The organism is Paraburkholderia ferrariae NBRC 106233 (assembly GCF_000685035.1).
Lineage (GTDB): Bacteria > Pseudomonadota > Gammaproteobacteria > Burkholderiales > Burkholderiaceae > Paraburkholderia > Paraburkholderia ferrariae.
The window spans coordinates 1-52,012 of the sequence record NZ_BAYB01000042.1 but is presented as its reverse complement, the minus strand read 5'-3'; the positions used below and the strand labels follow the sequence as shown (position 1 = coordinate 52,012).

Sequence of the window (52,012 nt, the reverse complement as noted above, 5' to 3'; positions counted from 1 at the left end):
CAGCAATACCAGCCAGAACATCAAGGAAAAACTGGACATTCATCGCCCGGCCGAAATTACGCGGCTGGCAATCCGGCATGGTTTGATCGAGGCGTAGGCGGACAAATGCACAAGGCCGAGAATACGTCACTCGATAAGGACGCTATCCGAAAGAGGTGGCCAAATGGTTTTTGGGGATGGCTGCGCTACTTCACGGATCATGTCATCTACAGATACAAGCGCCCCGTTGATTGGGGTGCGGCTATGGCTATCGAAGAAGGCTTCTTGCATGGAACCATCGTCTGCGAGGACGGTGGGTTCGCGGTTATCCATGATGATGAATATGACGTTTTTAAAGCGCTTGGCAAAGGGCGCGATCTGAGTCAATTGCGCGAAGATCTGAATCTTTCCGACCCTGAACTGAATAAGCATGTCCGTACTCTGCTGGATAAATTGGGTGCCCATGACATCCAGGAGTTGAAGGGCATTGCAACACGCCATGTAATGAGATGCCGAACATAACTATGTCATTTCGACAGAAAACCATCTTTCTATCCAAGTACAAGGCAGGCGTTCTACTTGGCACAATCTGGACGGCCACCATTGCGGTGGCCGTGTTGCTTCTGTATTTGGGTACGGATGCCGTCAATCATGCGCAGGTGCGTCTGAAAGACCAAGCAGAAGCCTATGCGCACCTCATTGCCGCGCACGACCGGTTTGGCTTTACGCTGGCTGATGTGATCCTCAAGGATTTGCAGGACTACGTCACGACTGATGACCTGAATGGTCCATTGACGCCGCAGCGCAAGCAGCAACTATTCACCTACCTTTCTCAGCATAGAACTAGGTTGCCTGGCATTGCCTCCTTTACGCTGATAGGTGCTGACGGGATTCGCCGAGTCGGCGTGGTTGGGCAGGATGGCACTAACCTGTCTGATCGTGGCTACTTCATTGAACTGCGCAATGGCAAGGACTTCTATATAAGCGGCGTTCAAGATGGCAGGGCAAGCGGCAAGCCTGGCATTCATGTCGCGCGCCGCTTCAATAGGCCAGACGGCAGTTTTGCGGGTGTTGTCGTCATGAATCTCGCGGCGCAAGACGTGTTCTTCTCGTTCTATAAGTCGATCAACTTCGGGCCGAACACGACGACAAGTTTGCGCGACGCAGAACGCATCCTACTCCGCTTTCCTGCGGACATCCGAAATCCAGAGATTGCTACTCGCAGGCTTCGTGGTGACGCAATAGGTCAAGTCATACAGGCGGGCCAGGATCAAGGTTTCGTCATAGGGATTGATCCAATGGATGGCTTGGAAAAGCTCACCGCCTTTGAGCGACTGGAGGGGTCGCTTATGTACGCGACAGTCTCCCTCCCGACCGAGGCCGCTATGAGCGGGCCAAAAATCGTGGCGTTTGCTTCTTACATTGCGGCGCTCGCCTTATTGTTCGGGGCCTACGGCGTCACATCCGCTATTCAGAAGGCGGGGAAACTGGCGAGAGCGCGTGACGAGGCGGTTAAAGCTGCGCAAGAAAGGCAGCGTTTGATTCGCAGGCTCAATACTGTTGTTGAAGACGAGCGAAAGGCCATTTCAATCGAGATTCACGATGTCCTCAACGCGATCTTGATTGGCATCAGGCTGGACTCGCAGGCCATTCTGAGCAGCATGACCCAGGCGCAGCACACTCCGCTAATGGACGAGGTTGTCGAGCGAGCCAAATCCATCGCTGCGCACGCTAACGACCTCTACGCTGCCTGTCGTGCAATCGTGACCCGGCTACGGCCGGAAGTGTTGGACGTGCTTGGCTTGGACGAGGCCATCGAGGAAATGGTAAAGACCTACAACGCTACGCACCCAGCCTGCACCTTCACCTTCCACTTCGACGGCAGCACGGCCGGAGTAGACCCCAACATCGGTATCGCGGCCTACCGGATCGTGCAGGAGGCATTGAGCAACGTTGTGAAGCATGCGAACGCGCATCACGCCGATGTTTCCCTCAAGGTGCTGGACGACGAGCTGCGCCTAGCCATCGAAGATGACGGGCGTGGATTCTCCGAGCAACAAGACGCAGCAGCGGGCTTCGGCCTCGTCGGCATGCGGGAACGGGCTGATGCCTTCGGCGGCAGTCTGGAGATCCACTCGGCCCGGAACGATGGGGGCAGCCGCATCGTTGCTCGCATCCCTCTCAAGCCACAGCAGACGGGCGTGACCAACTAAGGCCGTCAGCTTTCGCGCGCGAAAGCTCAGCGCGCCATCAACCCTCCAGGGCTGGATCACCACATCGGTGATCCAGCCCTTTTCATTTTGCACAGCCCGGCAGCGCGGCCATGACCAAGCGGAAAACGACACTTTTCGACCACCGAGTAAAGGGGGTGTGACAGGCACTCAGAATTGCTATAAACTAGCAATGTCAAATGCAAGCGTATAGACTAACAGATTCCAACACGCTGAACCAAAGACATGCTAGTTATCAAACTTTTCCGTTGCCTGATTGGGGTAGTTTCCCTGACTCCTCTGATGGCCAGCGCTTCCTGCTGGGAGGAGGCGGGCGCGAGCTATGGAATCGAGCCGGCGTTGCTGAAGGCAATCGCTTGGAAGGAGTCGCGCGGCCACCCCAACGCCATCGGCCCGGTCGATCCTAAGACGGGGCATCGCGCCTATGGGCTGATGCAAATCTATTCCGTGCACCTGCCGCTGCTGGCCAAGTACGGCATCACCAAAGAGCAGCTTTTCGACGCCTGCACGAGCCAGAAGGTAGGCGCTTGGGTTCTCGCCGACTGCATCCAGCGGTTCGGAAGCACATGGAAGGCGGTCGGCTGCTACTACACCGGCCCGGCCTCCAACAACACCGCCGCTCAAGCCTGGTACGTCCGCGACGTGCAGGCCTTCTACGCGGGCTACAAGCGCCAAGAGCAAGAGCAGGGCGCGCAACCTCAGAACGTCGCACTGAAAGGGGACTGACCAATGGCCAGACGCGCCAAACAACACCTATCGCTCGCGGCCTTGCTGGCTCTGAGCCTCAATGCCTTCGCGGATGACGCCACCAAGCTGCCGCCGCCGCCAACGAACGCCTCCCTAGGTACGCCTAACCCCGTCTCGCACGTGTCGGGCGTCGTTCAGTTCGGGATGCCTGGCGACCACAAGTACGTCTTCTGCAACACCAACGAGTGCCCCGACAGGAGCCTCAAGCACATGGCCGAGCCACCGCCGCCGCCGCCGCTGGTGATGCCCGCTCCCGTGGTGGAGCCGCCTGTGATCGAGGAACGCGAGGAAGCCCCGCCGCCGAAGCCCAAGGTCAAGCACCACAAGAAACACAAGCCGGCGAAGAAGCCGGTGAAGCGACTCGATTGCCCCGCCACCAAGTGACGGCGCTCAACAAATTGCGCGTCCCCGCCTTCACGCGCAGTCCCGCAGATGCGGGTTGGAAAGAAGGCACTTACCGGTAATGGAGATTGACTGAAATGAATCAAATGCACCTCGCTTCCATGAAGGTCGAAGCCCAGCAATGGGTCAAGGCTCTCATGTTCGTGGGCCTGATCTTGGCCCTGATGATGTTGGCTACGCACGCCTACGCCAGTGACGGCGCGGAGTTCCAGGCGGCCAGCGACAAGTTCGAGTCCTGGGTGAAGGGCAACCTGGGCAAGCTGGCTGCCTTCATCGCCCTGGCTGTCGGTGCCGTGGTCGCGGCTGTCAAGAAAGACTGGTCGTGGTTTTTCGGCGCGGTCGTCCTGTCCATCGGCATGGGCATCCTGATCGGGATCGTCAACGCCAGCTTCACGGCAACGATCTAAGGAGGGCGGGCAGCCATGTCACAAGACCTCTCTCACTACATCCCGCGCAGGCTAGACGACAAGGGCAAGTTTCTCTTTTGGGAGCTGGATGTTGCAGCGGTGGCCCTGCTCGGGATGCTCGTGGGTGTGGCCACTGAGTACCGAGTCCTCGGGCTCATTGCAGGGATTGCGATGGCCTATGGCTACAACAAGCTCAAGGCCGGTCAGCACCCCGGCATGGCTGCCCATCTGCTCTATTGGTTCACGGGTATGCCTGAACCCAAGGAGCTGCCCAAGTCCCACATCCGAGAACTGAATGGGTAAATGCCTATGTCACCAGATAACGCAATCAACGAACGGGACTCACTCAAGGGGCAGGTGCGATTTCTCCGCAGCGTCGTGATCGGCCTGATCGGCCTGAACGTCGCACTCCTTGGGCTTGAGGCCTACACCCTCATGACGGCCAAAGAAATCGTCGTGCCGCCTGAAGTTCGGCGGCCCTACGAAATCGGCTCGAACTACGCCAACTCCGACTACCTGTTGGACATGGCGGGATACGTGCTCGACAAGGTGAAGACGGTCACGCCGGAGACGGTTGACTACAACAACAAGGTCATTTTGAAGATGGCCCACCCGGATGGGTACGGCGCACTCAAGACCATGCTCGACGCCGCCGCGCTGCGGGTCAAGCAAGACCGTGTGACCACGGTTTGGATTCCGAGGAACGAGAAGGTCAACGAGCGAGCAATGACGGTGGAAGTGTCGGGTCAGCTCAAGACCTTCATCACCGACAAGCTGACCTCCCAGCTCGACAAGGCCTATCTCGTTCAATTTTCCGTAACCACTTCGGGGCGTCTCTATGTACTCAAAGTCGAAGAAGTCGTTAAGCGCGATTCCGCTGCTAAGCCTGCTGCTGCTCAGCCTTGATGCCTCCGCAACCCAGGTTGTAGACGGCTGCTACGCAACGCATCAGCAGGTCAACATTTCTGCCCGCGAGCAGAACCGCCTGGCCATCGACGGCCGGCGCATCGGCACGGTGGTGCCCTCTCAGAAGGGCGTCATCAGCTACGTCAAGGACGAACAAGCCGGGGCGCTGTACTTCACGCTGGCCAGCGACACGCCCAACTCGGGCACCGTGACGCTGTTCGTCAGTGACGAACAGAACCCGGCCGCGACCTGCAAGCTGATCCTGGTTCCCCGTCCCATTGCGGGCGAGGAAATCATCATCAAGCCGCCTGCCGAGAGCCGCACCTCCGCAGCAGGGCGTAAGGGCGGCGACGGCCGCGCGCTGGCCTACCAACGCCACGCGAAGGACATGATCCTTCAGATGGCGGACGAAGAAAGCCGCGACCTCGAACCCATCCCCGTCAACCAAGAAATCCCGCTCTGGAAAGAGGCGCGACTGGTGATGCTTTCCAAGTACCTGGACGGCGACCTGGTTGGCGAGAAGTACCGCCTCACCAACGTGTCCGACACGGACATGCTGCTGATGGAGCAGGAGCTGTACCGCAAGGGCGTGGTGGCCGTGGTGATCGAGAACCACACGCTGCCGTCGAAGGGACAGACGCTGATCTTCATCGTGCGCGGGAGGAAGGACAATGAGTGACCCGAACGCACAAGTGAAGAAGCGTCAGCTCATGCTGATCGGCGGCACCGTCACGGTGATCCTGCTGCTTGGCGCGGGCGGCATGTTCTTCTTCGACAACGGCCCCGCCGTCCGCACCGAGAAGCCCAAGACCGTGGCCATCACGGCACCGGGCACGGTGGACGACAAGGATGCCTGGCGGGCTCAGGAAGCGGCCAAGGCGCAAGCCAACGCTGACAAGCTGAACGACCTGACCCAAGCGCTGAAGAAGCAGCAGGAAGACCAGCAGAAGCTCAAGGACGAGCTGGAGAAGGCCCGAAAGGACGCGGCCAACCCACCGAGCGGCAACAAGTCGGCTGACGCCGCCACCCTCAACCAGAAGCTGCCTACTGGCTCCGTGCTGCCGCCTCCGACCGCCAAGACCGGCATGAGCGCTGCAACGCCGCTGAATTCGCCGCTGGGCCAGCCGCTGGCAGAGGCACCGAAGCGCGAGCTGGAGCTGATCCAGTTCAACAACTCCAGCGCGGGCGGCAAAGACGGCTCCACTGGCGGCACCAAGAGCGAGCTGCTGGGTTTTCCAGTCGCAGACGCTGCCAAGAAGTACGGCCAGTCGGGCAAGGAGAACGTCAAGAACAGCATCGAGTTCATCCCCGCTGGCAGCTTCGTGCGCGTGGCCATGTTGAACGGCGCGGACGCCCCGACTGGAGGCCAGGCGCAGAGCAACCCGCTGCCCATCGCGCTACATGTCCTGGACACCGCCAACCTGGCCAACAAGTACAAGCTCGACATCCGCGACTGCCGTTTCGTGGCCGCTGCCTGGGGCGACCTGAGCAGCGAGCGGATGATGGGTCGCACCGACACCCTGACCTGCATCATCGGCGGCGAAACCGTCGAAATGCAGGTGAAGGGCCAGATCATCGGTGAAGACGGCAAGGCCGGCGTGCGCGGCCGCCTGGTGACGAAGCAGGGGCAGGTGCTGGCCAACGCGCTGCTGGCCGGTATCGCCAGCGGTATCGGCAAGGCCTTCCAGCAATCGGCCACCACCACGAGCACGAGCGCCCTGGGCGCAACTTCCACGATCCAACCGGGCGATGTCGGCCGGGCCGCCATCGGTTCCGGTGTGGGCAACGCCGGCACGGCACTGGAGCAGTACTACCTGAAGGCTGCGGACAAGCTGTTTCCGGTCATCGAGACAGACGGCGGCCGCACTGTGGAAGTGCTCATTACCAAGGGTGCGGTCTACAACGGCCGCGCAGCCAACATCGGCAACAACTATCGCGGCCTGTTGAAGCGCAACGGGTCTAACTCAAGGGGCTACGACGATGAAGATTAAGAACCTCCTGGCTGTGGCCGCCTTGGCTGCACTCTCCAACCTGGCCAGCGCTGCCGGCGACGACGCGGCGACCCAAGCGGCCACTGGCGTGGCGCAAGGTGTGGGCGCTGGTGCGGCCCAAGCCGCGACGAAAGACGTTGCCCTGCAAGCAGTGGCAGCGAAGTTCCGGGCCATGTACCCCAACACGACTTTCACGGACATCCGCGCCTCCGGCATTGATGGCCTGTACGAGCTGGTGATGGGCCAGAACGTGGCCTACACCGACGCCAGCGGCCGCTATTTCGTCTTCGGCCACCTGTTCGACATGAAAGAACAGGTTGACCTCACCGCCCAGCGTCAGCAGGAGCAGCAAGCTGCGCGCCGCGTGGAGTATCCGAAGGGCCTGCTGGGCAACGCCATCAAGACGGTCAAGGGCGACGGAAGCCGCCAGCTCGCGGTGTTCGCCGACCCCAACTGCGGCTACTGCAAGAAGCTGGAGCAGGAGCTGACGAAGGTGGACAACGTGACCATCTACACCTTCCTGTATCCCGTGCTGGGCGAGGACAGCAAGACGCTGGCCATCGCTACCTGGTGCGCGGCCGACCGCTCGAAGGCCTGGAGCGACTGGATGCTGAACCAGAAGCGCCCGGCGCTGGTTTCGTGCGTCACGCCGATCAATGACAACACCGTCCTCGGCTCCCGCCTGGGTGTCACCGGCACGCCCACGCTGATCGCCGCTGACGGTCGCATCCTGCCCGGCGCGGCACCGGCCGACAAGATCAACGAATGGCTGGGAGGTGCGAAATGAAACGCACAGCACTTGGCCTTTGTATGGTCGCTCTCGTCGTTCTTAGCGGCTGCGCAACAAACCGCGCGTCGCAGTGTGACTGCTGCAAAGTCAGCCAGCAACCCTACTCGACCTATCCGGGGGCATCCCAATGAAAGCACTGACCCTTACTGCGGCCGCTGCCATTGCCGCGAGCCTGGCCGGTTGCGGCAGCATGTCCGGCTACGACGCCAACACCCAATTCGCCTGCAAGGCCCCTCCGGGCGTGCTGTGCGAATCCATGTCAGGCATCTACGCAAACGCCGAACAGAAAAACCTGCCGGGCCAGCGCGTCAACATGGCCAAGGCTGAGCAAGCCGCCGAAGTTTCGCGCGCGAAAGATGCCTCGACCGAGAGCGTGCTGAGCAAGCCGATCTACAGCGGCACGCCGATCCGCAGCGCGCCGCGCGTGCTGCGCGTGTGGTTCGCGCCCTGGGAAGACAGCGACGGCGATCTGCATGACCAGGATTACGTCTACATGCAGGTCGATACCGGCCGCTGGCTGATCGAGCACAACCGCCGCCGCGTCATGGATGCCTACCGTCCCGTGCGTGCGCCGTCCGTGAAGACCACTGCGCCCAATGCCCAGGTGCAAGGCACGTCGAACGTGCAAACCGGCGCAGCGCAGGGCCAAGAGGCCATCGGCGTGGTGCAAGGCCGTCCCGGCGAGCAAGACGCTGCCGGCCTGCTGGGTGGCATCCAGATGCCCGGTCAACTCGGCCAGCCTGGCGGCCAGCCGCCTAGTGACCTGCCGCCGCAGTGATTCCAGGCACAACCGGCCAACCTCAGAAGGTGCATTGAATGGAACAGACATTCCTCGAAAAACTCAAGTCCAAGGCCGCTCAGGTGTGGGATGAGCAGATCCTTGGCAATACCTCGGACGTGGGCAGCGAACCCGCGCCGGTTGTCGTCTCGAATGACCTGGTGAACGGGGATGTTGACCACACCGTTCACACCGTCGCGGCCGGCACCCACGGCCTGCACAACCTGGTGCAGTACGACCAGTACGACGAAAAGACAGGCCTGTTCTACAACGACACGTCAATCTCGTTCTGCTTCGAGGTGATCCCTCAGACCGGCGCAGACGAAGACATGGCGAACCGCCTCAATACGCTGTTCACGCCGATCCCACCGGGCTACGGCGTGCAGTGGACGCTGTTCGGTTCACCCGTGCTCGATGAGCAATTCCAGGCCTATCTCGACCAGCGGCACATCGCCGTGGACAAGGGCGCGACCACGCCCTTCTTCCTGGAACTGGCTCAGCGACGGATCGACCACATCAAGAAGAAGGTCGGGCGACCCATGTTTGTCAACGACAACTTCATGGTGAAGAACCTGCGCCTGATCTTCTCCGTCACCAAGGCCGGCAAGCCGAGCGACACGCGCCTGGTGAGCGACATGGTGGAGCTGAAGGAGACGCTGCGCGCCTCGCTGCGCACCGCAGGCCTGCCGAGCTTTGCATTCGACGCCGAGGGCCTGATCCGCTTCCTGTGGCCGATCTTCAATCCCGACACGATGTTCAGCCCGGAGCCCCAGCCGGCGCTGCGCTACGACAAGGGGCGCTCGATCCGCGACCAGATCACCAAGTTCGGCCAGCACGCGCGCGTCAAATCCAGCGACATCCTGATCGGCATCCCGCCCGAGACGGCCGACGAGGAAGACACGCGCATCGCCGTGCGTGGCTTCGGCGTGCTCCAGTACCCGCAGAAGAAAGAGCTGTGGGAGATGGCCAACATCATCGGCAGCTTCTTCGATGACGGCCTCCAGTACCCGTGCCCCTTCATCATTTCGGGCGGCATCTACACGCTCGATCCGCAGATCGTGGAAGGCAAGGCGCAGCTCAAGTCGGCCCGCTCCAAGCAAAACGCGAAGTCGAAGATGGCCGAGTTCCAGCCCGAGCTGGAATCGCAAAAGCAGGATTGGGACGTGGTGATGCACCAGCTCAACCTGGGCGGCACCATGTGCGAGCTGTATCACACGCTGCTGCTGTTCGCGCCCAAGGCCTCGATGAACAAGTGCGCCCAGGTGGCCGTGAACATCTGGCGCAGCGAGCGCTTTTTCCTGGCGCCGCTGCAATCGCTGCATGTGATCGCGCTCTACGCCTCGCTGCCCATGACGCTCACGGAGAACGTGCGCAACGACATGCTGCGGCTGCGCGTGATGGGCACCAAGACCAGCGTGAACGCCACCGACCTGTCTCCCATCATCGGCGAGTGGAAGGGCGCAGGCGACCCGGTGATGATGTTCTTCGGCCGCCGTGGTACGCCCACCTTCGTGGACTTCTACTCGAACCAGCAGGGCAACTACAACGTGTTCGTGGCCGGCGTCTCGGGCTCCGGCAAGTCGGTGGCCATGAACGAGGTGGTGTCGGCCTACCGGGGCATCGGTGCCCGCGTGTGGGTGATCGACGTGGGCCGCAGCTACCAGAACCTGATCCGTCTCCAGAAGGGCACCTTCCTGGAGTTCACGCCGGAAACCAAGATGTGCATCAACCCGTTCTCATGGGTTGGTGAAGACGACGAGCTGGACTTCAAGGCTGAAATGCGCCTGCTGAAGCCCATGATCGGCCGCATGGCGTCGCCCAATGCGTCGCTCAACGAATACCAGTATTCGCTGCTGACCGAGGCCATCACGGGCGTCTGGAACGACTACGGCCAGGAGACGAACCCGACCCTGATCCAGAAGTACCTGCTGGAGAAGATCAAGAACGAATCGGGCGGCATCGAGCGCGTGGCCTTCGAGCTGGGCAAGCAGCTTCAGCCCTTCACCGAAGGCGGGGTGTACGGCAACTACTTCAACGGTCGCGCCAACATTTCGCTCGACGCCGACATGGTTGGCCTGGAGTTGGAAGAACTGAAGAACGCTCCCGAGCTGCGCCGCGTGGTGCTGTTCGTGCTGACCTCCCGGATCGCTCACGATATGTACCTGAGCCGGGATCGCAAGAAGCTGTGTCTGGTCGATGAGGCTTGGCAGCTCCTGGGGGCCGACAAAGAGACAGCCGAGTTCATCGAGGAGGGCTACCGCCGCGCACGGAAGTACAACGGCATCTTCTGCGTGGGTACTCAGGGTATCGAGGACGCCTATAAGAACGACGCTTCGCAGGCCGCCTACAACAACGCGGACTGGAAGATTCTGCTGCGTCAAGACCGCAAGAACCTCGAAACACTGATCGAGAAGGGCCTCTACAACTGCTCGCCGGCACAGAAGCGGATGCTGCTGTCGCTGCGCACCGAGAAGGGCCGCTTCTCCGAAATGATGATCTCGTCGCCTAACGGCGATTCCGTGGTGCGGCACATCCCCGACCCGTTCTCGCTGCTGATGGCCTCGACCAATGCGGCTGATTACAACGAGTGCGAGGCGCTTCTGAAGCAGGGTTACTCCACGATGGAAGCCATGCAAATCATGCTGGGTCGCCGGGGCGAAGACCGCCGCGTGCGCGACCGTCGCAAGAACCCCCACACCTACCGGATTTAAGACATGGAACAGAACACTCAACCCGTGGCGGCCGAAGCGCCCGCCGTCGCAGCTCCAGTGGCAACGCCAGCAGCCGCTCCCGCCGACGCGCCCCAACCCGCGCCGAGCTATTTCATGACCGTGCTCACCACCGCCCTGGTGTCTACCGTCTTCACCCTGCTGGCCCTGGCCCCGGTGGCGTACTCGATCTACAAGCACACGCCTCCCCAGGTGGCCACGGTCGATCTGCAAAAGCTGGTGGAGGAAGACCAGAAGCGTCTGCTCGATCTGATCGGCGTGGGCAGCTCGCCTGACAAGGGAGCGCTGGCCGACAAGATGACCGCCGAATTCGCCAAGAAGCTGTCGGTCGTGGTGGACGAAGTGGGCAAGGAATGCCACTGCGTCCTCGTCAACAAGGCCGCGCTGCTGGCCGGCACGGCCACGGACTACACGGACATCGTGCGGGAAAGGATCAAGAAATGAAGATCAAGCGCCTGTACCTGGGGCTCTGCGGAGCCGTTGGCCTGGCCGGCGTGGGCCTGTGGGTTTCGACGGCTTGGTTCACCTACTCGGTGGCCCTGACCCATAGCCTGCCTGGCCACGTCTACGCGATCAAGCGCGATGCGCCCGTGCAGAAGGGCGACCTGGTGGCCTTCCGCTGGCACGGCGGTGCGACCTACCCGGCCGGCACCACGTTCATCAAGGTGGTAATGGGAGGCCCCGGCGACGTGGTTAAACGGGCCGGCAACGAGTTTTGGGTGAATGGCCAATACATCGGGGTGGCCAAGCCCAAATCGAAGGCTGGCGTGCCCCTTACGCCCGCCGAGCCGGGCGTGATCCCGGAAGGGCAGATGTTCGTCGCCACGCCCAGCCCGGACAGCCTGGACTCGCGCTACGCGCTCTCGGGCAACGTGAAGAACTACGAGGTGATCGGGAAAGCCTATGCGATTTTCTAAGCTGATCGCGGTACTGATGGCCGGGGCCACGCTCACGGCTGCGCACGCGGAGTCCATTGGAACCATCGGCCAGACGTACCCGATTGGCGAGGAATCCGCGCTCACGATGATTATGAACAAGCTGCGCCAGAAGGAGCGCAGCGGCGAGCTGAAGGCGCTCCAGCAGCAAGCCATCAAGCGGTCGCTCAACAGCGTCAAGAACATGCCTCCGGTGGATGGCCTTCAGGCTGTCACCGAGAAGGCACAGCGCCTGATCGACCCGACCGTGTACTACCCCAATGCGGTGAAGACCGACGAGGGCCGCATCGTGGTGCCGGCTGGGGCCAAGATCAACCCGCTGCTCGTCACCGGCCTGAGCAAGCGCCTGGTGTTCTTCGACGGCCGCGACCCTGACCAAGCCGAGGCCGTGCGCCGCATGGTCAAGAAGGAAGGCCCGAAGGTGAAGCCGATCCTGGTGGCCGGCTCATGGCTCGATCTGACGAAGGCCTGGAAGACCCAGGTGTATTTCGATCAGAAGGGCGTCCTCTCTCAACGCTTCGGCATCCACGCCGTGCCCACCGTCATCAGCCAACAGGGCGCTTCGCTGCTGCTGCAAGAAGTCCCCGCGAAGGAGCTGCAATGAAACGCTGGATCGTGACCCTCATGATGGTGCTGAGCGCCGCTTTCGCGCGCGAAAGTGTGGCTGGCCAATGTGTCGGCGCTTTCGCCAACCCCATCACCGACATCTGCTGGTCTTGCCTGTTCCCCGTGACCATCGGCGGCCTGCCAATCCTCACGATGGATCAGGAAGACACCGACAACCCGAGCGACTTCCTGTGCTCGTGCGGCCTGCGGCCCGTTCTCGGCGTCACCGTGGGCTTTTGGGAGCCCGCCCGCCGCGTGGACGTGACTCGCTCACCGTACTGCTTCGTCTCGCTGGGCGGTATCAGCCTTGACCCCGGCATCCGTGCGCCCGAAGGCGAGGTGCGCTTGCAGCAGGACAACACGCGGCAATCAAGCTACCAGGTGCATTGGTATGTCGATCCGATGCTGTACTGGCTCGAAATCATCCTCGACAACCCTTGCCTCGAAACCGGCAGCTTCGACGTGGCCTACATCACCGAAGTCGATCCCACCTGGAACGACGACGAGCTGACCATGCTGCTGAACCCCGAGACGTACCTGTTCGGCAACCCCATCGCGCAGGCCGCTTGCGCGGGTGACTGCGTGCTGGCCTCGACCGGCTTTGGCAGCGATGCGCTTTTCTGGTGTGCCGGCTGCAACGGCTCGATTTACCCCTTCAACGGCCACGTCCAGGCGCACGTCAGCCATGTGCAGGCCAGCTCGCTCCTGGTGCAGCGAATGACCGCCAAGATGCACCGCGAAATGCTGACCTGGGGCACGGCTGGCAGCGAAGGCCTGTGCGGCGTCTACCCGCAGCCCGTGATGAAGAAGGATCAGTACAAGTACACGATGCTGTACCCGGTGCCGCAGACGGCCAAGATCAACGGCAAGTGCTGCCAGCCCTACGGCCGCACCACTGCCGTGTGGGGTGCGGGTCGCCAGTATCCGTACAAAGGCGAGGACTTCAGCTACGAAATCTTCCGCAAGAAAAACTGCTGCCTGGGCTATGGACTTTGAGGGGGCACCGATGAAGACCCGCATTCTCGCTGCCACCGTACTGGCATCCCTGCTGTCCCACGCTTGGGCTGACGTGACGACGCCAACCGCGTCCCAGCTCGAACAGGAACAGCGCCGCATCGAGGCCGAACGCAAAGCGATGTTCGACCCGAACAATCCGGCGACCAAGGCCAAGGCCCCGGCGCTGCCATCCAGTGCCGCCGTGCAGGGCGAAATGAAGCGCATCGAGGCCGAACGCAAGGCCATGTTCGATCCGAACAACCCGGCCACGAAGAACGCCAAGAACGTCTTTCCCAACGTGCCCACGCCGGAAGTCTCCAACGTGGACATCCAGGCGCTGGCCAAGCGCTACGAGCAGCGCGCAGACGCTCGCCGCACCGATGACCTGATGGTGTTCGTGAGCTTCACCATGCCGCCTGAATCGCTCAAGCGCATCGTGGCGCAGGTGAGCCGACTCGGGGGCACCGTGGTGCTCAACGGGTTCAAGGACAACTCGTGGAAGGCAACCGCCTTCGCCATCAAAGACCTGGGCGAGAAGCGCGGGAACGTGGTGGTCAATCCCAACGCCTTCGCCAAATACAAGGTCAAGTCCGTGCCCGTCACGGTGCTGACCAAGCCCGAGGCCATTGACCAGCTCGACAGCGAAGGCTGCGCGCTGCCGGACACCTACGCCGCCGTCGCCGGGGATGTGAGCCTCGACTACGCGCTGGATGAAATCGCGCAGCACGACCGCCGTTTCACCGAGCTGGCTCAACGCTACGCACGTCAACTGAGGGGCCGTTGATGAAGAACCTGACCACCGCAATCGCATTGGGCGGCCTGGCCGCCATGTCCACCCTGGCTTTTGCCGATCCGCCGATCCAGACGCCGGCAGACGCCTTCCAGGCTGGCAAGACCTTCGGGCAGAGTGGCAAGGACTCTGCGGCAGGAAAGGTGAATACCAACACGGGGAGCCAGAACCTCCCCAACTTCACGACCAACGCGCCGCAGTCGGCGAGCTTCGCCAACGGTCACGGCAACCTCGGCGCGGCAGGCAACTCGAAGCTCGCTGCCTGCCAAAACAGCGTGTCGCCTAATGCGATGGCGCAGCAGGAATGCGATGCCGTCAACTTCCTAGCCAAGAACCCGAGCATCCGGCCGAAGTTCATCATCGACAAGAAGAACGACCCGCTGCTGACAGGATCGGCGAACACCATCAAGAACCCCGGTTCGACGCCGGGCTCCAGCAATCAGCAGTGCCATGTGGAGACAGTGACGACGCCGGCTACGTACAAGACCGAGAGCTGCGAGCAGTCCGTGGTGACGCAGAGCTTCACTTGTCAGAAGACGCTGATTCCGCAGTGTGCCTATACGGGAAGCCCAATTTCATCGAGTTCTACATCTCAGACCGGCATATTTCCCTCGTTGTCCATAACACCCACCGGAACGGCCGGTCTTTACAACTACATCGTCAGCCTTCCCAACTGTACCGGGGGTGCGGAGGGTTCGGCGCAAATTAACTTCAACCTGGATACCGTTGGGCAGGGTGGCTACATAACCATCAACCTGTCTAACCTTGATGACGCGGCGGCCATTGGTGTGAATGGTTATGCAGTGTTCGCCGGATACCCGAACGCGGGGCCTTATTACAGCGGCAGCTACTTCCCTCAAACAACCAAGGCATTCCAGGTTGGATATTCATGGACTGAGCAAGTGGGTACTACTTGCACGGCCTACGATTGGGACGGCAACTGCACGGCCAGCCAGCCGAACTACCAGCAGTTCTATGCGAACACCAAGCTGCTGGATTTCTGCCCTGGCGGCTATTCGCCTACCTCACAAAGCCAATTCAGTTATTGCGATCCTGATAGCGGGTCTTGTTCCCCACCGGCGAACTACACGCCCTACAACGTGATGGGCTTCTTCTGCAATGCAGAAGGCAAATTCCTGATGAATCGGCACGAGGGTAGTGGCACCTGGGGAGGAAGCGTCTCATCCCAGATGCCTCTCCAAACAGGCACCAACACCATTCAAGTCTATTGGGGCACCGGCTATTGGGGTGGCGCTTGCGGCAACGTGACCGTGACCGGGCAAATCTACAACGTGGCTCCGACCTGCAACACGCCGTGGAATGACGGCTGCGCGGCAGCTCGCGGCGCAACGCAGTAAGGAGACAACATGAAGCGCATCCTTTTCGCCATCACCTGCCTCCTGACCGCCAACGCCTGGGCCGACATCACCTACGGCCCCAAGAGCTGCGTGCAGACCCAAGCAGACGTGTGCCTTGACGCCACGCCCTGCAAGCAGATCAACGGCATCCTGGCCTGCATCAACGGCCAGCCGCTGCCGCAAGGGGCCGTGCGCGTGAATGCCGACTGCTGGCAGTACCAAGCCAGCTTCACCTGCGAAGACAGTAGCTCCATCGACACCTGCCAGCCGCTGCGCGACAAGGGCTGCGGCCAGATCGGCAACACCTGCCTGTCCACCGACGCCACCGGCAAGTGCGTCAATGCGAGCTTCACCTTCAGTTGCCCGGATAAGCCCGCCACCTCGACTCAGAAGACCGTGTGCGACACGTCTTTCTGCAACAACGATGGCAGCGGGTGCTACGACACCTCGTCGCCCCAGGACAAGGACTTTGGCCAGGCGGCCGCGATGGTCGAAGTCACGCGCCAAGCCGGCATCTATGGCGTTGATCCCAACAAGGTGGAAATCTTCAAGGGCTACCTCGAAGAATGCTCGATCAAGGTGCTGGGCGGTACGGAACTCAAGAGCTGCTGCAAATCGGCTGGCGGCGGCGGGGCCTACACCAACCATGCGCTACTTTCGGCGGGCATGAGCGGCGGTGCAGCCGTGGTCGGCCAGGTCGGCAAGGACGGCATCAGAGCGGGCTCGCAGTACGTCTATGACGCCCTCTACGGCAATACCGACATTTCGCTGATCGACAAGGGGCTGACTTCGATGAACGACTGGGCCGGTGGCCTGGGCAGCAGTAGCACCTTCGGGGCCTATGGCTTCCAGTTCAGTTTCTCGATGGCCGATGGCTTCCAGTTCGTCGGCTTCGACCCTTACAGCTTCGCAATCTCTATCGCCATCCAAATGGTGATGGAGTGGCTGAGCTGTGACCCGAACGAGCAGACCCTGATGATGAAGAAAGGCCAGAACCTGTGCGTGTATGTGGGCAGCTATTGCTCCCACAAGATTCCGATCATCAACGTCTGCACGGAGATCAAGCAACAGCAATGCTGCTTCAACTCCATCCTGGCCAAGATCGTCAATCGACAGGGCAGGGCGCAGCTTGGCCTTCCGGCCAACCAGTGTGGCGGTTTCAACCAAGCCCAGCTTCAGGCGCTCAACTTTGCTGCGATGGACTTCAGCGAGTTCATCGCTTCGCTCAACGTCGATAGCGTCAACAACGCCTCTCTGAACAGCCAGATCAATTCGACTGTGCAGAACAAGGTCAAAAGTTACTACGGGCAATGACATGAAGAAGACCACCTACTTTGCCGCTGTCCTGCTGCTTGCAACTTTCGCGCGCGAAAGTCTCGCGGACGGCATCTACAACAACGCGCACGACCTGATGGTGGAGGCGATCCGCACCGGTAGCGCGTCCGGCGTCATGACCGGCGACATCGCCAAGAAGTTCAGCGACCAGTTTCGCAGCAACGGCTCGCTGCTGGTCAGCGCCACGGTGGAGAAGCGCTACAAGCAAAAGGGCTGCGCGCGCCTGTCAGTGAACTACACGAAGAAGCAGGTGCAGTCCACGCACGGCATGACGGACGCGCTGCTGAAGACGCAGATCAATTACTGCCTCGACGGCCGCGCGCCTGACTCGCTGGAGGAAGCCCAATGAAGCGCTTCCTACTGACGCTTTCCGTCGCGCTGGCCTGCACGGCGGCCTGGGCCGATAGCCCACTCGACTACCCCTCGATCTGGAGGTGCGACACGAGCAAGCCGAATTGGTACTGCGACGAGGACGCACAGCAGCCGCAGCGTCAGGTGGCCCCGCCGGCGCCGCAGGCCTCCGCGCCGCGTCCGCTCTCTCTGAGGGAAATCAAGACGGCCGAGCAGATGCGCCAAGAGCTGAAGCGCCGCGAGGACGTGGCCGTGATGAACCCCACCGACGCCAACCTGAAGAACTACCTGGAGCTGTGGCAGCTCACGCAGGAAAAGGGGGCGGTCTTCGCCGACAACTGGCGGCGGGTGGTCTGGCAGAACCCCGAGCTGGACTACTCGCTCAAGCGTCCGACCAACAACACGGCGATCAAGACCTACGACGCGCAGCGCGAGGTCAACGAGGAACAGCACTTGAAGACGCTGGCCAAGGAGCACGGCTTGATCTTCTTCTTCCGGTCTGACTGCCCGTACTGCCACGCGATGGCCCCGGTGCTGCGCAGCATGTCCGAGAAGTACGGCATCGAGGTGCTGGCCGTGTCGGTGGACGGCGCGGGCCTGCTGCCGGAGTACCCGCAGTTCACCGATGGCCGCAGCCAAGCGCAGGCCTGGGGTGTTGAGCGGGTGCCGGCCCTGTTCATCGGCTCCAAGACCACGGGCGACCACGCACCCATCGGCTTCGGCCAGATGGCGCTCACCGAAATTATCAACCGCATCTTTGTCCTGACTGGCACCCAGCCTGGCCAGAACTTCTAAGGAGAACCGACATGCTGCTCAAACGCCTCTCTGTTTTCGCCTTGGCCGTCGCTGTCGCTACCAATTCGTCCGCCATGTCAATGCAACAGCTTTTCGACTCGGTGAACGCCCAGGGCAACGTCACCAACCCGGCCATCCTGCAAGGCCAGACGATGAACCTCTACACCGGGGGCAGTCTGTTCATGCGGATGCCGCACAAGACCTACAACCTGGCCACCGTCACGCCGCCGAGCTGGAATGCCGGCTGCGGCGGCATTGACCTGTTCATGGGCGGCTTCTCGTTCATCAACAAAGAGCAGTTCGTGGCCATGCTGCGCAACATCGGCTCGAATGCGCTGGGCTACGGATTCAAGCTGGCCATCCAGAACCTGTGCCCGACCTGCGACAACGTGATGCAGGCGCTCCAGGCGACGGCCCAGCAGATCAACCGCCAAAACATCGACTCCTGCGAAACCGCCAAGGGCATCGTGAATGCCTCGGTGCCGGATTCGTGGACGCGCGGCAAGCAGGACGCGGCCAAGAACTTCGGCGTGAACACCAACCTGTTCAGCGACATCTCGGATGCCTGGTCAAACGTGATGAACAACGAGCCGAAGGCCAACGACACGATGAATCAGGTGGCGAGCAGCAACCCGGTAGCCAAGGACGCCATGCCCACCGGTAACGTGGTGTGGAAGGCGCTGAAGAAGCTCAATGGCATCGACGACGAATACCGGATGGTCATCATGTCGATGGTCGGAACAGCAATTTTCCCTACCAACAACAATGCCGGCACCCCGCCGACGCCGATCATCCTGCCCGCACTGGATATTTCGCTTGAGCAGCTTGTCGGCAAGCAAGACGCATCGCCAAACCTCGACTTCCCTATCTGGCGCTGCGACGACACCACCGACTGCCTGAACCCCTACCAAGGGAACATCGGCGACAACGGCAACGTGCTGAGCTTCCGTGCGATGGTGCGGACAAAGCTGTGGGCCATCGCCGACAAGATCGCTGCCCGTCAGCCCCACGACAACCTGAATGACGTTCTGAACTTCATCAACGTCACCGATCTGCCTGTCTACAAGATGGTGGCGGTCGGCACGGCATCGAATAACACCGGGCTGGCCGACGCCATGATTAACCGCTACCAAGACCTGATCGCGGCCAAGTACGCAGAGGTCTACATCCGTAGCGCCGTGAGCGACTTGGTGGCCGCGCTGGTGAAGTACCAAACGGTGGCGGCAAGTGGCGTCATGTCCGACCAGATCAAGGTCATTCTGGAGGCTGCTGAGAAGGTCAAGACTCAGGCCCGTCAGCAGATGTCCACCGCCTACACGCAGACCATGAGCACCTTCAACATGGTGCAAGAAGTCCAGTTCATGGAGCGTTCCCTGAGCGCCAACCTGTCGCCGACTCTGCGCAGCTCGCTCACCTTTGGCCGCAGCCTGCGATAAGGAGCCACGCCCATGATGGACGTAACTATCTCAACGTACTGGAACGTCGAAACGCTCTACTACGTCTTCAACGCGGTCGCCGCGATGATGGCTGGCGCAGGCTTCGCCGGGCTGCTGAAGATGGTCTTCATCTTCGCCATCGGCATCGGCATGTTCGCCTACCTCGGCGGCAAGCAGCTCGAAATGGCGACCTGGTTCTTCCAGGCGCTGATCTTTGTCACGCTGCTGAACATGCCGATCGCGCGCGTGACGCTGACCGACAAGACCAACCTCCAGCCGCCTCGTGTGGTAGCCAACGTGCCCTTTGCGATGGCTGTGATCGGGCAAACGGTCAACATGACCTTCGGCTTCATTACACAGCAGTACGAAACGGCTTTCGGCGTGCCCGACACGTTGGGCCTTGAGCAAGGCGATGTGGGCTTTGGCCACCGCATCCTCAAGCAAGTCAACAACGCGGAAATCCAAGACCCCGGCCTGCGCGCTGACCTCTTGCAGTTCATAAAGGAATGCACCCTGTATGACATCAAGGATGGCCAAGTTAGCGGCGCGCAAATCACTGGCGGCACCGATGTCTGGAACACCATCCTGACGCAGACTAGTCCGGCGCGCTTCGTCACCTACAACACGATCAGCGCGAACCCGACCACCGACACCTGCCAAAACACGGGCGTGATCCTGAAGACCAGGATTGATGCTGCCGTGCAGGCAGCTCAGACCTTCTACGGGAAGCAGGCATTCCCGCTGGCCCAATCGGACGCACTCGCCCAGAGCATGTATCTGAATGCCGTTTCCACGTCCTACGACTGGCTGCTGCAAAGCTCGCAGAGTGCATCCGACGCCCTCAAGCAAGGCATGTTCAACAACATGTGGCGGCAGGCTGGCACCAGCCTTCCCTCCATGCTCAACGACCCGGCACAGGTCGCGGAAGTGACCGCGCTTGCGGCCGAGGGCCAGGCTGCGGCGCAAGCGAATACCTCGAACTCGGTGATGAGTCTGCTGGGCCAAGAAGTCATCCCCCACATGCGCAACTGGATCGAGGCGATTCTGTACGCCATGTTCCCGGTGATCGTCATCCTGATGGTCGTGATGACTTCAGACGGGGCCAAGAAGGTGCTGGGGGGCTACATGATGTCGCTCGCCTGGATCGGCATGTGGCCGGTTCTGTTCGCGGTCATCAACCATCTGTCGCTGATGTACCTGAAGCACAAGGCGAACGCGCTTGGGCTTGCTCCTGGCGTGCCCTTCCAGCTTTCGGACGCTTTCAGCGCGACGATTGTCGATGAGCAGGCGGTGATCGGTTACATGGTTGTCCTGGTGCCGTTCATGGCCGGCGCGATCATCAAGATGGGGCAGGGTGGTTTCATGTCCCTTGCCGACAAGGCCATCACTGGCTTCACGTCTGCCGGTGCGGCTGCGGGCTCTGCTTGGGCGGCCGGCAATGTGAGCATGGGCCAGGCCGGTATCGACACCCACTCGGTCAACACCACGTCCATGCACAAGATGGACTACAACCTCGGGCTCGAAGGTGGCGGTGCCGCTATCGGCACGTCCAGCGGCGGCGTGGCACGCTTGGCCAGCAACGGATCGGCGGCACTGGAGGCGATGCACAACCGGCTGATGACCTCGATTTCCACCGACAACCGGCTGGACAGTCAGCGCACGCAGGAAGCGCACGAGACGGACATCGCAGGGAAGGGCACCGCCGTTTCCAATCGCCACAGCGATGCCAGCTCGTACACGGATGTGGTCGGTCATGACAATACGCGCGGCCGCAACCAAGGGCATAGCACGGAGAACGCCGTTTCTGTGCAAGGTAGCCACGGTGGATCGACGGACAAGGGCCAAGGCCTGCATAGCGGGACGCGGACGGCCTCCCACTTCAACACCACGGCTGGGGCAAGCGACAACCTAGCAATGGGCCTTGGTGTCGGTGGCGGGAACACTGGCGCAGTCGGCGGTGGAGGCTCTGCCTTGCCTGGCGGTGGTGGCGGTGCCGGCGTCGATCCGAAGGAAGAAAAGCGCATCGCCGACTCCATGAAGAACGCGGGCGCATCCCAGGCCGAAATCGACAAGGCTTTGGGCAACTACCGTAACGCCCGTGGTGGAGCTGCGCCTGGAAAGGGCGGTGGCATGGCTATCGGCGCTCGCCTTGGGTTCGACTCGGCCAAGAACTACTCGGCAGCTCACTCACGCGACAAGAGTACCGATCAAGCTCATACAACAGACGAATCGACCCGGCTCACTACCAGCTTCCAGGAATCGGGTTCCCGCACTGTTCACAACCAGCAGGGCGAACAGTCCGCGCAGACCAACCGCCACGGCCGCGAGGCAGCACGCAGCAACGTGGACGAACACTCCAGGGTCAACGACGCCGTGGAGCGCAACGAGAACGGCGTGGGCAATCGGGCCAGCCGAGGCGAGAGCAATTCCTTCTCGGTGCATCACGACCTCATGGCCGACCCGGAATTCATGTCCCAGGTCGCGGCGCGGAATGGCATGAGCGCCATGCGCTTCTACAGCCAGGAGACGCCCACGATCATGAGGCAGGTGCAGGACTTCGCCGCAGAGAAGGGCATGGTGGCCAAGGCTTCAACGCTCAACGGCCAGACCTTCGATGGCGGCCACATGCCGACGACGAAATCCGAGCTGCACAACCTGGCTCAGCACGAGCAGGGTGATATCAAGGACGACATCGACAGCAAGCACAAGAAGAAGGTACGCCAGACCGGCTTTACCGGTGCCGGCGCGCTCGATGTTCACACCGGCCTGCCTGCTGTCGGCAGCGATGCTCGTGGTGCGGTGGAGGGCAACCTGAACCCGGACAACAAGACCAGCATCCCGGCTCGCGCTGGAGCCTTCGATGAGAACGTCAACGCCTGGGCCAGCCCGGATAAGAAGGTCGGCGAAGGGCGTGCCAACCCGATGGGTGTGGTCGAGGACATGGAAGGCCGCGACATCAAGGACACCGCCAAGAAGACGTGGGACAAGCTCACGGGTGGAGACGGCACGGCCGATGGCGAAAAGCTCAACGACAACAAGAAACGCGAGGACAGCGTTGGCTTCTAGTGAACGCGGTGGTTGCCCTGGTAGTAGCCATAGCCCTGTGACCCCCAGCGGTATCCGGTCACAGGGTCATCGTCAAACGGAGCTGAGCCGATGCTGAAACCACTGAAGCCATCGCTAAGCCACCAGGCGAGCCAGTACGGCACCCAAACGACAAGACCGCCAACCAGCATCGCCAGGAAGCTAGAGGCGGTCTTGTCCGACAACAACCAAGCAGCTACGACCGGCACAAGGCCGAGCAGCTTGCGGGGACGAGAGATCATGTTTTCACCTTTGTTCCTCGATCACGACCGTAACCGTGTTCGGGCCTTCTTTGACGTAAGCGACAACGCGCCAACCCTTTTCGTAAATCTCCTTGACGGTGACTTTGCCCAGGTGCTCGCAGTTCAAGGCCTGCGGGGTGCCATAGCAAAGGCCGCCTTTCACCGGGGCCTGATTCGGCGCGGCTTGAGCATTGGAGAGGCTGCAAATTGCCGTCATAAAGACGGCAGCGGCGTATTTCTTCAGCATGTCGTATCTCCTGGGTTCAGGCCTGCGCGGTGCGCAAACCTCGTGAATCTAAATGCCCGCCGCTCTCCATCAAAGTGCGCGCGGACAGTGGCACAAGACCATCGACAACGCAAGGTGCGGGAGCGCACGAGTTGCCGTCACTTTGACGGCAGTTACAAGGATACAACGGCTGAGGCCGTTTTTGGAACTACAGCACCCGCCCGCAGCCTTCGGCTGACCGGATTGGCAACCCCTAAAACCCTACCGTTTCGGAGCGAAACATGAAGAAAACCTTGGCCGCAGCACTGTTCCTGGCCAGCTTGGCAGGTTGTGCAACAAAGCAACAACAGCCCGATCCCCGCATTGGCACCGACCTGACCCCGTACCGCTCGATCCCCAACTACATCGAGTGTGGCGATTGCCGGATGCCTCAGAAATGACGGACGCGATCCAGTGGGCAGGATGCGCCCTGGGAGTCCTTGGCTCGTTCCTGCTGGCAACCAACAGCCGCTTTTCAGGGTACGGGTTCTTGGCCTTCCTGGGCTCTAACGCCATGTGGATCGCCTACGGCGTCATGGCCGCAGAGCCGGCTTTGATCGTCATGCAGGCGGCTTTCACGCTGACCAGCCTGTTAGGCATTTATCGCTGGCTGCTGCCATCAGCCCGCAAGGGCGCGGTGACTTTCGCGCGCGAAAGATTGGAGGACGCATGACACGGCAAGAAATGGAGAGGCAGGCCGTTGGCCTGATCCTTAAACAAATTTTCGACAGCCAGCAGTTGTCCACGCCGATTTACTGCGCTGAAGTGACAAGCGAGGAAGTGGCTTCCGAATTGGCTCACATCCTCCCCCTTCTCTACATCTGGAACGAGGCATGGCCAGCCGGCACATTCACTCTATCAGTGAACGGCGCTCTGCTTGGTTATCTGATGGAGGCGCTAGTTCCCCGAGAGGATGAGTCATTTAAGTTCATCTTCGAGTCAGTAACTGCGGCCTTATCCACCGCCGTCCGGGATAGCGTAATTGAGGTGTGCGAGAAGGCGGGAATGCCACCAAGCCTGTTGTTCGCAGATGGCGGTGGTGCATGAGGAAGCGCTACCACTCCATCACCGACATCGTGGCGACGGTCTACTGCGAGCAGAAGGCCGTCTATGACCGTGAGCGCGGGGATGCGCGGCCGCTCGATGTTCGCATCAAGGCGGCCACGGGCACCTTCGAGCATCTGCGCTTTCAGGTCGAGGGGCAGACCTCGCAGATCGTGGACAAGCGCTGCTTCATCGCTTCCCAGGTCTACGGCGGGGAGGCTTGGCAAACCAACACGCTGCGCGCATGGCGCGACCGGGTACTGATGCCCCGTGCGACCGGCCGTGTGGCCGTTCGCCTGTACTACGCCGTGTCGCCTGGCATCGCCCGCGTGCTGGAGCGCTGGCCGAGAGCCGCTGGCTTGGTACGTCGCGCACTTGACCGCCTCGTGGTGTTCGTGGAGGGCCGGTGATGCACACCTTGATCGGCCTCATGTTCTTCGGCATGGCCATCGCGGTGGCTGTGTGGATGCTCATCGTCTGGCGTGGCTTCACCCAGGTCTGGCTCCCTGAAGAACTCAAGGCCGCCCGAGTCGCCCTGGTCGAGAAGAACCTGTGGATCGACGCACCGTTTCCCGTGGTCGGCCGCCCTGATCGCGTCTACCGCCTGCCCACCGGGCAACACGTCCCGGTCGAGAACAAGAACCGCGACCTTGACCGCGTGTTTGACACCGACATCGCGCAGCTCTCACTGCAAGCCTGGCTGCTGCGTCACAAGGGCTTCGAGACGGCAGCGCATGGGTACGTGGCCATCAACAATCGCCGCACGCGGCAGCGCACCGCACATCGGGTCGAGCTGCTGGACGACTCCGCGTGCGTGCGAATTATCAACCGCTATCTGGACGTGACGGAAGGGCGCGCTCAGCCCCGGAAAAGTCGCGGCAAGAAATGCAATTCGTGCGGCCACGCCGCCACCTGTTCAGGATGACAACCATGCTGCGCGTACTACTTGTTTTGCTGCCGATGGTGGCCTTTGTATTGACTCAAAGCTGGTGGTTCATCGCCCTGTTTTTGGTTCTCTTGGTCTGGATGGTTGGCTCTGCTGTGCGGCGGCCTACGGACAAGATGGTCGGTTACGCAATCTCGATAGCGCAAGAAAACGGTGTGCCGCCGCCAAACCTGCGTAGCTTCAGAGAAGTGCGCAAGTTTCTAAACAAGCATGGCCACTACAGGCTTCCGTTTTGACTATGGATGGATGATTGAATGAAAAGCAAGAACACAGTAGCTCGCCTCGTTACAGCCTTTGCAATAGGGGTCGCACTCACGTCGTCTCCCGTCACTTCCTTTGCCGGCGACCAGCCCATCCTGGACTGGTTCAGCGGCAAATTTGGCAACGGCAGCAAGAACGACAGCAAGCGACAGCACAGCACGCAAGGGCAGGGTGGCGCGGCCACGGTGCCGGAGCAGGTCTATATGGGCACGGTGCCCCCAGCGGACGGGCGTGCGTGGGTGCAGATGGCGACCGCACCTGACGGTGGCGCGCTTGACTTGGTGCTCAACGTCATCGACTCGGCCAAGACCTCGATCCGCATTGCGGCCTACTCGTTCACCAGCAAGCCCATCGCCGAGGCGCTTTTGCGCAAGCAGAAGGCGGGCGTGTCAGTGATGGTGGTGATGGACAAGTCGCAGCTCACGGAGCGCTACACGTCCGCCACTTTCCTGGCCAACGTGGGCGTCCCGGTTCGCATCAATTCCCGGTACGCGATTCAGCACTCGAAGGTGTTGGTGGTGGATGGCGACACCGTGGAAACGGGCAGCTTCAACTACACGGATTCTGCCGCGAGGCGCAACAGCGAGAACGTCTTGGTGATCTGGCATCACCCGACGCTGGCCAAGGAGTACGCGACCTACTGGCAGCGGCTTTGGGAGGAAGGTGAGCCTTATCGGGCGCGGTATTAAGTGCCGTCATATTGACGGCAAAGTGACGGCAATATAGACTGCTGCATATACCCACTCACCAGCAGATAACCATGACCGATTTGCGCCCTGCCAAGTTGTTCAAGAACGGCTCCAGCCAAGCCGTTCGGCTACCTGCTGAGTTCCGTTTCGAGGGCGAAGAAGTCTTCATTCGGCGCGACGAACTGACCGGCGACGTGATCCTGACGACGCTGCCCGGTGCCAGCACCTGGTCGAGCTTCTTCCGTGCGATCCGGGCGGCTGGCATCCCTGTGGGCTACATGGCCACGCGGCCGATGAACAAGGTAGCGAGGGAGGTGTGCCATGAGTAACCAAGCAGCCGCTGCCCAGCACTGGTACTACCGGCTGCGCAAGGATGCGCTGCTGATCGCCGCCCGCTCCGGCAACCTGGCTGAGAGCTTCATCCTCAAGATCGAGCGGCGCTTGCTGTCGGGCCTTCAGCACGATCCCGAGGTGCCCGACACGGTGAAGCCTGTGCTGCTGGCCTGCCACTCCAAGGCGGTGCGGCAAGAGCTGGAAATGCAGAGGCAGTGCCGGGCGAACAACAACACGACACGAGGGAAGGCGCAGTGATGCCGTTCATGCTGGATACCACCGTCGCGGCTGCACTGATCCGTGGCGACATCACCGAAGACCGCAACGCGCAGCTTGCGGCCACCCTGCCGCAAGAGCTGTGCGTCTCGGCCGTCACGCGCGCCGAGCTGCTGCTGGGGCTGATGGACTTCCCCGAGCACCTGATGCTGCGCCGGGTGCTGTTGTCCTTCTTCCAGATCGTGCGCTCGCTGGCATGGGATGACGCTGCGGCCGATGAATACGCCCGCGTGCGGCCTCTGGCTGTCCGCGACGGGGCCGACATGGGCGAGCTGGACATCATGGTGGCCGCGCACGCGGTCGCGGCCGGCGCGACCCTGGTAACGAATCGACCGGGCCTGTTCGCCTCGATGCACCTGCCCGTGCAGGTCTTGCAATGGGAGGCGCGCTGATGGGGAGCTTCGACGTAGGCGAATTCATGCACCAGTTCCTGAGCGTGTTCGGGGACATCGCAGAGGTGGCTATGCGGGTGTTCAGCACCATGTTCGGCTACCTGCAAAACATGGCCGGGAATGGGCCGATGGTGACGGGAATCATCATCGGTTTTGTCCTGGCCTTCTTCTTCAGGGGAATCATCATGAAGCTGCTGATCGTCGGCTTCCTCGTGGTGGTTGCCTTCTGGCTCTTTGGAAATGGAGGCGGTTGACTATGAACAACTTTGACGAGCTGCTGGCCGAGCCTGTGCCGGCCCGCGACATCCAGGCAGAGCGGCGCGAACAGTTCCGCCAGGCCAATGCCTCCCAGGCGCTGGAAGGGCTGCACATGGATGCACACGACCTGGCCATCCAGGAACGTGTCATCAATGGCGAGCTGACCCCCGACCAGGCCGTGGCCGAGTACCTGAAGCTGGCGAAGCGGGGTGCCTGATGGCTGACGGGAATTGGGAGGATTACGTCTACCCCGGCACCAACGTGCTGCGGAACAAGGCCGACATCCAGAATCAAGCCGAGCTGCAACGCTTCGAGCGCGGCGCGACCGCGATCCGCGCGCAGGAGCTGCGCGAGCATCCCGTTCGAGGCGACTTCGACCTGGCACACCTTCAAGACATCCACCGGCATGTCTTCAAGGACGTGTACGAGTGGGCTGGCGAGCTGCGCACCGTGGACATGGTGAAGGGCAACGGAGCCAACCGGACGCTGTTCGCCTTCACAGAGGAAATCCCGAGCTACGGCGAGAAGGCCCACCAGCTCGTGAAGGATGCCCACTACGGCCGAGGACTGGACAAGCAGGAGTTCGCCAAGGCGATGACCGATGTGTACGCGGTGGTGAACGAAATGCACCCCTTCCGCGAAGGCAACGGCCGGGCCACACGCGAGTACATGAACGAGCTGGCCAGCCATTCCGGGCACAAGCTGGACTACGAGAAGGTCGGCAAGGAAGTCTGGAACGAAGCGGCCAAGGAATCGGCGCATGGCAACCCAGCGCCGATGCGCGAGGTGTTCTACGAGATTACGACCGTAGAGCGCGCCGTCGCCTTCGACAAGCTCAAGCCGGCCGAAGCGCTGGCCAAGCACCCGGAGCTGGACGGAGCCTACAAGGCCATGATGAACGCGCGCGAGTCAGGCCTGGACGTGCCGCAGCTTCGCGCGGAAATCTCACGCGACCTGCACGCCGGCAAGGTGGTCGGCAGTGATGTCACGGTCGAGGAATCACGCAACGTTATCGACCGAGCGGCCGCCTACCGGGGCCTGATGGTGCGCGATGCCACCGATATGGGGGGCACGTTCAAGGGCGAGGTGGTGGCGGTGTCGTCCCACCACGCGATGCTGAAGGTCGGCGACATGGTGGCGGTGCGCTATGAGCGCGAGAACCTGGATCGGGCCGTCTACCAGAACGACCGCGTGACCATCCAGTACGCAGCAGAAAAGAGCCAGGTCTACGACCAGGGCAAGGAGCCCGCGAAGGATCGCGGCGGGCGTGACATGCAGATGGAGCGCACACGGGAAATGTCCCCGCGCTGATCGACAAGGGAAAGGAATACGACATGAGCACAGCAGGACTTTTCAGCCGCACGGGCGTCCGTTACGAGGTGGCGCTGGACGTGCTGGGGGCCATCATTGCCCACCACTCCGAGCAGATTGCCATCGAGCGCGACAAGCCTCAACCCGACGAGAACGCCATCAAGGTCGCCGAGGCGGCCAAGAGCAGCTTGCGCGATCTGCGGGAAGCCCTGGAGCCGAACGACGAGGAAGCCATCGAGTCGGTCATCAAGCGGTTCGGCCAGCAGGCCCGCGACCTCTACGCAAGCAACTGAACGGAGGCGTAGATGGCAGCCGGCGAGGTATCGAAATATGCGATGGAGAGCGCCTACAAGGACGTAGAGCGCGATGCCCTGACACGCACCGAGGCCAAGGACAACCCCAAGGCCATCGTGTTGGGTGGACAGCCAGGCTCCGGCAAGTCGGCACTGGCAGCAGAAGCGGCCCGTGAGTTCCGTGGCAACGGCGGGGCTGTGGTGATTGACGCTGACCGGATGCGCGAGGAAAACCCGCGCTACAAGCAGCTCAGCAAGGAAGACCCGCAGAACGCGGCCGACCGCACCCACAAGGAAGCCGGCGAGTGGGCCACGCGGCTCACGATGGCGGCTGTGGAGGGCCGACGCAACCTGGTGGTGGACGGCACCATGCGCAGCCCGGAGAACATCCGCGAGCTGACCAACCGCCTGAAGGAGAACGGCTACGAGGTGGAGGCCCGCGTGATGGCGGTGAACCCCGAAACCTCAATGACGCGCGCGCGCCTGCGGTTCGAGGAACAAGTGGCCGAGCGTGGCACCGGTCGCTTCGTCAACCGCGAGCAGCACGACGCGGCCTACACCGGCATGGTGGAGTCGGTTCGCTCTCTGGAGCGCGAGAAGCTGGCCGACACCGTGCGCCTCTACGACGCCAACCAGCGCCCGGTCTACGAGAACAAGCAGGAGCGCGGCGAGTGGCAGAAAGCCCCCGAGGCTGCACAGGCCTTGCAGCAGGAGCGCTCGCGCGAATGGACGCACGCCGAGCGCCGGGACTACGTTTCGGCCCTCTACGAAATCAACACCCTGGCCAAGCAGCGCGAAGGCGTGCGCGACAACGTGAGCTACACCGTGGGCACCGTGGCCAGTGGCGAGTCGAAGGAATACCAGAACGTCCACGAGGCGGCCAAGGCATTCAGAGATGCGCCCACCCAGGAGCATCCTTATGTGATCCGCACCGAGCGCTTGCTCAACGGCCGAGAGGCCGCCTCGCATCCTGGCCAGACCACCTACACGGAAAAGGATGGGCTCCGGGAATACAACAAGTGGATCGGTGGCAACGACGAGGCTCTGAAGCGCGCCTATGCCGAAGCACTGAAGCCCGATGCCGACCGCAGCCCAAAGCCCGTCATTGCAGACCGTGGCGAGCTGGCTTCCAAGCTCGATGCGGCCCGCGCTGATCTGGATCGCTTCGAGCAGTCCAACACCTATCAGCGCGCGGCGGCCTTCGACCAGATGACCAAGCGCGAGGCCCTGGAGCGGCACCCCGAGCTGGACGGTGCCTACAAGCAGCTCCACGAACTCAAGCAGTCATGGACGGCCCAGGCGTCGCAAGACCAGCGCGAAAACTCCTACTTCACGGCGCGCGCCGAACTGTCCGAGCAGCTTCATCGTGGCCAGGTGCCGCAAGGCAATGTGACCCTGGACGAATCGCGCCGCGTGATCGACGCCGCTGCCGCGCATCGCGGTCTGATGGTGCGTGACCCCGACGAGCTGAAGCGCGACGTGAAGGGTGAAGTGGTGGCCGAGTCATCGCAGCACGCCCTGGTGAAGATGTCCGACATGATCGCTGTCCGGTACGAGAAGGCCTCGCTGGATCGAGACATGCAAGTCGGCGAGAAGGTGGCTATCCAGTACGCGGCCGGGAAGAACCAAGTCCACGAGCTGGGCAAGGAGCCACAACACGATCAGGCCCGTGAGGGCCGCGACATGGGGAGATAGGCCGTGGCTGAACCAACCAAGACCCCTGATGCGACACCCGCCGAGCAGGTTCCCAGCTCGCCGCTCGATCCCCTGCTGGAGAAGCTGAACGAGGCCTTCCCGGACGGCGCTGCCGGCGCGGCCGATCCCAAGGCATCGAGCCAGGGATTCCTGCGCCAAGCCGCTTTCGCGCGCGAAAGCCTTTCAAAACCCGAAGACACCAGGGAGGACTGACATGAGCACCTACCGCATTGGCGAGCAGCGCATCAAAAGCGATGACCCAGGCATGAACGACGCGCTGGCCCATGCCTATACGGCGAAGACCCGGCCGGTGTGCGTGTGCCGCGATCCTGGCATCGAAATGTATATCGCCAAGGTGGCAGGCAAGTTCGTCATCAAGCGGATGCCCAACTCTGGCGGCGACCATGCACCCGCCTGCGACTCCTATGAGCCGCCACCGGAGCTTTCCGGGCTTGGCCAAGTCATGGGCACCGCGATCCAGGAAGACCCGGAGGAAGGGCTGACGGCCCTCAAGCTGGACTTCTCGCTGACCAAAGTGGCCGGCCGCTCTGCACCTATCGCCAGCGGCGCGGAAACCGACAGCGTGAAGACCGATGGCAACAAGCTCACGCTGCGCGGAACGCTGCATTACCTGTGGGAAGAAGCGGGCTTCAACCGCTGGGCACCCAACATGGCGGGCAAACGGAGCTGGTACGTCATCCGCAAGTACCTGATGCAAGCAGCCGAGGACAAGATGGCCAAGGGCGCATCGCTGGCCGACATCCTCTACATCCCGGAGAGCTTCAACGCCGAAAAGAAGAACGAAATCACTCAACGCCGCATCGCCCACATGGGCAAGGCGGCGGCCACGGTCAAGGGTTCGCGCCGGCTGATGATCGTGATCGGCGAGGTGAAGGAAGTGGCGCAGTCTCGATATGGCCACAAGATCGTCTTCAAGCACCTGCCCGACTGCCATTTCATGATGAACGACGACCTGCACAAGCGCTTGCTCAAACGCTTCGAGGTCGAGCTGGGCTTGTGGGATGCCCTGGAGGACACCCACCTGATGGCCATCGGCACCTTCAGCGTGGGCAACACCGGCATCGCTTCGCTGGAGGAAGTCGCCTTGATGTCGGTAACGGAGAACTGGATTCCCTTCGAGAGCACTTTCGACCAGATGGTGATCGACGCCATGAGCCGCGCCAATCGTCGGTTCATGAAGGGGATGCGCTACAACCTGCCGTCCAGCCGGCCGCTGGCGTGCCTGGTCGCGTCCGACACCGCGCCCGAGCCCACGGCCATGTACGTGTTGCCGCCTGGCGCGACGGAGGAATACGCGGCCGCACTGACCGAGTTGATGGACGAAAGCAAGCTCGCTCATTGGCTCTGGCGTGCCGGCGAGGCCGACATGCCCGCTCTGCCGGCGCTAGGCCATGACCGGGGGCCACGCGAATGATCCAGGCCTTGCTGCGCATGTTGCGCCCGAGGCCTGCCGTCGCGGAGCCTTCCATCGAGCTGACCGCCACGGACATCGCCTTGCCGAACGGCCGCCTGACCAGGCCGCCATCCAGCCACGTCCTGATGCTGGACATCGACGGCGTGCTGCACCCGGCGCAATCGGGCACGCTGCTGTACCTGCCGATGCTGGAGGCCTGGCTTCGCAAGCACACGGTCATCGACGTGGTGATTGCCTCGAACTGGAAGGACAGCCACTTTTATGACGACCTGGCCGAGCTGTTCAGCGCGGACGTGCGCGAGCGCGTCATCGGCACAACCCCAACCATCGAAGACGCCGACCGGGAGCAGGAGATTCTGGCCCTGGTCGCCCGGTACGACATCGAGCGATGGGTCGCCCTGGACGACAAGCCGGAAGGCTTCCCGACCACGGCTGACCGGCACCTCATCGCCACGGACTACTTCGACGGTCTGACCCCCGAGCATCTGGCACGTGCAGCTCGCGCGCTGGGCCTTTGAAAACCACCAACTGGAGCAATAGAGCATGAACAAGCAAGAACTCATCGACGCCATCGCAGCGGACACGGACGCCACCAAGACGGCAGTGGGCCGCTTCCTGGATTCCTTCATCGAGAACGTGCAGGGAACCGTCGCCAAGGGCGATCAAGTCACGCTGACGGGCTTTGGCACCTTCAAGCGCGCCGATGTGGCCGCGCGCACCGGCCGCAACCCGACCACCGGCCAGGCCATGAGCCTGCCGGCGACGGTGAAGCCGCGCTTCGTGCCGGGCGCGATCTTCAAGGCCAAGGTGAAGGGCTGATGCGATGGACGCGCACAACGAATTGACCGCGCAGGAGCGCGCCGTGTTGCGCGCGCTTCTCCAAGGGCCGGCCACCGGCATCCGCACCGTCGCCGAGCGCATCGCCTGCCGTCGCCTGAGTGCCGACAACGACATGGCACGCCTGCAAGAGAGCATCACGGCCATCCGCGCGCTGATGACCAAGAAGCTCATCGTGAAGCGACAGATCGAGGGAGGGAGCCTAGTGCTCCGCATCACGCGCCAGGGCCGCAAGACCATCGAGCCCGAGCGCTCGCTGGCCAGCTTCGGGAAGCTCGCCCTGTCCCTGTCGGCCGCGTATGCCGTCGCAGGCCTGGCGGGCTGCGCCACGCAGCCCGACTTGCCCTCGCACAAGCCGCTTGAGGGGATGGCCTATCCGACCATCACCGGCATGGGGCAGGTGCGCGATCCGCAGAGTGGCGAACTGGTTTTCGTACCCTGCAACCCATGTGCGGTGCCAACGGCCAAGACCCCGGTGGCCATCGTCCCGGCCGAGCCGCTGAAAGCGGCTGAGCCCGAGCCGATCATGATGCGCGGCAACCTGGTGGCCACGCTCGCCGAGCCAGCGGCCAAGCCTGCGGCCGCAACCATGCCGGCCCAGCGTGTGGCTGCGGCAGTGCAGCCGGCAGCCGAACCTGGCCACGTCCTGTTTGCCAGCGCATCCGCTAGGCTCGATTCAGACGCCCTCGCCTACATCAAGCGCTTCGCCACAACTGCCAAGGGTGCGCCCGGCATCGTGGTGACGGGGCAGACGGACAGCACCGGCACCACTGCTGGCAATGAGCGCCTGGCGCTGGCCCGTGCCCGCATCGTCCGCGCCGCCTTGATCGCCGCAAGCATCCCAGCCTCGAAGATCAAGGCGACAACTTGCCTGACATGCTTCGCTGGCGACAACGGCACCGAGGAAGGCAAGCGGCAGAACCGCCGCGCCGAGATTGCCATCACGAAAGGATGAACGACTATGAGCACCGACAACTATTGGGATCATCAAACCGCTGCGCTGCTGGAGGCTCTGCTTGCACCGGCCATCGCCGAGTTCCTGAACGGCAAGACTGCGGCCGAGGTGGCGCAAGCTGCCGGCGACGGCTTCGCTGAGTTCGCGGCAGCTTCCCCGGCTTCGATGCAGGCTGTGATCGAGGCCGCCAAAGCCCGCATCCAGGGCGGCCAGGTCAGGCTGATCCACATCATCGACCTAGGCCCGTGCAATGCCCGCGCCATGCGCGAGCTGTGGGACAGCCTCGCGCCGGAGCAGCGAGAACGCATTTCGGCCGCTGCGCTGGCCAATGCGAACTGGAGCCTCAACCCGTTCACCAAGTCGCACTGAGCGACTTTCGCGCGCGAAACCTCACCCACCACTAGGAAGGAGATACCCGATGAAGTTCCAACAAGCCCGTGATGAAGTGATCCGCTTCCACAAGGAGAACAAGGCGGTAGCGGCCGTTGTGTGGCTCGCGGCCGTTTCACTCACCTCGATTTTCATGCTTCGCCGGGCAGCCGACATCTTGCCTGCCGCTGTGTTCGCCTCGATGTTCGCCTTCACGGTGACGGGGATGCTTGCGCGTTACCGGGCCGCGCTGGACAAGCGCATCGACGCCGCCGACCCTTTTTCCTGGACTGTGAACGTCAATGGCGTGGAGGCTGGCGAGATTTCCGACGCCCGCTACGCCCGCATCCGCCGTGACGTGTTCTTTGATGTCCGCCTGTACGTCGCGCAGTTCGTCAACGTCCTCGGATGCCTATTCCGTGCCCTGGACAGCCTGATCTGGACGCTGCCGATCTTGGTCTTTTGGGGCGCGGCTGGCTGCTACTTCTTCGCGCCGGAGTCGTTCGCTACTGCACTGCACGCGATCCAGATAGTCACGAAAGACGAGCTTGTTGCGGCCATCCCCACCGCTGTGAACCTGCTGGTGATGGTGTCGTTCATGTACCTCATGGTCAGCACGATGGGCGGCCGCAACTTCGGCTTCGTGAACCGCTTTGACGAGGCGGTGGCGGCGGATGTTCGCCGGTTCATCAACTGCCCAGCCGAAGGAGCTGTGAACCTGCATCGCTGGATCAACGGCAGCTTGCAGCAGCCCCGCGAACGCGACCACCTGCGTGCCGAGAAGGGTTGATACGCCATGCGAAAACTTCTGATCCCCATGCTCTTGGCCGCCGCGACCGCGGCCTGGGCTGAATCGGCTCAGACCGACGCCAGCTCGCCGGTAGCGCAAGCGCCGGCAGCCGCGCCGTCGATCAAGAATCGCCTTGTCGGCAAGATCGCGCCGGAAGGCGACAAGGGCCGCAAGCTGTACGTGGAGTTCAACGACAGCCCGGCGCTGTCGAAGGCGCTGCAAGACGCCTTCAGGGCGCAGGGCTACGAGCTGGCCGACAGCAAAGTGCAGGCTGACATCGCCTACATCTTCGACGGTGCCTTCCAGGCGATGCGGCCCGCGACCAATCGCACGGCCGAGATCCGCTTGGGTGAATACGCCGAGCATCCCGAGGCCCTGAAGACCAAGAGCGGCCGTGGCTTCTCGGTCGCCCTGGGCTTGAATCCGCTGGCTGTGGTCGCCGGCACCGTGCTGCAAAACGTGGGCAACGCGACGGGCGTGCAGGACGCGGTGAACAGCGCCGTGGGCGACCCTGACGGCAAGTGCTTGGCGAAATGCGACCAGTGGGCCTACAAGCAGCGCGCCACGGTCAACATCGAGCGCTACGCTGATGGCCGGCGCGCGTCCGTGATCGCCAGCGTGTCGGAGACGACAGAGGACGGCCTTGATCCCGATGGGCTGATCCTGGCATCGCTCCAAGGTCTGGCGGGCCGACTCGGGCTCGACCTGGCCGGCGCGTACAAGCCCCGGAGCAAGCAATGAGCGGCGAGGGCGGCAAGCCGCGCGCCTGGACTCGTCTGCCGTCTGGCGGCCGCCTCGACCTCATCAACCCCGATCCGCAGGCCTGGACGGACACCGACCTTGCCATCCGCCTGTCCCGCACCTACCGGTGGGGGGGGGAATCGTCATGGACGCACCCCCTGTCGGTCGCTCAGCACTCGCTGACCGTCTTGGCGCTGCGCCGGCAGATGACCGCAGAGGCGCTGGACATGGACGCTTCGCTGCTGGAGCTGCTGCACGATGCCGAAGAAGGGTTCTTGGGCTTCGACTGCATATCGCCGCTGAAGGCAGTCCTGGGTGATCCCTTCCGGGCCGTTGGGGATCGCCTCGCGCGGGCCATATTCGCCCGCTACAGCCTCGTTCCCTGGTCGGGTGAGGCCTACCCCTTGCACAAGCGCGCCGACGCCATCGCGGCCGCATCCGAGGCCTTGCGCTGCGCCGGCTGGACGCTGGCCGAGATTCGCAACGAGCTGGGCATCACGCACCCGATCCTGTCCGTCGATCCGCTGGCTTCGATCTACGACTGCGCACCCTGGGAGCCCTGGCCCGCCGAGCTGGCTGCCGAGCGCTTCCACACCGAGCTGACCGCCCTGGTCGCCGCGCGAAAAACGACTGCCCTCGTTACTATCTTCGTGCCCCAATAATCGGGGCTTTGGCCAGCCAGGCCCGGCATGATTGCTGCCCCCAGTCGTCCATGATCCGGGGGGTGTTGTCACCGGGCCTGGTGGGTGGCTGGTGATCGCTGATAGGGGCTTGGCCAGGACTTCCTGAGGCCGTCCGTAACGTGGATGCCGAGACTTGCCACCGATGTTGCCGGTCAATGTGTTTCACTGCGTCTCACCTTCATGCAAGAACCGCTTCAGCACAATTCCATTGATGTCTTTGTCGGCGTTGATGTCGGCAAGGGCCACCATCACGCCGTCGCGCTCGATCGCAGCGGCAAGCGCCTGTACAACAAGGCGCTGCCCAATGACGAAGCCAAACTACGTGCCTTGATCAATGAACTTAAGGCGCACGGCCAGCTTCTGTTCGTCGTCGACCAACCCGCCACCATCGGTGCGCTACCGGTGGCAGTCGCTCGCGACTCGGGTGTCCTGGTCGCTTATCTGCCGGGGCTGGCCATGCGCCGCATCGCCGATCTGCACGCCGGCGAAGCCAAGACCGACGCCCGCGACGCGGCAATCATTGCCGAAGCCGCCCGCTCGATGCCGCACACCTTGCGCTCGCTGCGGCTGGCTGATGAACCGCTGGCCGAGCTCACCATGCTGTGCGGCTTCGACGACGATCTGGCCGCCCAAGCTACCCAAACCAGCAACCGCATTCGCGGCCTGCTCACCCAGATCCACCCCGCCCTCGAACGAGTGCTGGGACCACGCCTGGACCATCCCGCCGTGCTCGATCTGCTTGAGCGCTACCCGTCACCCGCCGCACTTGCCGCGACCAGCGAGAAGACGCTTGCCAACCGCCTGATCAAACTCGCTCCGCGTATGGGCAAGCGCCTAGCCGCCGAGATCGTTCAAGCGCTTGGAGAACAGACCGTCGTGGTTCCCGGCACCCAGGCCGCGACCGTCGTCATGCCGCGCCTTGCCAAGCAGCTCGCTGCCTTGCTGCAGCAGCGCGACGAGGTCGCCAGTGAAGCCGAGCGCCTTGTGCATGCGCACCCTCTTTACCCGGTCCTGACCAGCATGCCCGGAGTCGGCGTCAGGACCGCCGCCAGACTCCTGACTGAAGTCGCGCACAAGGCCTTCGCTTCGGCCGCACATCTGGCCGCCTATGCCGGCCTTGCGCCGGTCACCCGGCGCTCAGGCTCGTCCATCCGAGGTGAACACCCCTCCAGGCGTGGCAACAAGGTGCTCAAACGAACCTTGTTTCTCTCTGCGTTTGCGGCCTTGCGAGACCCGATCTCACGCGCCTACTACACGCGCAAGATCCAGCAAGGAAAGCGTCACAACCAAGCGCTCATCGCGCTGGCCAGACGTCGATGCGATGTCCTGTTCGCCATGCTGCGCGACGGGACCATTTACCAACCACAAACCGTCCCTAACGCTTGACGAAGCACATAGGGGCACCCCCTCTGAGCCGCAGCGCTCATCCCTGTGACCGCTGCTGGCGAGAATTAAGCGCGCGCTTAAAAGTTCAAGTTCTTGCAATCTCCGCCGTTATTTCCGATGAATACGTGTGGGGGGGAAGTATGGAATTTGAAGAATCTACAGGGGTGCCTGACTGGCTAATTCGGGACGTTCGCGCGCAAGCCGCACGCATGGATGATGGGCAGTTTGTCCGCGACCTCGGGGAGCTTGGCCAAGCCCTGTGCGAAGCCGACGCCGGCAGGCTGAAGACGATCTTGGCCGACAGCAAGACCGCAAGGCGCATCGAGCGCGAGCTGGAAGTGGTCTTGCCGTTCTACCTGCCCTTGCTGGCCGACTCGATCAACCGCCGTGGCGAGGAAACGCACCTGACCTCGGACGAGCTGGCCACGCTGCTGGTGAGCCACGGCACGGAAGGCATCGTGCTGAAGCCGAAGCTGCTGCTTGAATCCGGCCGCTTCGGCTTCGCCTTGATGCAGGCGGCCGCCGCGCTGGCCGAGCTGGACGATACGCTGGCCGGCCTGTGGTACTTGTCCCTCAAGGAACTGCTGCAACGCGAAGCGGCCGCCAGCGCCTGACGAACTACACCCGGCCGATCCGCAGCGCGATAGGCCACGACACCGACCGGCGAGCCCCGGCGTCTCCCCACGCCACGCCGATGTCATCCGCGAAGCTGGTCAGCAAGTCTTGCCGCCCAGCATCAACGGCCGCACGCACGGCCGACCAGGTGGACACATAGCCCAGCAGCTCCGGCAGATTCCAGGTCTGCCTAATAGCCATGCGAGGCGCTGCAAGCTCTGAAAACGGGAAGTCGATGGTGGAGTAGCCGCTGTCCACCAAAGCGCGCTCAGGAGGCCAGAACGGGCCGATGACATCGCGGTAGAAGCGCTGGAAGACCGGGGCGACCTCCGGCTCCAGCTCCAGCACGCCATAGGTGGCCAGCGCGACCACCGCACTAGGCGCAGCAATGCGCCGCACCTCACCGAAGAACGCCGGCAGATCGAACCAGTGGGCGGCCTGGGCAGCAGTTACCAGGCTGACGGTGCCGGCATCGAGCGGCAGCTTCTCGGCCGGCGCGCGCTCATAGCGGACGCGCGGATGCTGGATGGCATTGGCAAGCTGATCGGCACTCGGATCAAGGCCGACGACTTGGCTGAAATGGCTGGCGAGCTGGGCCGTGAGCTGGCCGGTGCCGCAGCCCACGTCCACGGCCAGGTTCTTGTCAGGGGCGACCAAAGCCAGGAAGGTGGCCAGCTCAGCAGGATAGGACGGGCGGAACTTCGCATAGGCGCTGCCGCCCTGCGCGAACCAGTTTCTCGATGGACGCTCAGCGCTGATCGGCATCTACGGCTTTCTGTTGGCCAACCTGTGCGCCATCGGCCAAGCCGATCTTCAGCGTCACGTCGCGGTAGGTAGCGGTCGGGCCGGTAGTGCGTGCCTGGGCGCGATCAAAGCTGATGGTGGCACGCCAGGCGGCGGCCCCATCGACCGAGCACTCATAGCGGCCCAGCCACTTGTTCTTGAGGGCGTATTCCAGCGCATCACCGACAAGCGGCTCTGGTTGCCGCAACATGGCCACCACGATCTGGCGGAAGACCTCGACATCGGAGAGGCCGCGCTGTGGAGGCTCGCCCTTCTCGATGAGCGGCAAGCCAACGTACTGCCAGCTTCCGGCCTGGCTGGTGCAAAGCTGCTCCAGCTCGCCGGTCTTCTTCCCGAGAGCATCCATCTGTGAGCGGTGGATGAAGAACGGCGACGAATAGGTGGACACGCGCAGCGCGACGGTGGACAGCACGGCAGAGCGGCCGAGCTGGAATTCAGGCACCTTCCAGGTGTCGCGCACGAACTCGGTGAGCTGCATGGTCTGCGGGGACAGGGGCGCGGCCGTTGCCGCAGCCGTGGCCATGAATAGCGCAGCACCGGCTGCGTAGCGGATCACCTTCATCGACTTATTCTCCCAATCTCGAAATGCCCTCCATGATGCACAGGGCGCGAACTTGACGGCAAGTTGCCGTCAGAGCAGCGCCGGCCGCTTCGTCTCCAAGGCCCGCAGGCGCATAGGCAGAGTCGGGTAGGCCATGATGATAGTCAGCCACCGATGCCAAGCCGCGCTTGGGTAGAGGATGGCCAGCTCGCGCAAGCCCGTGCTCATCGAGGCCGGGCCAGCGAGCAGCGCCCCGCCGGCATCCGCGCGGTATTCCATGTAGCGCCTCAACCCGAGGAACAGCAGGAAGCCCACTACAAAGAAGGTGCGACTGTCTGAGGCGTAGGAGCCCAGGGCAAAGATGCAGGCATAGACGAAGCCCACCAGGATGTGCCGCTCGCGGGCGTGAGTGTTTTCGTGGCCAAGGATGCCGATCAGGCCCTCATCGCTCATGCGATCAAAAAGGCCCGTGGTGATGTAGATGCGCGACTGCGATGGCCACAAGCCCACGGTGTTCGCTTCCTTGTCCGGGTGCTCGTACAGGAAGACCGGGCAAGAGCTGCCGTAGCGCTGGAGCAGGCTGGCCAGTCGCGTCTGCCTGGCGGGATCGGTGCAAGGCTGGGGAGCCAGGTAGCGAGCGACCAGGGGCATCCCGGCATAGAAGCCGAACAGGAAAACCAGGCTTCCAACGGTCTGGAGCAGATTCGCATGACCTTGATCCGGGGCCAGCTTCGCGGCCGCCCAAAGGACGCCGCCGCCCACCTCCATGACGAACAGGAAGAAAACGAGCCTGCGAAACCAGGTTGTTGGAATCACGACGGTTATCCTTAATCCAAGATTCTTTTCATTACCTCTCGATTCCATCAAAGCAGTTGTTGACGGTCGAAACAACCGCTTCGAGTATTTTCCGTTTCTGCTTTACGATAGGGTCTTGCAAATTTTCACCGCCAGTGCATAGCTCTGCTTGCATCAGCATCTGGTCATCACGAACGTTGATTAAAACGATCCTCCCAAGCTCTCCAAGGGTATCGTGATCCAGAACGAGACAATGGCCCCGGTGATCGTAGCCTCTTGAGGCGACCACACCCGCAGGTAAATCATCAGCGCGCAACTGTTTCAAGCCTGGCCTTATTGATTTGCCCTCGGCGAGCCATTGCAGTTCTGCTGCAAGGTGCTTTTCCTGCGCAAGCGCCTCAAGCCCCTTTCTTATCTTCTTTGGACTCTGCGGGAACTGTTTAAGAGGCTGGCTAACGTGCTTTCCTTGGTTCAGCGCCTGGGTCGTTCTGTCCATCACTTCCGCCAGCAGGTCAGCGATGCGTTTTGCGTCTTGGAATAAATGCTGCTTTTCCTTCTCGGCGAAGTGCCTGCCTAAGCCTCTGCTCAACATGACCTCAAACTGCCCGTCCTCAAGGATGTTGCCATCCATGATGGTATTGCCGACACTCAAATGTCTGTATCGCAACAGCGTTTCGCAACAAGCATGAACAAGCGGTTTGATTTTCTCGTCAATATCTCGGTACATGTCCTCGGCAATCGACTCATTCAAAACAAAGTTGATGCCGTCGCCATGTAGCACAAACCGAAACAGGAAGATCGAGACGGAATTTCCAGCCAAGTTTTTCATGTTCATGGTTGCCTCAAATTCTGCAAATGAAAGCGGGCTATCTTTCCAGCCAGTTCTCTACGCTGAGGCCACGGATGCGGCCGAATTCGCGCGTGTTGTCCGTCACTAGCGTGAGGCTGAGCGCATAGGCGTGTGCGGCGATCAGCAGATCGTTCATGCCGATAGGCTGGCCAGCCGCTTCTAGCTCAGCGCGGATGCCTGCATATTCGGCGTCAGCCGGAATATCCAGCGGCAGCACCGGGATCGTTTCAAGAATGCCCTCCACCCTGGCCAGCAGCTTGGGCGAGCCCTTCTTTGCGCAGCCATAGCGCAGCTCGGCTGCGACGATGATGCTGGTGAAAATTTCCTTCGGCCCGACCTGCTCGATGCGACGTGCAGCAGGCCCGTCCGGGCTGCGGATCATGTCGCTGATGATGTTCGTGTCCAGCAGATATCCGCTCAAAATATGTCCTCCGGCCGGGCGGGCATGTCCTCAATGAGCGGGAACTGATCTTCCGGCGCGAGCGGCGCTTCCTTCCTCCACTCGGCCAGTAGTTCGACGATGTTCGTTGGCCGGGTTACTGGCTCGATGATGAGTTTGCTGCCTTCGCGGTGGATCAGCACACGATCCCCCGGCAACTCGAACTCCACGGGAATCCGCACCGCCTGACTGCGGTTGTTCCGAAATAGCTTGGCCTCTTTTGGCCTTGATGGGGTTGCTAGGGTAGGCATGGCATAGTCCTCCTATGTATATGCCACATTGTATATGCCCGTCTGCGCCGTGTCAAACCGGCCCAGCGTGCCATCCCACTCCCCCCCGCCCCTCGCCCTGCGAGGGGAGCGAGTCGCCCTCTGTCGTCAGAGATGCAGGGTGCGGCCTTTGGCCTGAACCCCCTGCACCTCAGACGGTGAGCGTCTTTCGCTTCGATCCCCATCAAGGGCCGCTGCGCTGCCATCCTCGCCCGTTCGGTGCTCGCCTGCGGCTGCGCTCCGCGTGCGGCCTCCGGTGGCTCCCTTGACAGGGCTCTACGCTGGAAGGCCATGTTGCTCTTGAGGCACAAAAAAGATTGCGCGGATGATGCAAAAAGGTTGCAAAAGGGTTGACCGTCACCCCTTTTTGCCATAGAATTACAAACATCAGCAGTTCAGTGGGGCGCTGATTCTGTCCTCCCGACACGGTGAGCAGACCGTAGGACAAGACCAAGGCTTTCGCGCGCGAAAGTCCACCCGCAAGACCCTCATCACCCTTTGACTTTGGAGCCATGACCATGAACCCGAACCTCTTTCACCGCCTGTACCAACGCCTGAGCGACCTGGTGCCCGACTTGGCCAACGTGACCCTGGGCAGCACCTTCTTCGCTCCCCCGCGCATCGCCGGGGATATGTCCATCTATTGCAGCGTGTCGAGCGTGCAGGACGGCGTGATCGAGCTGGAAATGGCTCACGACCAGGTGGTGAAGGGTGAGGAACAGCCCGCGCCCTGGATGGTGTTTCGCGTCGATGTGGTGAAACAGCAAGCGGAGCTGCTGGCAGTGCAGGACGAGTGGCGCTACGAGGTGGTCTATTCCGAGGACAACCGCGCCAACCCGCGCCGCATCCCGATGAACCTGTTTGCCGTCAACTGGCTGACCATCATGCTCAACCTGCATTCGGTCTTCCAGCCCGTGGTCGCCCCGGCTCTGACCCTGGCCTGAACCCGCATCCAAGGAACGATCCCATGAAAACCATTGCTATTGCGAATCAAAAGGGCGGTGTGGGCAAGACCACGCTGGCACGCAATCTGGCCTTCTACGGCATCGAGCAGGGCCATCGTGTGCTGTGCGTTGACCTCGATCCGCAAAAGAACTTCAGCAAGACCCTGCGCGCCTTCCGCGAGCGCAACCTGGGCGATACCGGCGAAGGCGAGGCCTTCCTGATGGCCAGCTCGCTTTTCGACGGTGCTGGCATCGAGCAGCAGCCGATGCCCTGCGGGGAAGGTGCCGCACTGGTGGCCGCCGACCGCGAGCTGGTGGACGTGGCCACGCGGCCGCTGGAAGACATGCACGCCCCGCGCGCGGCGCTGGCCAGCCTGTCGGCCGACTTCGACCTGTGCGTGATCGACACCGCGCCGACCCTGGGCCAGCCGCTCTATGCCGCGCTGATCGCCGCTGACTTCGTGGTGTGCCCCTGCACGATGGATCAAGACGCCATCGACGGCCTGGGCGATCTGTTCGAGGACATCGCCCGCGTGCAGCAACTCGAATGGAATAGCGACCTGGTGACGCTGGGCCTGCTGGCCAACCGGGTCAACACCCGCCGCGCCTTCGACCGCAACGCGCTGGATCAACTGCGCGACGAGCTGGGCGACGTGGTGTTTGACGGCGTGCTGTACGACCGGGCCGCCACCCAATACGCCAAGGATCGCCCCGTGTGGCGTGTCCAGAGTGGCGAAAGCCAAATTCTTGCCGCGAAGGAAATGAAGGCTGTGTGCAGCCAGATTTTCGACAAGGCCACGATCTGAGAGGACAAGACATGACCGCAACCGCAACCGCAACCAAAAAGCCCGGCCTGAACCTGGGCAAGCTGTCCGCCGTGGCGCAGATTGCCGTGCAGCCGAAACCGACGCAGCCAGCGGACGCCGAAATCGAGCTGTCCCGCATCTTCAGCGTCAAGCAGGTTCGCACGAAGTTCGGGAACCTGGAGGAACTGGCCGAGAGCTTCAAGCTGAACGGCATCATCGAGCCGCTGGTTGTCCATGAGGAAGCTGACGGCCGGTACCGGATCATCGTGGGTGAGCGCCGTTTCCGCGCAGCGCCCTTGGCAGGGCTGAGCAAGGCCCCTGTGGTCATCAAGCGCGGCATGTCCGAGCTGGAAATTCGCCGGATGCAGGTGTCGGAGAACAACGACCGCGAAGACCTGTCGGCCTACGACCAGGCGATGGGCGTGATCGAGGACGTGGAACGCTATGGCATCGAGGAAGCGAGCCGCATTTGGAACAAGACGGACAAGAAGAACCCCGGCAAGGAGAAGCAGAGCGAGGGCTGGATCAGCAAGCGCATGGCTGTCACTCGCTACGCTGAGCCCGTCCTGGGCCTGCTGAAAGACGGCTTGTGCGAGGACTTCGAGGTACTGCACAGCCTCAATCAGCTCCATGCCGAGAGCGAAGAAGAATTCAGCCACATGCTGCGCCGACTCCACGAAGGCCTGCCGCTGTCGCGGGACGAGGCCCGCAACAAGGTGTCGGCCGTCAAGCAGTTCAAGCGCGAGCAGGCGGAATTCCAGAAGCGCCGCGAGGAAGTGCAGCAGGCCAAGCAGCAGGAGGCCAAGCAGGCGAAGACCAAGCCGGCCGCGCCGGCAGCGACCGAGCAGGATGCCGACGACGCCGACCGGGCGGCCGCGCCGCAGGCCTCGACGGGCAAGGCGAAGACCAAGGGCGAGGAACCCATCAAGCCAGGGCAGACCTTCCTGCCGACGCTAAGCCCCAGCCCGGAGGAAGTCGCGGCCGCCGAACGGGCGCAGACCGAGAAGGCGCTGGCCAACCTGCGCAAAGACGTGTTCGAGTGGGGTGAAACCAACCTGGCGCACTTCAACAGCATGAAGGCGAAGATGGCCGAGCTGGATTGCGACATGAATCAGACCGAATGGGTGCAGTGGAGCGGCTTTCTGTCGATGGTGCTCCCCATGATGGTGGCCCTGGGCGAGAACAAGTCCCTGGCGTACCTGAAGAAGCTCCAGGACGAATTCAAGACGAAGACGCCGCTGCTGATGTGGCGCGAGCAACATCCGCTGGCACCGGAAGCCGACCCCGAGCACGACGACGGCCCGCGCATCGAGATTCCCCCGATGCCGGAAGGGTGGCGATTCTGAGCAGCGACGGCCGCAAGGCCGTCTCCCAAGAAAGAACAAGGATCATGAAGACATTGCAAAGCGTGGTCGGATTCCTGGTGCTGACCGCCGCTGTGTTCGCCGCGCCTGCTGTCATCGGCAGCGTGCTCGCCGGGGCCGCTGGGCTCCTGATGATGGCCTCTGCCGGCGTGGGGCACCCTGCCCCGCCGCCCTCCCCTCGCTTCGTGCAGATCGTGCAGGCAGCGCCGACGCCGGCAATGCGTGTGTACGAGCTGGAGCACGGTGCCGGCGTGGTGGTGTTCAAGCAGATCGACGGCAAGCTGGTGAGCCGCATGTACCGCGTGGCTGGAGGCATCCATGCGTGAACCGCTGAGCTACCTGGAGCTGCACATGCACGACGACACCTGCCAGGTGCGCGCGTACATGCTGGGCGAAGGCGACGAGCCGTTGCGCTTTCACGCCGGCTTCTCGCAGCGTGACATTGACGCCGGCTGGAAGCAGGTGATGGCCACGGATGCCCGAGGCCTCACGGCGGCCGACATCGAGCAGGAGAAGGCCAAGGTGATCGAGTCCCATCGCCGCTACTGGAAAGAGCTGGCCGAGCGGAATGAGGGCCGAGTGGTCTGCAACGGCATTCACTACACGATGCACGAGCTGGGCAAGGGCATCGGCTTCGGCGGTCAGGCCTTCCTGGTGCGCTGGCTCGATGCCGACAAGTCTCCGACACGGTGCAACCTGTCCTACCAAGGGCGGGTGCCGGCGTGGATGCGGGGCGTGCTGCCCGACAACGCAGCGAGCATCCAGGACAAAGGGCGGCACTGAGCCGACCGACACAAGGAACCAAGGACGAAGATGGACACGAAAACGAAGACCTACATCGGCGTGGCAGTGGTCGCCGCTGGCCTGGCCGGTGCCGTGATCGGCAACACCGTGAGCGCCAAGCCGGCGAAAGACCAGGTGCGCGCCGCACTCTACGAGCAGTGCGTCAACAGCACTGCCTACGCGCCGAAGGCCGACAACAAGGACGACTCGCTGCACTGCAACCGCCGCAGCATCGACCTGCTGGTGGCCGTGATCTACAACGACAGCTACATGCCGCCCATCGACGTGGACAAGTACGAGGCGGTACTGGCCAAGTACAAGCACCACAACTGACCCGAGGACACACGATGAAGACCAAACTGATCGCCGCTGTTTTCCTGGCTTGCTTCGCCAGCTTGGCCAGCGCTCAAGTGACCGACGCCCAAGCCCGCAACGCCCTCCAGGTGCAAGCCAGTGCCAGCAGCGTGCATCCCTTCTGCAAGGCTGACTTCCTGGCCAAGCAGGAGCAGCAACTGAACGGGGCGATTGCCCGTGCCGACTTCGTGACGGCCAGCGCGCAAGGCGAGATTATCTCGGCCAACGTCGCTTCCTGCGGGCTCCAAGCGGGCAACTCCCTGCCGCAGTGGGCCGACCAAGCCGGCCGCCTGCTGGCCACAGCCGTGATTGCCGCGACCCGCGTGCCTGGTGGCATGGCCACCCCGAAGACGACTTTGAGCGGTGAGCGCGCCGAGCTGCTGCTGGGCTATGCCATGCAGAACGGCTCGCCCACGGCGGCCGAAATGCTGCGAATGCTCCAGCAGAGCAACTACAAGACCTTCAACTGAGCTTTCGCGCGCGAAAGTTCACCCGCCCCGGAAAACAACTATGAAACTCAAGCGCCTGTCCCCGGAAGAATTCGATGGCTTGCCCTGGATGGCCAAGACGCGCTTCCATGACCAAACCTGGTCGATCCTGCGTGCCGTCCTGGTGGACGGCCGCACTCAGGCGGACGTTGCCACCGAGTACGGCGTCAGCAAGCAGCGTGTGAATAGCCTGATGGGCGACTTCAAGCGGAACTACATCGCACAGGCGGCCGCCACGGGGAACGCCGTGGTGAGTGTCACCTTGGACATGCCGGAGACTCTGGCGCTTGAGGTGGCCGGTCTGCTGGATGCGCTGAAGGCCTGCACGAACGAGGAGAAGAAGGCCGAGGCGCTGGAGAAGGCCACCAACGCAGTGCGCAAAACCACCAGACTCTTGAAAGGTTGATCCATGAGCAACGAAACAAGCGATACCAACCCGTACAACACACTCGTCTTCGCCAAGCCAGGCAGTGGCATGTCCTACTCGTTCAATCGAGAGGACAGCGGCCATACTTTGGTTGTGGCACCGAGTGGTCGAGGAATGTCGTTCATGTTGGATGAGCTGGAGAGCGAAGCGATCACGGCGGGAGCGAAAGTGGTCATCGTGGACAAGGGGCCGTCATCAAGCTGAACCGGGACGTATAGACGCCACTGCCATCCACGCCACGAGGAAGCGCAAGGGCTCTTGCGCTTTTGTCGTTTATAAACGATAATAGGTTATGTTCACTGTCCGCCACTACGTCACTGAAGACGAGCACGACCCCTTCCAGGAGTGGGTCAAGAAGCTCCGCGATCCGATTGCGAAAGTCCAGGTGCTGAAGCGCGTCAACCGGATCGAGGGCGGCAACTTCGGCGACCACAAGCCCTGCCGTGAAGGGGTGTGGGAGCTGCGGATCGACCAAGGCCCAGGCTACCGCGTCTACTACGCGATGGCCGACGCCGTGGTGCTGCTACTGCTGTGCGGTGGTGACAAAGGCTCCCAGGACGCCGACATCGAGCGCGCGATTGGGTATTGGAAAGACTGGCAACGGAGGTCAGCATGAAGGATCGAAGCCACGACGAAGCAATGGCCGAGCTGTTCAAGGAAGACCCGGCTTTTGCGGCCGAGTACCTGAATCAGCTTCTCCAGGATGGAGAGCCGGCCGATCTACTGGTGGCGCTGCGCCAGATGGCGGAAGCGCACGGTGGCGTGCGTGCCATCGCCAAGGAGACAGAGCTGAACGCCAACCAGCTCTACCGCACGCTTTCACCCCAGGGCAATCCTGAGCTGCGCAGCCTGTCGGCCGTGCTCAAGGCGCTTGGATTGCGCCTGGCTGTCCAGGTCGCTCCGCAGCAGCATCATGTCGCTGCGGCTTGAGATAGGCCCACAAAGAGAAACGCCCGGCGAGCAGGCCGGGCGGTTCATAGACCATCATCAACCCATCTTGACCCAAGGCCGCGAGCCAAAAACCAAAACGGAGTGAGATATGGAGAAGTCTAGCACGTCAGGTAGTTTGGCACCAGTAGCGCAGCCTCAAAACCCGCCCGAACTGACCGATCTTTTCGGTGAGCTTCAGATCATCAGCAGCAGTGAGCCGCATCAGAGCGATGCGGCCGACGCCCCGTCGCAAGGTGATCTGTTCGAAGTGGTTGTCCTGGTGCATGACTGGCCGGTGAAAGACGACGTGTCCTCGATGGAGTACCCCATCTTCTCGCTCAGCAAGAACAAGGACACCCGCATCCGCACCTACTCCCGAGGTGGCAAGACCCTGAAGGTGATCCCGTCCGCGCTGGGCGCGGCCACGGTCTTCGACAAGGACATCCTGCTGTACTGCCTGAGCCAGATCGTCAAAGCGCACGACGCCGGCATGATGGTCGGCCGCCGCCTCAAGATCGCCGTGCATCCTTTCCTGGTCGGCACCAGGCGCAGCACCGGGGGCGCAGCATACGTGCGCGTACTGGACATGTGCCGCCGCCTCAAAGGCACGACGATTGAAACCAACGTCAAGACGAACGAGCGCGAGCAGGTCGAGGGCTTCGGCCTCATCGAAGACTACAAGGTGACGCAGTACACCAAGAACGGCAAGGGCGCGCTGGAGCTGGAGCTGACGATTGCCGACTGGCTCTACCGGGCCGCCATCGCCTCCGACATCCTCACCCTGCACCCCAACTACTTCTCGCTTGGCCAGGCGCTGGAGCGCCGGCTGTACGAGCTGGGCCGCAAGCACTGCGGACAACAACCTTGGTTCACCATCGGCCTGCCCTTGCTGCAAGAGAAGGCCGGCAGCACGCAGAGCGCGAGCCACTTCCGCACCGAGCTGAAGGACATCATCAAGAACGACCGCCTGCCCGACTACCGGCTGGCCCTGGACGAGTCGAGCAAGCCCAACCAGCTCGTCTACATGACACGCGACAACAAGCGCCTCGTGACGGAGGCCAACCGCGTGGGCAAGCTCTCCTGGGTGTCCGGGATGCTTCAGCAGTCGATGGACATGTCCAAGGCCAAAGCCAAGCCCAAAACCGTGGCCTAATGACTCGTCTATCGCCGTCACTCGTCTATCGCCGTCGAAAAGGACTTCGAGGCAAAAACGCCCGACTCGTCTATCGCCGTCGATTTTCTCGTCTATCGCCGTACCGCTTTTTCGCCCATAAGCCCTGCCAGACAGGGCTTTTCGCCGAATTGGGGCAACAATGCAGCCGCTTTGCCGTCAGTCTGACGGCTCCAAAGCACTCGTCTATCGCCGTAACTTTGGCCACTTATCCACAGAAATTCGAGCGTCATCGTCTATCACCGTCAGTTTTCTCGTCTATCGCCGTAGTTCTGACTCGTCTATCGCCGTGCCCCCAACTCGTCTATCGCCGATGCGCCGCGCGGAAAAATCCTTATAAATCAACGCATTACTGCGCGATTTTTGCGGCTTAACACGCGCGCGCGTCTTAACACTTTTCTTTTTAACGTTTTTAACGCCGCCGAAGGGGGAGACCCCCTTCTCGAACCCACCCGAGGCCTTCGGCCTCTCCCATCCCCCCAGGGGTGCTGCGCCCCTCGGCCTACGGCCTCACCCAGCATTCGTGCGCGCCTGCGGCGCGAGAGCGATTACAAGCCCGGCTGCGCCGGGCGGTGGTGCGCAACCGCCGTAGCAGCAGCCGTCTAAGCGGCTCAGGACGGCCGCAAGCGTCCATCCTGACCTGGCCCGCAAGCGGGCCACCCTACGGGCGCTAAGACCCGGATAAATCACGCTGGCCACGTCTACGCCGTGGCCACCGCTCAACCGGGCGCGTGTGCGCGCGGCTGCACAACCGCTGGTGAGTCGCCAAGGTCTGAAAACCTGTCTTCAAGGAATAGAGGGGCGAAGCCTGGTCGATGGGCGGAATGGCCTAAAAGGGCTTTCCTGGTGCGATATGCCGGCCTAGGCGGCGTTTTCTGGCTGTCGGGTAGCCCCAGGCCCCGGCGATGGCGAGAAAACGGCTTGTAGGCCGTTCTGGAGGGTCGATTTTTCGGCTGACCAGCTCTGCCGGTGATGCGGCCGCCGATGACGGCCGACTTGGCCAGCAGCCGCTGGCCAGCGGCGACAGACAAACAACCGGCCGGCAGCTCGACCAGCGCTGAGCCCAGGCCGGCAAGACGGTGGCGATAGACGACTCGCACCCTGGCGCACCCAGGAAAAAGGCCCCGATCCACCAGGATCGAGGCCAAAGACTGCGGGTGTCAGGGAGGAATACACCGCTACAGGCGGCAGTCTGACGGCAATTATGCACACGCGCCGGGCTCGACCATGCGGAAAAGCCCGGCAATCGTCACCTCGCAGCCGCCGCGCCACACCGCATCGTCTATCGCCGCACCGGCCAGCGACTTCGTGGCCGTTCGCGCGCGTGCGCGTGAGAGCCGCAGAGCTGGCCAGCCCGCGTCGTCCATCACCGTCATCGTGGCCGTGGCCACGCACCGGGCCGGGCGCTGGCCAGGCACGTCGCCGACCTCGCCGCATGCAGCCGGCCGGTGCGGCTGATCCGCAACAATCCGGCTTTTATTTGTTTGTTAGTTTGTTTGTTTCTTTGTTTGTTGCTATACTTGATGCATCGACCGTGAAAGGAGGTGCCCCATGTCCTTGAGCTTCCAGCAACTGAACGCCGCCCGCGCACGCGCGGCCGCCATCCGCCCGGTGCGCGGTGAATTGGGTCGCCAGGGCTTGCTGGCCCTGTATCCGAAGCTGCGCCTGACGACCGCCGAGGCCTACCACGAGGCTTTGAGCGATCAGGCCGACAATGAGGCGGGGCAGCAGATCGACGCCGGCCGCGAGCCCTACCTGGTGAGCGACGAGGCCCTGCTGATGAACCTGGAGCCGTTCATCCCGGTGTTCGACGTGCTGGCCGAGCGGCAGCGTGTCGGCACCGGCCGTCGCTTCGGGCATGCCGACTTCATCGCCCTCGACCTTCCTGCCGGGCCGTGCCTGGTGCCTGCCGACGCCCTCTTGGCGTGGCGCTGACCAAAGAAAGGACGCGCCATGCGCCCCGCTGAATTCACCACTGAGCAAATCATCCAAGCTGGCCAAGCGCTGCAAGACGCTGGCCGCAACGTCACCGGCTTCGCCCTGCGGCAGAAGGTCGGCGGGGGCAATCCTTCGCGCTTGAAACAGGTGTGGGATGAGCACCTGGCCAGCAAGTCCGTGACGCAAGACGAGCCGGTAGCTGAGCTGCCCGTGGAGGTGGCCGAGGAAGTGAAGGCCGTCACTGCTGCGCTGACCGAGCGCATCACCCAGCTTGCGGCAGAGCTGAACGACAAGGCGGTGAAGGCCGCTGAGCGCCGCGTGGCCGAGGTGTTACGCGCTGCCGGCGAGCAGCGTGAGCAGGCCGAGCGTGAACTGGCTGACGCTGCCACGACCGTCGATGACCTGGAGGCCACGCTGGACACCACGAAGGCAGAGGTCGAAACATTGGCTGGCAAGCTCGCCGAGTCCCAGGCGAACGGCCAAGCGCAAGCGGTGGAACTGGCTCAGCTCCGCGAGCGCTTGAGCGCCGCAGAGGCGGCGACGAAGGCCGCTGCCGAGAAGCATCAGGCAGAACTCGTCAAGCTCCGCGCCGAACTGGACAACGCCGAGCAAGCCCGCAGCCAGGCCGTGGCAGAGCTGGGCACCAC

General features: G+C 62.4%; 73 protein-coding genes (1 of these 73 cut by a window edge). 64 read left to right on the top strand and 9 right to left on the bottom strand.

Going from position 1 to position 52,012, the window contains the following annotated elements; genetic code table 11:
• From BFE01S_RS32215 to BFE01S_RS32100, 24 genes are all read left to right on the top strand, one after another.
• Positions 1-97, top strand: the final stretch of a protein-coding gene (locus tag BFE01S_RS32215; RefSeq protein WP_028229047.1) for a response regulator. The gene continues 557 nt to the left of window position 1, outside the view; 97 of the gene's 654 nt are visible here — the last part of the coding sequence; its start codon lies off the left edge, out of view; the stop codon is at positions 95-97.
• A gap of 8 nt (positions 98-105) precedes the next feature.
• Complete coding sequence (locus tag BFE01S_RS44775) at positions 106-501, top strand: helix-turn-helix domain-containing protein (RefSeq protein WP_156967233.1); 396 nt, start codon at positions 106-108, stop codon at positions 499-501.
• Between the two features lie 2 nt (positions 502-503).
• A complete protein-coding gene (locus BFE01S_RS42140) occupies positions 504-2,192 on the top strand; it encodes a cache domain-containing sensor histidine kinase (protein ID WP_169742691.1) in 1,689 nt (562 codons plus the stop codon).
• 300 nt (positions 2,193-2,492) lie between these two features.
• Positions 2,493-2,936, top strand: coding sequence for a lytic transglycosylase domain-containing protein (locus BFE01S_RS32200; protein ID WP_245621250.1), 444 nt, complete (start codon positions 2,493-2,495; stop codon positions 2,934-2,936).
• 3 nt (positions 2,937-2,939) lie between these two features.
• Positions 2,940-3,341, top strand: a complete 402-nt coding sequence (locus BFE01S_RS32195) for a hypothetical protein (RefSeq protein WP_156967232.1) — start codon at positions 2,940-2,942, stop codon at positions 3,339-3,341.
• Positions 3,342-3,436: 95 nt separating this feature from the next.
• The gene (locus BFE01S_RS32190; protein WP_028229043.1) at positions 3,437-3,766 is read left to right on the top strand and encodes a TrbC/VirB2 family protein; all 330 of its coding nucleotides are present in this window, start codon (positions 3,437-3,439) and stop codon (positions 3,764-3,766) included.
• A gap of 15 nt (positions 3,767-3,781) precedes the next feature.
• The gene (gene traL / locus BFE01S_RS32185; protein WP_028229042.1) at positions 3,782-4,069 is read left to right on the top strand and encodes a type IV conjugative transfer system protein TraL; all 288 of its coding nucleotides are present in this window, start codon (positions 3,782-3,784) and stop codon (positions 4,067-4,069) included.
• A gap of 6 nt (positions 4,070-4,075) precedes the next feature.
• Positions 4,076-4,672: a type IV conjugative transfer system protein TraE gene (locus BFE01S_RS32180; protein WP_028229041.1), complete on the top strand. Its 597-nt coding sequence runs from the start codon at positions 4,076-4,078 to the stop codon at positions 4,670-4,672.
• Positions 4,605-5,351, top strand: a complete 747-nt coding sequence (locus tag BFE01S_RS32175; RefSeq protein WP_028229040.1) for a type-F conjugative transfer system secretin TraK — start codon at positions 4,605-4,607, stop codon at positions 5,349-5,351. Before BFE01S_RS32180 ends, BFE01S_RS32175 begins: the two co-directional genes overlap by 68 nt.
• Positions 5,344-6,663: a TrbI/VirB10 family protein gene (locus BFE01S_RS32170; RefSeq protein ID WP_028229039.1), complete on the top strand. Its 1,320-nt coding sequence runs from the start codon at positions 5,344-5,346 to the stop codon at positions 6,661-6,663. The genes BFE01S_RS32175 and BFE01S_RS32170 overlap by 8 nt, the downstream gene beginning before the upstream one ends.
• Positions 6,653-7,450: a DsbC family protein gene (locus BFE01S_RS32165; RefSeq protein WP_028229038.1), complete on the top strand. Its 798-nt coding sequence runs from the start codon at positions 6,653-6,655 to the stop codon at positions 7,448-7,450. Before BFE01S_RS32170 ends, BFE01S_RS32165 begins: the two co-directional genes overlap by 11 nt.
• A gap of 130 nt (positions 7,451-7,580) precedes the next feature.
• Entirely contained in the window at positions 7,581-8,231 is a 651-nt protein-coding gene (gene traV / locus BFE01S_RS41040; RefSeq protein ID WP_042339286.1) for a type IV conjugative transfer system lipoprotein TraV, read from the top strand.
• A 38-nt stretch (positions 8,232-8,269) separates the two neighbouring features.
• The gene (gene traC, locus BFE01S_RS32155) at positions 8,270-10,942 is read left to right on the top strand and encodes a type IV secretion system protein TraC (protein WP_028229037.1); all 2,673 of its coding nucleotides are present in this window, start codon (positions 8,270-8,272) and stop codon (positions 10,940-10,942) included.
• A 3-nt stretch (positions 10,943-10,945) separates the two neighbouring features.
• The gene (locus BFE01S_RS32150; protein ID WP_042339282.1) at positions 10,946-11,404 is read left to right on the top strand and encodes a TrbI F-type domain-containing protein; all 459 of its coding nucleotides are present in this window, start codon (positions 10,946-10,948) and stop codon (positions 11,402-11,404) included.
• Positions 11,401-11,877 carry a S26 family signal peptidase gene (locus tag BFE01S_RS32145; RefSeq protein ID WP_028229035.1) on the top strand — a complete coding sequence of 159 codons (477 nt, stop codon included), beginning with the start codon at positions 11,401-11,403 and terminating at the stop codon, positions 11,875-11,877. Before BFE01S_RS32150 ends, BFE01S_RS32145 begins: the two co-directional genes overlap by 4 nt.
• Positions 11,864-12,499 carry a type-F conjugative transfer system protein TraW gene (gene traW, locus BFE01S_RS32140; RefSeq protein WP_028229034.1) on the top strand — a complete coding sequence of 212 codons (636 nt, stop codon included), beginning with the start codon at positions 11,864-11,866 and terminating at the stop codon, positions 12,497-12,499. The genes BFE01S_RS32145 and traW overlap by 14 nt, the downstream gene beginning before the upstream one ends.
• Complete coding sequence (gene traU, locus BFE01S_RS32135; protein ID WP_028229033.1) at positions 12,496-13,497, top strand: conjugal transfer pilus assembly protein TraU; 1,002 nt, start codon at positions 12,496-12,498, stop codon at positions 13,495-13,497. Before traW ends, traU begins: the two co-directional genes overlap by 4 nt.
• 10 nt (positions 13,498-13,507) lie before the next feature.
• Positions 13,508-14,281, top strand: coding sequence for a type-F conjugative transfer system pilin assembly protein TrbC (trbC, locus tag BFE01S_RS41035; RefSeq protein WP_052421047.1), 774 nt, complete (start codon positions 13,508-13,510; stop codon positions 14,279-14,281).
• Positions 14,281-15,645 carry a hypothetical protein gene (locus BFE01S_RS42135; protein ID WP_052421046.1) on the top strand — a complete coding sequence of 455 codons (1,365 nt, stop codon included), beginning with the start codon at positions 14,281-14,283 and terminating at the stop codon, positions 15,643-15,645. The genes trbC and BFE01S_RS42135 overlap by 1 nt, the downstream gene beginning before the upstream one ends.
• 9 nt (positions 15,646-15,654) lie before the next feature.
• Positions 15,655-16,959: a conjugal transfer protein TraN gene (traN, locus tag BFE01S_RS32120; protein WP_052421045.1), complete on the top strand. Its 1,305-nt coding sequence runs from the start codon at positions 15,655-15,657 to the stop codon at positions 16,957-16,959.
• A 1-nt stretch (position 16,960) separates the two neighbouring features.
• Complete coding sequence (locus BFE01S_RS32115; RefSeq protein ID WP_028229031.1) at positions 16,961-17,329, top strand: hypothetical protein; 369 nt, start codon at positions 16,961-16,963, stop codon at positions 17,327-17,329.
• Entirely contained in the window at positions 17,326-18,126 is an 801-nt protein-coding gene (locus BFE01S_RS32110; protein ID WP_028229030.1) for a conjugal transfer protein TraF, read from the top strand. Before BFE01S_RS32115 ends, BFE01S_RS32110 begins: the two co-directional genes overlap by 4 nt.
• An 11-nt stretch (positions 18,127-18,137) precedes the next feature.
• Positions 18,138-19,562 (top strand): conjugal transfer protein TraH, encoded by a 1,425-nt coding sequence (locus tag BFE01S_RS32105; RefSeq protein WP_028229029.1) that lies wholly within the window; start codon positions 18,138-18,140, stop codon positions 19,560-19,562.
• 12 nt (positions 19,563-19,574) lie between these two features.
• The gene (locus BFE01S_RS32100) at positions 19,575-22,628 is read left to right on the top strand and encodes a conjugal transfer protein TraG N-terminal domain-containing protein (RefSeq protein ID WP_245621248.1); all 3,054 of its coding nucleotides are present in this window, start codon (positions 19,575-19,577) and stop codon (positions 22,626-22,628) included.
• Here BFE01S_RS32100 and BFE01S_RS41025 read toward each other — a convergent pair.
• Both BFE01S_RS41025 and BFE01S_RS32090 read right to left on the bottom strand, forming a co-directional pair.
• A complete protein-coding gene (locus BFE01S_RS41025) occupies positions 22,625-22,888 on the bottom strand; it encodes a hypothetical protein (RefSeq protein WP_042339279.1) in 264 nt (87 codons plus the stop codon). The two genes, BFE01S_RS32100 and BFE01S_RS41025, sit on opposite strands and share 4 nt — an antisense overlap.
• Before the next feature lie 4 nt (positions 22,889-22,892).
• Entirely contained in the window at positions 22,893-23,135 is a 243-nt protein-coding gene (locus BFE01S_RS32090) for a hypothetical protein (protein WP_028229027.1), read from the bottom strand.
• A 260-nt stretch (positions 23,136-23,395) separates the two neighbouring features.
• Between BFE01S_RS32090 and BFE01S_RS44770 the strand changes: the two genes are divergently transcribed.
• From BFE01S_RS44770 to BFE01S_RS31965, 26 genes are all read left to right on the top strand, one after another.
• Positions 23,396-23,554, top strand: a complete 159-nt coding sequence (locus tag BFE01S_RS44770) for a hypothetical protein (protein WP_156967231.1) — start codon at positions 23,396-23,398, stop codon at positions 23,552-23,554.
• Positions 23,551-23,826: a hypothetical protein gene (locus tag BFE01S_RS41020; protein WP_042339277.1), complete on the top strand. Its 276-nt coding sequence runs from the start codon at positions 23,551-23,553 to the stop codon at positions 23,824-23,826. The genes BFE01S_RS44770 and BFE01S_RS41020 overlap by 4 nt, the downstream gene beginning before the upstream one ends.
• Complete coding sequence (locus BFE01S_RS41015) at positions 23,823-24,200, top strand: hypothetical protein (protein WP_156967230.1); 378 nt, start codon at positions 23,823-23,825, stop codon at positions 24,198-24,200. The genes BFE01S_RS41020 and BFE01S_RS41015 overlap by 4 nt, the downstream gene beginning before the upstream one ends.
• Positions 24,197-24,607, top strand: coding sequence for a CFI-box-CTERM domain-containing protein (locus BFE01S_RS32075; protein ID WP_028229026.1), 411 nt, complete (start codon positions 24,197-24,199; stop codon positions 24,605-24,607). Before BFE01S_RS41015 ends, BFE01S_RS32075 begins: the two co-directional genes overlap by 4 nt.
• Positions 24,607-25,122: a Dna2/Cas4 domain-containing protein gene (locus BFE01S_RS32070; RefSeq protein WP_028229025.1), complete on the top strand. Its 516-nt coding sequence runs from the start codon at positions 24,607-24,609 to the stop codon at positions 25,120-25,122. Before BFE01S_RS32075 ends, BFE01S_RS32070 begins: the two co-directional genes overlap by 1 nt.
• 5 nt (positions 25,123-25,127) lie before the next feature.
• The gene (locus tag BFE01S_RS32065) at positions 25,128-25,379 is read left to right on the top strand and encodes a hypothetical protein (RefSeq protein WP_156967229.1); all 252 of its coding nucleotides are present in this window, start codon (positions 25,128-25,130) and stop codon (positions 25,377-25,379) included.
• An 18-nt stretch (positions 25,380-25,397) separates the two neighbouring features.
• On the top strand, positions 25,398-26,093 hold the full coding sequence (locus BFE01S_RS43615; RefSeq protein ID WP_084170298.1) for a phospholipase D family nuclease: 696 nt from the start codon (positions 25,398-25,400) through the stop codon (positions 26,091-26,093).
• 71 nt (positions 26,094-26,164) lie between these two features.
• Positions 26,165-26,422, top strand: coding sequence for an antitoxin (locus BFE01S_RS32055; RefSeq protein ID WP_028229023.1), 258 nt, complete (start codon positions 26,165-26,167; stop codon positions 26,420-26,422).
• A complete protein-coding gene (locus BFE01S_RS32050; protein ID WP_028229022.1) occupies positions 26,415-26,684 on the top strand; it encodes a hypothetical protein in 270 nt (89 codons plus the stop codon). Before BFE01S_RS32055 ends, BFE01S_RS32050 begins: the two co-directional genes overlap by 8 nt.
• An 8-nt stretch (positions 26,685-26,692) precedes the next feature.
• Positions 26,693-27,094 carry a PIN domain-containing protein gene (locus tag BFE01S_RS32045; RefSeq protein WP_169742690.1) on the top strand — a complete coding sequence of 134 codons (402 nt, stop codon included), beginning with the start codon at positions 26,693-26,695 and terminating at the stop codon, positions 27,092-27,094.
• On the top strand, positions 27,094-27,348 hold the full coding sequence (locus BFE01S_RS32040; protein ID WP_169742689.1) for a hypothetical protein: 255 nt from the start codon (positions 27,094-27,096) through the stop codon (positions 27,346-27,348). Before BFE01S_RS32045 ends, BFE01S_RS32040 begins: the two co-directional genes overlap by 1 nt.
• 2 nt (positions 27,349-27,350) lie before the next feature.
• Positions 27,351-27,569 carry an antitoxin VbhA family protein gene (locus BFE01S_RS41005; RefSeq protein WP_042339272.1) on the top strand — a complete coding sequence of 73 codons (219 nt, stop codon included), beginning with the start codon at positions 27,351-27,353 and terminating at the stop codon, positions 27,567-27,569.
• Positions 27,569-28,663 carry a Fic/DOC family protein gene (locus BFE01S_RS32030; RefSeq protein WP_028229019.1) on the top strand — a complete coding sequence of 365 codons (1,095 nt, stop codon included), beginning with the start codon at positions 27,569-27,571 and terminating at the stop codon, positions 28,661-28,663. Before BFE01S_RS41005 ends, BFE01S_RS32030 begins: the two co-directional genes overlap by 1 nt.
• A gap of 23 nt (positions 28,664-28,686) precedes the next feature.
• The gene (locus BFE01S_RS32025; RefSeq protein WP_028229018.1) at positions 28,687-28,956 is read left to right on the top strand and encodes a hypothetical protein; all 270 of its coding nucleotides are present in this window, start codon (positions 28,687-28,689) and stop codon (positions 28,954-28,956) included.
• Between the two features lie 12 nt (positions 28,957-28,968).
• On the top strand, positions 28,969-30,651 hold the full coding sequence (locus BFE01S_RS32020; protein ID WP_028229017.1) for a zeta toxin family protein: 1,683 nt from the start codon (positions 28,969-28,971) through the stop codon (positions 30,649-30,651).
• Positions 30,652-30,654: 3 nt separating this feature from the next.
• Positions 30,655-30,864 (top strand): hypothetical protein, encoded by a 210-nt coding sequence (locus BFE01S_RS32015; protein ID WP_028229016.1) that lies wholly within the window; start codon positions 30,655-30,657, stop codon positions 30,862-30,864.
• Between the two features lies 1 nt (position 30,865).
• Complete coding sequence (locus tag BFE01S_RS32010) at positions 30,866-32,086, top strand: DUF1173 domain-containing protein (protein ID WP_028229015.1); 1,221 nt, start codon at positions 30,866-30,868, stop codon at positions 32,084-32,086.
• Positions 32,083-32,604 carry an HAD domain-containing protein gene (locus BFE01S_RS32005; protein ID WP_028229014.1) on the top strand — a complete coding sequence of 174 codons (522 nt, stop codon included), beginning with the start codon at positions 32,083-32,085 and terminating at the stop codon, positions 32,602-32,604. The genes BFE01S_RS32010 and BFE01S_RS32005 overlap by 4 nt, the downstream gene beginning before the upstream one ends.
• A 25-nt stretch (positions 32,605-32,629) precedes the next feature.
• A complete protein-coding gene (locus tag BFE01S_RS32000; RefSeq protein ID WP_028229013.1) occupies positions 32,630-32,905 on the top strand; it encodes an HU family DNA-binding protein in 276 nt (91 codons plus the stop codon).
• A gap of 4 nt (positions 32,906-32,909) precedes the next feature.
• On the top strand, positions 32,910-33,878 hold the full coding sequence (locus tag BFE01S_RS31995) for an OmpA family protein (protein ID WP_028229012.1): 969 nt from the start codon (positions 32,910-32,912) through the stop codon (positions 33,876-33,878).
• Between the two features lie 6 nt (positions 33,879-33,884).
• Entirely contained in the window at positions 33,885-34,247 is a 363-nt protein-coding gene (locus BFE01S_RS31990) for a hypothetical protein (protein ID WP_028229011.1), read from the top strand.
• A 49-nt stretch (positions 34,248-34,296) separates the two neighbouring features.
• Positions 34,297-35,037, top strand: a complete 741-nt coding sequence (locus BFE01S_RS42130; protein ID WP_028229010.1) for a hypothetical protein — start codon at positions 34,297-34,299, stop codon at positions 35,035-35,037.
• 6 nt (positions 35,038-35,043) lie between these two features.
• Positions 35,044-35,778, top strand: a complete 735-nt coding sequence (locus tag BFE01S_RS31980) for a hypothetical protein (protein ID WP_028229009.1) — start codon at positions 35,044-35,046, stop codon at positions 35,776-35,778.
• Complete coding sequence (locus BFE01S_RS31975) at positions 35,775-36,440, top strand: phosphohydrolase (protein WP_028229008.1); 666 nt, start codon at positions 35,775-35,777, stop codon at positions 36,438-36,440. The genes BFE01S_RS31980 and BFE01S_RS31975 overlap by 4 nt, the downstream gene beginning before the upstream one ends.
• Positions 36,441-36,641: 201 nt before the next feature.
• A complete protein-coding gene (locus tag BFE01S_RS31970) occupies positions 36,642-37,847 on the top strand; it encodes an IS110 family RNA-guided transposase (RefSeq protein WP_028229007.1) in 1,206 nt (401 codons plus the stop codon).
• A gap of 140 nt (positions 37,848-37,987) precedes the next feature.
• Positions 37,988-38,461, top strand: a complete 474-nt coding sequence (locus tag BFE01S_RS31965; protein WP_137959874.1) for a hypothetical protein — start codon at positions 37,988-37,990, stop codon at positions 38,459-38,461.
• A 4-nt stretch (positions 38,462-38,465) separates the two neighbouring features.
• Here BFE01S_RS31965 and BFE01S_RS31960 read toward each other — a convergent pair whose 3' ends face one another.
• From BFE01S_RS31960 to BFE01S_RS31935, 6 genes are all read right to left on the bottom strand, one after another.
• Positions 38,466-39,227 (bottom strand): class I SAM-dependent methyltransferase, encoded by a 762-nt coding sequence (locus BFE01S_RS31960; protein ID WP_042339268.1) that lies wholly within the window; start codon positions 39,225-39,227, stop codon positions 38,466-38,468.
• Positions 39,211-39,828, bottom strand: a complete 618-nt coding sequence (locus BFE01S_RS31955; RefSeq protein ID WP_028229004.1) for a hypothetical protein — start codon at positions 39,826-39,828, stop codon at positions 39,211-39,213. The genes BFE01S_RS31960 and BFE01S_RS31955 overlap by 17 nt, the downstream gene beginning before the upstream one ends.
• A 69-nt stretch (positions 39,829-39,897) precedes the next feature.
• Positions 39,898-40,623, bottom strand: coding sequence for a M48 family metallopeptidase (locus tag BFE01S_RS31950; RefSeq protein WP_028229003.1), 726 nt, complete (start codon positions 40,621-40,623; stop codon positions 39,898-39,900).
• Positions 40,624-40,654: 31 nt separating this feature from the next.
• The gene (locus BFE01S_RS45390) at positions 40,655-41,437 is read right to left on the bottom strand and encodes a hypothetical protein (protein WP_063834454.1); all 783 of its coding nucleotides are present in this window, start codon (positions 41,435-41,437) and stop codon (positions 40,655-40,657) included.
• 31 nt (positions 41,438-41,468) lie between these two features.
• Positions 41,469-41,873: a type II toxin-antitoxin system VapC family toxin gene (locus BFE01S_RS31940; RefSeq protein WP_028229002.1), complete on the bottom strand. Its 405-nt coding sequence runs from the start codon at positions 41,871-41,873 to the stop codon at positions 41,469-41,471.
• Positions 41,870-42,142, bottom strand: coding sequence for an AbrB/MazE/SpoVT family DNA-binding domain-containing protein (locus tag BFE01S_RS31935; RefSeq protein ID WP_028229001.1), 273 nt, complete (start codon positions 42,140-42,142; stop codon positions 41,870-41,872). The genes BFE01S_RS31940 and BFE01S_RS31935 overlap by 4 nt, the downstream gene beginning before the upstream one ends.
• A 536-nt stretch (positions 42,143-42,678) precedes the next feature.
• Here BFE01S_RS31935 and BFE01S_RS31930 point away from each other — a divergent pair.
• The 12 genes from BFE01S_RS31930 (at position 42,679) to BFE01S_RS40980 (ending at position 49,409) form a co-directional block, all read left to right on the top strand.
• Positions 42,679-43,104, top strand: coding sequence for a hypothetical protein (locus tag BFE01S_RS31930; protein WP_028229000.1), 426 nt, complete (start codon positions 42,679-42,681; stop codon positions 43,102-43,104).
• A gap of 23 nt (positions 43,105-43,127) precedes the next feature.
• Positions 43,128-43,910 carry a ParA family protein gene (locus BFE01S_RS31925; protein ID WP_028228999.1) on the top strand — a complete coding sequence of 261 codons (783 nt, stop codon included), beginning with the start codon at positions 43,128-43,130 and terminating at the stop codon, positions 43,908-43,910.
• A gap of 11 nt (positions 43,911-43,921) precedes the next feature.
• Positions 43,922-45,256, top strand: a complete 1,335-nt coding sequence (locus BFE01S_RS31920; RefSeq protein WP_028228998.1) for a ParB/RepB/Spo0J family partition protein — start codon at positions 43,922-43,924, stop codon at positions 45,254-45,256.
• A gap of 44 nt (positions 45,257-45,300) precedes the next feature.
• A complete protein-coding gene (locus BFE01S_RS42125) occupies positions 45,301-45,600 on the top strand; it encodes a hypothetical protein (RefSeq protein WP_052421043.1) in 300 nt (99 codons plus the stop codon).
• The gene (locus tag BFE01S_RS40990; protein ID WP_052421042.1) at positions 45,593-46,057 is read left to right on the top strand and encodes a hypothetical protein; all 465 of its coding nucleotides are present in this window, start codon (positions 45,593-45,595) and stop codon (positions 46,055-46,057) included. The genes BFE01S_RS42125 and BFE01S_RS40990 overlap by 8 nt, the downstream gene beginning before the upstream one ends.
• Positions 46,058-46,087: 30 nt before the next feature.
• Positions 46,088-46,390, top strand: a complete 303-nt coding sequence (locus BFE01S_RS31910; protein WP_028228997.1) for a hypothetical protein — start codon at positions 46,088-46,090, stop codon at positions 46,388-46,390.
• A 14-nt stretch (positions 46,391-46,404) separates the two neighbouring features.
• Complete coding sequence (locus tag BFE01S_RS31905) at positions 46,405-46,881, top strand: hypothetical protein (protein ID WP_028228996.1); 477 nt, start codon at positions 46,405-46,407, stop codon at positions 46,879-46,881.
• Between the two features lie 40 nt (positions 46,882-46,921).
• Positions 46,922-47,305 carry a TrfB-related DNA-binding protein gene (locus BFE01S_RS31900; RefSeq protein WP_028228995.1) on the top strand — a complete coding sequence of 128 codons (384 nt, stop codon included), beginning with the start codon at positions 46,922-46,924 and terminating at the stop codon, positions 47,303-47,305.
• A gap of 3 nt (positions 47,306-47,308) precedes the next feature.
• The gene (locus BFE01S_RS40985; RefSeq protein ID WP_042339262.1) at positions 47,309-47,530 is read left to right on the top strand and encodes a hypothetical protein; all 222 of its coding nucleotides are present in this window, start codon (positions 47,309-47,311) and stop codon (positions 47,528-47,530) included.
• Between the two features lie 88 nt (positions 47,531-47,618).
• Positions 47,619-47,942, top strand: coding sequence for a type II toxin-antitoxin system RelE/ParE family toxin (locus BFE01S_RS31890; RefSeq protein WP_028228994.1), 324 nt, complete (start codon positions 47,619-47,621; stop codon positions 47,940-47,942).
• Positions 47,939-48,256: an addiction module antidote protein gene (locus tag BFE01S_RS31885; protein ID WP_028228993.1), complete on the top strand. Its 318-nt coding sequence runs from the start codon at positions 47,939-47,941 to the stop codon at positions 48,254-48,256. The genes BFE01S_RS31890 and BFE01S_RS31885 overlap by 4 nt, the downstream gene beginning before the upstream one ends.
• 109 nt (positions 48,257-48,365) lie before the next feature.
• The gene (locus BFE01S_RS40980) at positions 48,366-49,409 is read left to right on the top strand and encodes a replication initiator protein A (protein WP_084170293.1); all 1,044 of its coding nucleotides are present in this window, start codon (positions 48,366-48,368) and stop codon (positions 49,407-49,409) included.
• Between the two features lie 1,220 nt (positions 49,410-50,629).
• Here the strand turns inward: BFE01S_RS40980 and BFE01S_RS44765 are convergent.
• Entirely contained in the window at positions 50,630-50,845 is a 216-nt protein-coding gene (locus BFE01S_RS44765) for a hypothetical protein (protein ID WP_156967227.1), read from the bottom strand.
• 133 nt (positions 50,846-50,978) lie between these two features.
• Between BFE01S_RS44765 and BFE01S_RS31870 the strand changes: the two genes are divergently transcribed.
• Both BFE01S_RS31870 and BFE01S_RS31865 read left to right on the top strand, forming a co-directional pair.
• Positions 50,979-51,362, top strand: coding sequence for a hypothetical protein (locus tag BFE01S_RS31870; RefSeq protein WP_028228992.1), 384 nt, complete (start codon positions 50,979-50,981; stop codon positions 51,360-51,362).
• Positions 51,363-51,380: 18 nt separating this feature from the next.
• The coding region (locus BFE01S_RS31865; RefSeq protein WP_028228991.1) for a DNA-binding protein at positions 51,381-52,012 on the top strand (632 nt) is incomplete at its 3' end.

What these genes read in the sequence shown, in the direction of transcription:
- BFE01S_RS32070 (WP_028229025.1), top strand. Translation starts at nt 24,607, where the DNA reads ATGCACACCTTGATCGGCCTCATGTTCTTCGGCATGGCCATCGCGGTG.
- BFE01S_RS40990 (WP_052421042.1), top strand. Translation starts at nt 45,593, where the DNA reads ATGCGTGAACCGCTGAGCTACCTGGAGCTGCACATGCACGACGACACC.
- BFE01S_RS32180 (WP_028229041.1), top strand. Translation starts at nt 4,076, where the DNA reads ATGTCACCAGATAACGCAATCAACGAACGGGACTCACTCAAGGGGCAG.
- BFE01S_RS31930 (WP_028229000.1), top strand. Translation starts at nt 42,679, where the DNA reads ATGAACCCGAACCTCTTTCACCGCCTGTACCAACGCCTGAGCGACCTG.
- BFE01S_RS32005 (WP_028229014.1), top strand. Translation starts at nt 32,083, where the DNA reads ATGATCCAGGCCTTGCTGCGCATGTTGCGCCCGAGGCCTGCCGTCGCG.
- BFE01S_RS31970 (WP_028229007.1), top strand. Translation starts at nt 36,642, where the DNA reads ATGCAAGAACCGCTTCAGCACAATTCCATTGATGTCTTTGTCGGCGTT.
- BFE01S_RS31910 (WP_028228997.1), top strand. Translation starts at nt 46,088, where the DNA reads ATGGACACGAAAACGAAGACCTACATCGGCGTGGCAGTGGTCGCCGCT.
- traL (WP_028229042.1), top strand. Translation starts at nt 3,782, where the DNA reads ATGTCACAAGACCTCTCTCACTACATCCCGCGCAGGCTAGACGACAAG.
- BFE01S_RS31925 (WP_028228999.1), top strand. Translation starts at nt 43,128, where the DNA reads ATGAAAACCATTGCTATTGCGAATCAAAAGGGCGGTGTGGGCAAGACC.
- BFE01S_RS31960 (WP_042339268.1), bottom strand. Translation starts at nt 39,227, where the DNA reads ATGCCGATCAGCGCTGAGCGTCCATCGAGAAACTGGTTCGCGCAGGGC.
- BFE01S_RS31890 (WP_028228994.1), top strand. Translation starts at nt 47,619, where the DNA reads ATGTTCACTGTCCGCCACTACGTCACTGAAGACGAGCACGACCCCTTC.
- BFE01S_RS42135 (WP_052421046.1), top strand. Translation starts at nt 14,281, where the DNA reads ATGAAGAACCTGACCACCGCAATCGCATTGGGCGGCCTGGCCGCCATG.
- BFE01S_RS32010 (WP_028229015.1), top strand. Translation starts at nt 30,866, where the DNA reads ATGAGCACCTACCGCATTGGCGAGCAGCGCATCAAAAGCGATGACCCA.
- BFE01S_RS32025 (WP_028229018.1), top strand. Translation starts at nt 28,687, where the DNA reads ATGAGCACAGCAGGACTTTTCAGCCGCACGGGCGTCCGTTACGAGGTG.
- BFE01S_RS31955 (WP_028229004.1), bottom strand. Translation starts at nt 39,828, where the DNA reads ATGAAGGTGATCCGCTACGCAGCCGGTGCTGCGCTATTCATGGCCACG.
- BFE01S_RS42125 (WP_052421043.1), top strand. Translation starts at nt 45,301, where the DNA reads ATGAAGACATTGCAAAGCGTGGTCGGATTCCTGGTGCTGACCGCCGCT.
- BFE01S_RS32065 (WP_156967229.1), top strand. Translation starts at nt 25,128, where the DNA reads ATGCTGCGCGTACTACTTGTTTTGCTGCCGATGGTGGCCTTTGTATTG.
- BFE01S_RS31995 (WP_028229012.1), top strand. Translation starts at nt 32,910, where the DNA reads ATGGACGCGCACAACGAATTGACCGCGCAGGAGCGCGCCGTGTTGCGC.
- BFE01S_RS42140 (WP_169742691.1), top strand. Translation starts at nt 504, where the DNA reads ATGTCATTTCGACAGAAAACCATCTTTCTATCCAAGTACAAGGCAGGC.
- traV (WP_042339286.1), top strand. Translation starts at nt 7,581, where the DNA reads ATGAAAGCACTGACCCTTACTGCGGCCGCTGCCATTGCCGCGAGCCTG.
- BFE01S_RS32040 (WP_169742689.1), top strand. Translation starts at nt 27,094, where the DNA reads ATGGGGAGCTTCGACGTAGGCGAATTCATGCACCAGTTCCTGAGCGTG.
- BFE01S_RS40980 (WP_084170293.1), top strand. Translation starts at nt 48,366, where the DNA reads ATGGAGAAGTCTAGCACGTCAGGTAGTTTGGCACCAGTAGCGCAGCCT.
- BFE01S_RS32045 (WP_169742690.1), top strand. Translation starts at nt 26,693, where the DNA reads ATGCTGGATACCACCGTCGCGGCTGCACTGATCCGTGGCGACATCACC.
- BFE01S_RS32030 (WP_028229019.1), top strand. Translation starts at nt 27,569, where the DNA reads ATGGCTGACGGGAATTGGGAGGATTACGTCTACCCCGGCACCAACGTG.
- BFE01S_RS31975 (WP_028229008.1), top strand. Translation starts at nt 35,775, where the DNA reads ATGAGCGGCGAGGGCGGCAAGCCGCGCGCCTGGACTCGTCTGCCGTCT.
- BFE01S_RS32195 (WP_156967232.1), top strand. Translation starts at nt 2,940, where the DNA reads ATGGCCAGACGCGCCAAACAACACCTATCGCTCGCGGCCTTGCTGGCT.
- BFE01S_RS32000 (WP_028229013.1), top strand. Translation starts at nt 32,630, where the DNA reads ATGAACAAGCAAGAACTCATCGACGCCATCGCAGCGGACACGGACGCC.
- BFE01S_RS32100 (WP_245621248.1), top strand. Translation starts at nt 19,575, where the DNA reads ATGATGGACGTAACTATCTCAACGTACTGGAACGTCGAAACGCTCTAC.
- BFE01S_RS31965 (WP_137959874.1), top strand. Translation starts at nt 37,988, where the DNA reads ATGGAATTTGAAGAATCTACAGGGGTGCCTGACTGGCTAATTCGGGAC.
- BFE01S_RS31920 (WP_028228998.1), top strand. Translation starts at nt 43,922, where the DNA reads ATGACCGCAACCGCAACCGCAACCAAAAAGCCCGGCCTGAACCTGGGC.
- BFE01S_RS32090 (WP_028229027.1), bottom strand. Translation starts at nt 23,135, where the DNA reads ATGCTGAAGAAATACGCCGCTGCCGTCTTTATGACGGCAATTTGCAGC.
- BFE01S_RS41005 (WP_042339272.1), top strand. Translation starts at nt 27,351, where the DNA reads ATGAACAACTTTGACGAGCTGCTGGCCGAGCCTGTGCCGGCCCGCGAC.
- traN (WP_052421045.1), top strand. Translation starts at nt 15,655, where the DNA reads ATGAAGCGCATCCTTTTCGCCATCACCTGCCTCCTGACCGCCAACGCC.
- BFE01S_RS31885 (WP_028228993.1), top strand. Translation starts at nt 47,939, where the DNA reads ATGAAGGATCGAAGCCACGACGAAGCAATGGCCGAGCTGTTCAAGGAA.
- BFE01S_RS32175 (WP_028229040.1), top strand. Translation starts at nt 4,605, where the DNA reads ATGTACTCAAAGTCGAAGAAGTCGTTAAGCGCGATTCCGCTGCTAAGC.
- BFE01S_RS32150 (WP_042339282.1), top strand. Translation starts at nt 10,946, where the DNA reads ATGGAACAGAACACTCAACCCGTGGCGGCCGAAGCGCCCGCCGTCGCA.
- BFE01S_RS32190 (WP_028229043.1), top strand. Translation starts at nt 3,437, where the DNA reads ATGAATCAAATGCACCTCGCTTCCATGAAGGTCGAAGCCCAGCAATGG.
- BFE01S_RS32200 (WP_245621250.1), top strand. Translation starts at nt 2,493, where the DNA reads ATGGCCAGCGCTTCCTGCTGGGAGGAGGCGGGCGCGAGCTATGGAATC.
- BFE01S_RS32115 (WP_028229031.1), top strand. Translation starts at nt 16,961, where the DNA reads ATGAAGAAGACCACCTACTTTGCCGCTGTCCTGCTGCTTGCAACTTTC.
- BFE01S_RS32170 (WP_028229039.1), top strand. Translation starts at nt 5,344, where the DNA reads ATGAGTGACCCGAACGCACAAGTGAAGAAGCGTCAGCTCATGCTGATC.
- BFE01S_RS32075 (WP_028229026.1), top strand. Translation starts at nt 24,197, where the DNA reads ATGAGGAAGCGCTACCACTCCATCACCGACATCGTGGCGACGGTCTAC.
- BFE01S_RS31905 (WP_028228996.1), top strand. Translation starts at nt 46,405, where the DNA reads ATGAAGACCAAACTGATCGCCGCTGTTTTCCTGGCTTGCTTCGCCAGC.
- BFE01S_RS43615 (WP_084170298.1), top strand. Translation starts at nt 25,398, where the DNA reads ATGAAAAGCAAGAACACAGTAGCTCGCCTCGTTACAGCCTTTGCAATA.
- BFE01S_RS42130 (WP_028229010.1), top strand. Translation starts at nt 34,297, where the DNA reads ATGAAGTTCCAACAAGCCCGTGATGAAGTGATCCGCTTCCACAAGGAG.
- BFE01S_RS31980 (WP_028229009.1), top strand. Translation starts at nt 35,044, where the DNA reads ATGCGAAAACTTCTGATCCCCATGCTCTTGGCCGCCGCGACCGCGGCC.
- BFE01S_RS40985 (WP_042339262.1), top strand. Translation starts at nt 47,309, where the DNA reads ATGAGCAACGAAACAAGCGATACCAACCCGTACAACACACTCGTCTTC.
- BFE01S_RS31990 (WP_028229011.1), top strand. Translation starts at nt 33,885, where the DNA reads ATGAGCACCGACAACTATTGGGATCATCAAACCGCTGCGCTGCTGGAG.
- BFE01S_RS41020 (WP_042339277.1), top strand. Translation starts at nt 23,551, where the DNA reads ATGACGGACGCGATCCAGTGGGCAGGATGCGCCCTGGGAGTCCTTGGC.
- traC (WP_028229037.1), top strand. Translation starts at nt 8,270, where the DNA reads ATGGAACAGACATTCCTCGAAAAACTCAAGTCCAAGGCCGCTCAGGTG.
- BFE01S_RS32020 (WP_028229017.1), top strand. Translation starts at nt 28,969, where the DNA reads ATGGCAGCCGGCGAGGTATCGAAATATGCGATGGAGAGCGCCTACAAG.
- trbC (WP_052421047.1), top strand. Translation starts at nt 13,508, where the DNA reads ATGAAGACCCGCATTCTCGCTGCCACCGTACTGGCATCCCTGCTGTCC.
- BFE01S_RS31870 (WP_028228992.1), top strand. Translation starts at nt 50,979, where the DNA reads ATGTCCTTGAGCTTCCAGCAACTGAACGCCGCCCGCGCACGCGCGGCC.
- BFE01S_RS45390 (WP_063834454.1), bottom strand. Translation starts at nt 41,437, where the DNA reads ATGAACATGAAAAACTTGGCTGGAAATTCCGTCTCGATCTTCCTGTTT.
- BFE01S_RS31935 (WP_028229001.1), bottom strand. Translation starts at nt 42,142, where the DNA reads ATGCCTACCCTAGCAACCCCATCAAGGCCAAAAGAGGCCAAGCTATTT.
- BFE01S_RS32055 (WP_028229023.1), top strand. Translation starts at nt 26,165, where the DNA reads ATGACCGATTTGCGCCCTGCCAAGTTGTTCAAGAACGGCTCCAGCCAA.
- BFE01S_RS44770 (WP_156967231.1), top strand. Translation starts at nt 23,396, where the DNA reads ATGAAGAAAACCTTGGCCGCAGCACTGTTCCTGGCCAGCTTGGCAGGT.
- traU (WP_028229033.1), top strand. Translation starts at nt 12,496, where the DNA reads ATGAAACGCTGGATCGTGACCCTCATGATGGTGCTGAGCGCCGCTTTC.
- traW (WP_028229034.1), top strand. Translation starts at nt 11,864, where the DNA reads ATGCGATTTTCTAAGCTGATCGCGGTACTGATGGCCGGGGCCACGCTC.
- BFE01S_RS41015 (WP_156967230.1), top strand. Translation starts at nt 23,823, where the DNA reads ATGACACGGCAAGAAATGGAGAGGCAGGCCGTTGGCCTGATCCTTAAA.
- BFE01S_RS32050 (WP_028229022.1), top strand. Translation starts at nt 26,415, where the DNA reads ATGAGTAACCAAGCAGCCGCTGCCCAGCACTGGTACTACCGGCTGCGC.
- BFE01S_RS32105 (WP_028229029.1), top strand. Translation starts at nt 18,138, where the DNA reads ATGCTGCTCAAACGCCTCTCTGTTTTCGCCTTGGCCGTCGCTGTCGCT.
- BFE01S_RS32165 (WP_028229038.1), top strand. Translation starts at nt 6,653, where the DNA reads ATGAAGATTAAGAACCTCCTGGCTGTGGCCGCCTTGGCTGCACTCTCC.
- BFE01S_RS32110 (WP_028229030.1), top strand. Translation starts at nt 17,326, where the DNA reads ATGAAGCGCTTCCTACTGACGCTTTCCGTCGCGCTGGCCTGCACGGCG.
- BFE01S_RS41025 (WP_042339279.1), bottom strand. Translation starts at nt 22,888, where the DNA reads ATGATCTCTCGTCCCCGCAAGCTGCTCGGCCTTGTGCCGGTCGTAGCT.
- BFE01S_RS44775 (WP_156967233.1), top strand. Translation starts at nt 106, where the DNA reads ATGCACAAGGCCGAGAATACGTCACTCGATAAGGACGCTATCCGAAAG.
- BFE01S_RS32145 (WP_028229035.1), top strand. Translation starts at nt 11,401, where the DNA reads ATGAAGATCAAGCGCCTGTACCTGGGGCTCTGCGGAGCCGTTGGCCTG.
- BFE01S_RS31900 (WP_028228995.1), top strand. Translation starts at nt 46,922, where the DNA reads ATGAAACTCAAGCGCCTGTCCCCGGAAGAATTCGATGGCTTGCCCTGG.